This is a genomic window from Saccharibacillus brassicae (assembly GCF_006542275.1).
In the GTDB taxonomy this organism is placed as follows: Bacteria; Bacillota; Bacilli; order Paenibacillales; family Paenibacillaceae; genus Saccharibacillus; species Saccharibacillus brassicae.
This window is the reverse complement of record NZ_CP041217.1, coordinates 401156-458826: the sequence shown is the minus strand read 5'-3', so window position 1 is coordinate 458826 and position 57671 is coordinate 401156. Positions and strand designations below refer to the sequence as shown.

Sequence of the window (57671 nt, the reverse complement as noted above, 5' to 3'; positions counted from 1 at the left end):
GCTGTTTGGTACGCTGCTGAATATCAAGCCGATCTTGTCGATCGACAAAGAAGGCGTCATTTACGCCGTAGAGAAGGCCAGAGGACGCAAAAAAGCGCTGGCCCGCGTGGTCGAGCTGTTCCAGCGGGAGCTGGGCGAAGCGGGCCGGGTGGACGTGGCGATCGGGCACACCGTTCAGCCGGAATCGGCGGACGAGATTCTGGCGCTGCTGCGCCAGCATTTCGACGTCGGCGACGTCGTCTATTCCCATATCGGCTCCGTCGTCGGCACGCATGTCGGACCGGGCTGCAACGCGATCTATATCTGGCCTTCCGTCAAATAAGGGAGAACCCAATGAACAATCGCCTGGATCAAATCCCGGTAAAAGAAGTCAACGGTGTGGGCGCCCGCAAGGTGGAGGAGCTGCACGCCGTTGGCATTTTTACCGTCAAGGATCTTATCGAATATTTCCCGTTTCGTTATGAAGATTATCGGCAAAAGCCGCTCGGCGACGTCAAAGACGGAGACAAAGCGACCGTGCAGGCCAAAATCGCCGGTATCCCCGTCGTGCAGCGGTTCGGCAAAAAAACGAAGCTGAGCTGCAAAATGCTGGCGGACTATTCGATGTTTACCGCCGTATGGTTTAACCGCAATTACCTCAAGGAACAGCTGGAGCCGGACCGGGAGATTATCCTGACCGGCAAATGGGACGGGCGCCGTCTGCAAATGAACGTCACGCAGTCCGAATTCCCGGACCGGGGAACGATACGCAGCGGCTCGCTTCAGCCGGTCTATTCAATCGGCGGCGACCTGACGCAGAACTCGCTGCGCAAAGCGATCGCGAGCGCGCTCGACCAATACGGCGACGCGCTCGAAGAAGTGCTGCCGCAAGAACTGGTATCCAAGTACGAACTGATGCCGCGTCCGCAGGCGATCCGCCTGCTGCACCAGCCCGGCGACCTGGCCGAAGGCCAGGAAGCGCGCAAGCGCATGGTCTACGAAGAACTGTTCCTGTTCCAGCTCAAGCTGCAGGCGTACCGTTCGCTGAACCGCGACCGGCGCGACGGCGTGCTGCATACGACGCCGAATGCGGTCATTCGCGAATTCGTGCGCAGCCTGCCCTTCGAGCTGACCGACGCGCAAAAAAACGTCGAACTGGAAATTCTCAAAGACATGCGCTCCGAAGCGTGCATGAACCGCCTGCTGCAGGGCGACGTCGGCTCGGGCAAAACGGCTGTCGCCGCGATTGCCCTGTTCACGAGCGTCCGCTCCGGCTTTCAGGGCGCGCTCATGGTGCCGACCGAAATTTTGGCCGAGCAGCATTCGCGCTCGCTGACCACAATGTTCGAACCGTTCGGCATCACGGTCGGACTGCTTACGAGCAGCGTGACCGGACGCAAACGCAAAGATCTGCTCGCCGCCCTGCAAATGGGGCTGATCGATATCCTCGTCGGCACGCACGCGCTGATTCAGGACGAGGTCAATTTCCGCTCGCTCGGCCTGGTCGTGACCGACGAGCAGCATCGCTTCGGCGTCAATCAGCGCAGCGTGCTGCGCCGCAAAGGCTATAACCCGGACGTGCTGACGATGACCGCGACGCCGATCCCGCGCACGCTCGCCATTACGGCGTTCGGCGACATGGACGTGTCGACGATTGCCGAACGTCCCAAAGGCCGGGTGCCGATCGAGACGTATTGGGTCAAGCAAGAGATGATGGAGCGCGTGCTCGGCTTTATTCGCCGCGAGGTGAGCCAGGGCCGGCAGGCGTACATGATCTGCCCGCTGATCGAAGAATCCGAGAAGCTTGACGTGCAGAACGCGATCGATCTGCATACGCAGATGAGCCAGGCGCTGCCGGATTATCGGGTCGGCCTGCTGCACGGCCGGATGAACGCGGCGGAGAAAGAAGAGACGATGCGCCAATTCTATGCCGGCGAGACGCATCTGCTCGTTTCGACGACCGTCGTCGAAGTCGGCGTCGACGTGCCGAACGCTACGCTGATGGTCATCATGGACGCGGACCGTTTCGGATTGTCGCAGCTGCACCAGCTGCGCGGCCGCGTCGGCCGGGGCGAACATGCTTCGTACTGCGTGCTGATCGCCGACCCCAAGTCGGAGCTCGGCCGTCAGCGCATGGGCGTCATGACCGATACGAACGACGGCTTCGAAGTGTCGCGGCGCGATCTGGAGCTGCGGGGACCGGGCGACTTTTTCGGCACGAAGCAGAGCGGGCTGCCGGAGTTCAAAGTCGCGGACATGGTCGCCGATTTCAAAGTGCTGGAGCAGGCGCGCGACGACGCGGCGAAGCTGGTGGAAGATCCGTTCTTCTGGACGTCGCCGACGTACGAGCATCTGCGCGGCAATCTGGAGAAGGAAGAAGCGTTCCGCGGCGAGCTGATCGACTGATGGCCGATCGCGCCGGACGTCCGCCGCAGGCGGACCGGGGACGCTCGTCCGAGGAGAGCAAGAGGAGGAGGCCGCCGGCGGGAATGCCGGCGGTTTTCTTTGTACGCCGCCCGGGGGATCGACCTCCAAAACACGACGGGCGGGGAAAGGAGGCAATCAGCCGATGGAGACTTCGCATCCGCTGTCCATTTTTTTGCAGCTGTTCGAACGCGGATCACTGCTGCTTATGTGCCTGTTCGTGCTGACGCGTATTCCGCGCTTCAAAGCGGTGTTCCAAAAAGAAGAATACCGGCCGCAGGATCTCGTGACGGTGACGGTCATTTTCGGACTGTTCGCCATTTTCGGTACTTATATGGGCATCAGCGTAGAAGGTTCGCTCGTCAACGTGCGGATCGTGGCGATTATGTCGGGCGGTCTGCTGTTCGGTCCCTGGGTGGGGATCGTGACGGGCCTTGTGTCGGGCGTGCATCGCTATGCGATCGATATCGGCGGCGTGACCGCGATTCCGTGCCTCATCACGAGCATCGTGGCCGGGGTCGTCTCGGGCATGATCCATCTGCGCGTACCCAAGCGCAAACGCTGGTTCTACGGCATCATCGCCGGCATGGCGTGCGAGGTGCTGACGATGGCGCTGATCCTGCTGCTGGCGGAGCCGTATGCGCTGGGCGCGGACATCGTCTCCAAGATCGCCGTGCCGATGATTGTGGCGCAGGTCATGATCGGCCTGATCGTCATGCTCGTGCAGAGCGTCGAAGAAGAGAAAGAGAACGTCGCGGCCAAGCAGGCCAAGCTCGCGCTCGATATCGCCAACGAGACGCTGCCGTATTTCCGCAAAGTGGACAGCGCTTCGCTGCTGCGCATCTGCGAGATCATCGAACAGAAGATCGGCGCGGACGCGGTAGCGATCACGGATACAAGCCATATTTTGGCCTATTCGGGCTTCGGGCAGGAACACTACAATATCGGGCACGAGATCATGAGCGACGAGACGAAGGAGACGATCCGCAGCGGGAACATTACGATCCGCAACAACGACGCCGACCATCGCAACGAATGGATCAAGTCGATGATCATCATTCCTTTGCAGGAAAAAGGCGTCGTGACGGGTTCGCTCAAAATTTATTACCGCCACGCGCACCAGATCACGTATTCGCTGCGCGAGTTGGCCGTCGGCTTGTCGCAGATCATCTCCACGCTGATGGAAGTGTCGCGGGTGGAGCAGATCAAAGCGATGGCGGACAAAGCCGAGATCAAGGCGCTGCAGACGAAGATCAGCCCCCATTTCCTGTTCAACGCGCTGAACGCGATCGCTTCGTCGATCCGGCTCGATCCCGACCAGGCGCGCGAGCTGATCATTAACCTGTCCGGCTATCTGCGCTACAATCTGGAGCTGAACGACGAATTGATCGACGTGCACCGCGAGCTGCAGCAGGTCAAAGACTACGTCGAGATCGAGAAAGCGCGCTTCGGCAGCCGGCTGCAGGTGGAGTACGATATCGACGACGAGACGAACGTGAAAATTCCGAGCCTGATCATCCAGCCGCTCGTCGAGAACGCGATCGTGCACGGTATTTTAAAAGAAAAAGGCAAAGGCACCGTGAGCATCCGCGTCAAAAACGAAGGCGAGGTCGTGCGGTTCGAAATCGCGGACACGGGAGCCGGCATCGACGAGTCGGTTATCCGGCACATCCAGAGCGGCAGTATGCCGTCCAACAAAATCGGCTTGTCGAACGTACACGAGCGGCTCAAGCTGATCTACGGACACGGCGTCGATATCCGCAGAGCCGCCAAAGGCACGATCATTACTTTTACAGTCAGAAAGGAGCCTCACGCATGAGCATGAATCCGCAGAACAGGCCGCCCATGCAGGGCATCATCGTCGAGGACGAATTTTTGGCGATGGAAGAACTGGATTATTTGATCGGCAAAAACAGCTCGGTCGACATCGTCGGCAAATTCGAGGACGGGATCGACGTGCTGAAGTTTTTGCAGACCCGCGACGTGGACGTCATTTTTCTCGATATCAATATTCCGTCGCTCGACGGCGTGCTGCTCGCCAAAAGTATCAGCAAGTTCGCGCACAAACCGTATATCGTGTTTACGACGGCGTACAAGGAGCATGCGGCGGAAGCGTTCGAGATCGAGGCGTTCGATTACATTCTCAAGCCGTACCACGAGCCGCGGATCGCGGCGATGCTGACCAAGCTCGAACTTACGTTTGCGGCGAAAAAAGAGCGCGAAGCCGGCGAAGCGGCATCCTACGGTCCCTCGCCGCCCCGTGCTGCCGCTCCTCCCGGCGCTTCTGCCGCGGGTACGGGTGTTCCGGCCGCCGATAGCGCCGTCAACGGCCCGGCCGGCGACCGCCGTATCAATCTGCACAAAGACGACAAGATTATCGTAGTCGACGCGGACGATATTTATTACGCTTCGGCGCAGGAGAAAACGACGCTCGTCCACACGCGCAAAGAAGAGTACACGATGCATATGAGCATTTCCGAGTTTAAGGCGGGACTTCCGCCGGAGCGCTTTTTCCGCTGCCATCGTTCGTACGCGGTCAATCTGTCGAAGATCCGCGAGATCGTACCGTGGTTCAACAACACGTATCTGCTGCGCCTGCGCGACATCGACGCCGAAGTCCCGGTCAGCCGCAGCAAAGTCAAAGAATTCCGGCAGCTCATGCGTCTGTAGCGGGCGGTTCCGGCCGATCCCGAGACGCTCATGACGACTGCCGCGCATTTCATTCCGCTTTACCGGCATCTCATTCCAAAAACGCTTTCAGTATGGCCGAAAGATTTATACTAAAGCCATAAGGAAACGAAAACGAATGAGAGAAGGAATCGAAATGAAAACTCTTACAGCTTCTTCTTCCCCGACTTCCGCACCGGATTCCGCGCTGCCGAAAGTCAACCGTCTGTGGATCGTGATCGGCACGATCATCGTGCAGATGGGCCTCGGCACCATCTATACGTGGAGCCTGTTCAACCAGCCGCTCGCCGACAAATTCGGCTGGGAACTGGGCAGCACGGCGATGACGTTCTCCATTACCAGCTTCGCGCTCGCGTTCGCGACGCTGTTCTCCGGCAAGCTGCAGGACAAGTTCGGCATCCGCCGGCTGATCGCCGCTTCCGGCATTCTGCTCGGCGTCGGACTGATGCTCTCTTCGCAGGTCACGTCGATCGGCATGCTGTACGTCGTCGCCGGACTCGTCGTCGGGTACGCCGACGGTACGGCCTACATGACGTCGCTGTCCAACCTGATCAAATGGTTCCCGAAGCATAAAGGGCTCATGTCCGGCGTGTCGGTCGGCGCTTACGGTACCGGCAGCCTGATCTTCAAATATATCAACGGCGCCATGATCGAATCGCGCGGCGTCTCGCAGGCGTTCTTGATCTGGGGCATCATCGTGCTGACCATGGTCGTGCTCGGCTCGCTGCTCGTACGCGAAGCTTCGATGAATGCTTCGCCGGTGTCCGCGTCCGGCGTCCGCGCCAAAGATTACACCGTCAAGGAAATGCTCAAGACCAAGCAGGCCTACCTGCTGTTCGTCGTCTTCTTCACCGCCTGCATGAGCGGGCTGTACCTGATCGGCAGCGTCAAAGATATCGGCGTTCGCCTGGCCGGTCTTGACGTCACGACCGCAGCGAATGCCGTCGCCATGATCGCGATCTTCAACACGGCCGGCCGCCTCATTCTCGGCCCGCTGTCCGACAAAGTCGGCCGCCTGAGAGTCGTCTCCGGCGCGCTGCTGGTCACGTTCGCGGCCGTCATGGTGCTCAGCTTCGCGACGCTGACGTATCCGCTGTTCTTCGCAAGCGTGGCGGCGATCGCCTTCTGCTTCGGCGGCAACATCACCGTGTTCCCGGCCATCGTCAGCGATTTCTTCGGCCTGAAGAACCAGGGCAAGAACTACGGCGTGATCTACCAGGGCTTCGGCCTCGGCGCCTTGTCCGCTTCGTTCATCGCGGCGCTGCTCGGCGGATTCAAGCCGACGTTCCTCGTGATCGGCGCGCTGTGCGCGATCTCGTTCCTGATCGCGATGCTCGTCAAAGCGCCGAAGTCCGGCACGCCGGTCTTGGCCGAAGCCGCTTCGGAGACGGAAGCGCAGATCAAAGAGCCGCAGGGCAAAGAAGCCAAAGGCATGCGGCTTAATCCGCAGACGAAAGGGATTTGACGCGGAGCGCCTATCGGGCAGCTTGCATCATCCGTATGAGGATTTAAGCGTAGACGTATCTTTTTGTTGGAAAAGCCGAAGCGAGTATGCGCTTCGGCTTTTTTTCGTGATTGGGGTGTGGAAAGTTCTCATGAATACATGGAATGAACGGAGATTAAGCGTATTGGCTGCATCGTTATCGCAGATTGAGCCATACTATAAATAAAGGAGAGGATCCTATGCGAAAAAGACCGTATACGGGGAATTTCACCGGGCCGCGCTATATTCGACGCAAGCCTCAATCGGGTGATGTCTTAACCGGTGTTCTAATCGTTCCGCCGTCTGACACTCGCGAAGAGATTCGGCGCGAAGTGAAAGCATTCATCACTCATGAAAAGACGGAACGGACATCAGCCGAGCAAGCGCGAATCAACGACCGGATCGCTTCGCTCACCCGCAAAATCGCCCGGCAACAAACGGGCAATCTCCAATAAAGATTCGCGTCATCTTCCAATAAGAAAGTGCAGGTCCACCCAAGAAACCTTTTCCGATTGCCGGAAAGGGTTTCTTTTTTGTCGGTCTTTGCAAAAAAAAGTTTCGGCTTCCTCCGACTTTTTGCATGCAGACGACGCATATATCTATAGACGGACAAAAGGTCGGGGAGCGAAAGGAGGCGGTGTAAGCCGAATATGCCAAACGAAGCGAAATTAATCAGACGCATTCAGCGCAGCGGAGACCGCGAAGCCGCCGATGAGTTGGTCTCGCTCTACTACCGCGAGATTTATGCTTTCGTCTACCGGCAGCTGATGGATCGGGAATATGCGCTCGATCTGACACAGGACATCTTCGTGAGCCTGCTGCGCAGCATCGGTTCGTTCGAAGGCAAACGTTCGTCGCTGCGTACGTGGTTGTACCGGATCGCGACGAATCGGGTCATCGATCATTTTCGTTCGCGCATCCATCGAGACGCGAAGCTCAGCCGACCGCTCGAAGATTTCGACCTGGCGGAAGAGGGAGACTTCACGCTGGAACTTGTGCAGCGGGAAGAAGTAAGCCGGGCGCTGGAAGTGATCCGCACTTTCGATCTTCGCGCCCAGGAGATTATCCGGCTCAAACTGTTCGCGCAGCGGACTTTCGCCGAAATCGCGCAGATGCTGGAACTGCCGGATTCGACGGTCAAAACGAATTATTACGCTTCGATCCGCAGGATCAAACAATATTTTGAGGAGGAACGCCGTGAACAAGCAGGAGAGACCGCAGCCGCCGGACGACGCGCAGCGGACATATAGCGGAAACCGGTCAAACTTGGACGAACCGGTACACCTTTTGGCCGTCGACTACCCGGATGAACGGGAGATGCGGCGGCACATCTCTGCGATCGTCGACGAGGCGCTGCCGGTTCGCCCGTCGTTTCCGGCTTACGTGGCCGGCATGTATCGCCAGCTCGGCTTCCGGCATCTGTTCCGGGACCTGACGGAGATCGCTTTCGTGCTACTGCTCGGAGTAGTCATTTTGGTGTTCATGGCGCTGTTTGCGCTGGAGAATATGAACGCGTCCGGTGTTTACGCTTTTATTTTTATCGTATCGCCGCTGCTTTATTTGGCCGTATCTATCGTTTTCTTCGCCGATTTGCGCAGGCGCGACACGTATCTTGTGGAGATGGCCTGCCGCTATAACGTGTATCAGCTCGCGTCGCTGCGCATGCTGGTGTTCGCGGGAGCCTGTCTGCTGCTGAATGTGGCGCTCGTCTGCTGGATTGCCGCGTTCTACGGAAACATCGACCTGCTGCGCGGGCTGCTGCTGTCGGCTTCGTCCCTGTTTCTGTTCGCTACCGCCTTTTTGTACGGCATGCTGCGCGCCAGGGCGACGACGATGCGTTACGGCTTGATCGCCGCATGGCCGCTGCTGAATGCCGGAGTGTGGCTGGCCGAACCGCAGCGTTATGCGGCCCTGCTGTCGGGCATGCCGATGTATGCGTATGCGGCGCTGATCGTGCTGGCGGCTTCCGTCTACGTCGGACAGACCCGGCGGCTGGTCGATTTTCGGCCGAACGTCTCTTGAATACATGAGTCAGACGCTTTATGAAAAAGAAGAACAGGAAGGAGCGGAGGCTGAATGTTGAGCGTACGATCCGCAGGCAAGCGGTACGGAAACGATGTCGTCTTGCACGATCTTGATCTGGAATTTGAACATGGCGTATACGGCCTGCTCGCTCCCAATGGAGCCGGCAAAACGACGCTGCTGAAGATGTTGGCCGGCCTGCTGCCGCCTACGCAGGGCGAGATTACGTATGCCGGAACGCCGCTTGCGGCATTGGACGAGAAATATCGGGAAGTGCTGGGTTATTTGCCGCAAAAGTTCGGCTACTATCCCAACGATACGCCGCTGAAATACATGCAGTATCTGGCCGCAATCAAAGGCATGGACCGCCAAAGCGCGCGGGAGCGTTCCGAGCTGCTGCTGGATACCGTGGCGCTGGGCGAGGTGAAGCGGCGCAAGATGAAGACTTTCTCCGGCGGCATGATCCAGCGGGTCGGCATTGCGCAGGCGCTGCTGAACGATCCCCGCGTGCTGATTCTGGACGAACCGACAGCCGGACTCGATCCAAGAGAACGCGCGAGATTCCGCAGTTTGCTGACGCAGCTCGGACGCGACCGGATCATCATCTTGTCCACGCATGTCGTGTCGGACGTCGAGTCGGCGGCGAATCAAATCATTTTGCTAAAAGACGGGCGGGTGTTCGCCAAAGATACGGCGGAGACGGTCTGTTCGCTGCTGGCGGGGCGGGTGTACGAGACGAAGGTGGAGGATGGAGAAGTGGACGCTTTTCGCGATCGTTATCCGATTCTGGCCGAACGCGGCGAACAAGGCGGCTGGCAGATGCGTTTCGCGGCGGAACCGGAAAATGCCCTGCCGGAATGGCAGGCGGTGAAGCCGGGGCTGGAAGACGTGTTTTTGTACGTATACCGGGATCAACAGGGAGCGAACAACAGAGGAGGCGGATCGAATTGAAAACGGCTGTGCCCTATTCTGCAAAAGGCTATGGGAGATCGGAAATTCCGTTGGTGTGGCTGGAGTTCAAAAAAATGTTTATGCCAAAAAGGGTCGCTCTTGCACTGCTTGTCCTGCTGATCGGCGGAGTATGGTTGTATCCGTTTCGGGTGCTGTATCCGGGCGAGCGATTCAAAGACTGGGATACCGTTATTGCCGTGCAGATGGAAGCGAAGTACGGGCTGCGGATCGATGAAGCGGAGTTCGAGCAGTTCAAACAGTCGCTCATCCCGAAGATGGCGGAAGCGGACGCGTATATCCGTTCGACGCCCGCTTTTGCCCGGGTCAATCTGGACCGTTACGATCGTTATGTGAAAAGGTCCGGGATGACAAACGGCGGAACGCTTCCGTTAGATCGAGTCATCGATGCCGGACCGGCCAAAGATCTGTTCGCGGAACTCCAAGCGTCGCTGCATTGGATCGCCTATTACGAAAATAGGACGGTGAATACGTTTGGCCTGAACGAAGCCGGGAAAAAACGGGCAGCGGAGATCCAAAGCCGTGATTGGGTATCGGTGCTGCCTCCAAACTTCATAAACAGTTATAATTCCACGAATCTGTTGAACCGGCTTGCGCTCACCGCCATGCTGCTGACTTCGCTGCTCGTTATGCCTATTCATATCGGAGACCGCCGGGCCGGGTTGGGTGAAATACAGGCAGCGTCAAGAGCCGGGACCAAGGGAGTGTTTCGTCTCAAAACGGCTGCCGCGCTGTTGACCGCAACATGGGTTGCAGCCGTCCTGCTGGTCGTTCTGCTGCTTGCCTATCGATTTAGCGGGATGTGGAGTCTGATGGGAGCGGATATCAACGGATTGGGCCGCATTTTTTTGGCCGATCTGAGCTTTATGCAGTATATCGGCGTCACGTATGCAGCCTTGCTCATGCTCTGCTGGCTTGCTGCGCTGTTGACCGTATTTTTCTCTTCGATCGCTCCTAATTACTTCGTGCTGGCCGGAGTTATCGCTTTGACGTTGATCTTGTTTTTCGAAAGCGATTATCTGCTGAATCCGATGCTTAACCATATTCTTAGTCTGGGACTAGGCCGCTACCCGTTCCAGACTTTCGTGGAGTTAAGCGTGCTGCTGCTGGCTGCGGCGGGACTGACGTATATCGCGCGCAAACGGGAGATGAAAAGGGAGCGGCGGTAAGCGATACGCAGATCATCGTTTTGAGTACGCGGTGCACATGACAGAGATGGGATTTTGTAAAGGGGAAAGGGAGCGGCCCGATCGGGGGCTGCTCCCTTTTGCTTTTCGCTCATATAAGTTGGCCGAGCCATTCGACTGTTCTTTGCATGATTTCATCCGGCGACTTATTCAGTCGCCATAGTTCCGCCCTGTTCCCCGCTGCGCGAATAGGCGACAATGGCTTCAGATCCCAAGCAGGGATTCGCGAACGCCTTCCCCGTAAGGCCAGGACTTCGATAGTCCGGCGGTGCCGGGCGCTCTGCGCCGCGGTATGCCGGAAGAAGCGTTCGCAGAGGCAGACGCGACTATTTGGGGTTCGACTCCCCACTTGCTTAGGCGCAAGCTCTGGGTAGAGCACTCCACGTTCAATGGAGCTACAACAAATGATGATCTTTGGGGAAGGAAGTTCCGGCGGGCTGCCTACTGGGGGCCCGGCGCCCGAACGCGCTTTGCAGCTCCGGCGGATTCCGCCGGCCGAAGCTGCGGCGAGCAAGCGAAGAACGACGGAGAGGGGGGCGGTCCGAAGTCGGGACCGGCGCTGCCCAGCCGCTCGATTCCCGCTTGCCGTGCGCAGCCGAAGCCGGCTCAAGCCGGGCTCCGCGCATACGGCCGTGCGAACTTCCGCCGCAAAGATTCCAAGGAGGAACCATCCATGAATTCAAATTCAAATCAGTCGAATATACACGCACCGCACGGCCGCAAAATTCCGGGAATGCCCGGTCCGAACGTTCGTCCGGGAGAAGCGAAAAAAGAATCGGTCTTCCTGCCCGGCGTGCTCGAACTCGGCGCGGGATTGCGCACCGTCGAAGTCCAAGACGGGGAACGCGCGCTGCTGTTTGAACATACCCGCTACGTCCGTCTGCTGATGCCGGGCCGGCACCGCTTTTGGAGCTGGACGGACCACACCCGCAAAGTGGTTTTCAAAAGCCTGGCCGAGCCGTTCGAATATCGACCTTCGGACAGCGGAGCAGCCGGCCGGATCAACGCGAATGGCGTTCCGGACATGGACGTGCGTCTGTACGCGGCAGATTCCGAGCTGATGCGGCAGCTCAGCACGGTGGAAGTCGGCGACGGCGAATATGCGCTCCATCTGGAGAACGGACGGTTCAAAAACCTGCTGTCGACCGGACGTTACGCCTACTGGAACGAATCGCGCGAGCATACCTTTAGTCGTGTCGACCTTCGGACGCCGGAGATCGGGCCGGAGATCGGACGGGCAATTCTGGAAAAGATCGGGCCAAGCGCGGTGCAGACGGTCGAGGTGGGAAGTCACGAGACCGGCCTGCTGTATTTCGACAACAAGCTGCAGCGGCAGCTGGCGCCGGGCCGAAGCTTTTTCTGGAACGGCTCGGCGTCCGTCACGGTCAAAAAGTTCGATCTGCGCAGGCAGCAGCTCGATATGACAGGCCAGGAGATTCTGACGGAAGACAAAGTGTCGCTGCGCCTGAACTTCGTCTGCCAGTACCGGATCGTCGATCCGCTGCAGGCGGCGGAGATCAAAAACTTCGAAGATCAGGTGTACGTCCAGCTGCAGCTGCTGCTGCGCGAGTACGTCGGCACGCTCAAACTGGACGATCTGCTGCGCATGAAGCAGGAGATCGGCGAATTCGTGCTGGGCCGGCTCAAAGCGAGCGGCGCCGATTACGGCGTAGAATTCCTCGCGGCCGGACTCAAAGACGTCATTCTGCCGGGCGAGATCCGTGCCATTCTCAATACGGTGCTGCTGGCGGAGAAAAAAGCGCAGGCCAACATGATCACCCGGCGCGAAGAGACGGCTTCGACCCGCAGCCTGCTGAACACGGCCAAGCTGATGGACGAGAACGCGACGCTGTACCGGCTCAAAGAGCTGGAGTTCGTGGAGAAAATCTGCGAAAAGATCGGGACGATCTCGCTCAGCGGCGGAAGCAGCCTGCTGGAGCAGATGAACGGCGTACTCGGTCTGCGGCAGGGAGAAGAACGCCGGAACGTCGGCGAGCCCTCTATCGAATAAGATCGGGAATAGGCTCGCGAAAAAGATTGAGAACAGATACGCAAACAGCACTGTGAACAAGGGGATACTCCCGGAATCCTCGCCATCGCCGATACGAAAGCCTGCGCCCCCGCACAGGCTTTTTTTGCGCTGCGCTGGACGTTCCGCCTCATGTCTCGCCCCACGTCCAGCCGCTGTTCGGCTTTCTTTTCCCCTACGTCTCACGCTCCGCCGTTCCGATCTTTTTTTTAAAATAGCGTTGACAAAAAAGCAAACCACCTTTATGGTTAGTTACATGACTAACAAACCAGAAGGGTGGTTGCGATGCCGATTCCATTCGACGAGAGCCGACCTATTTTTCAGCAAATTGCAGAACGAGTCGAAGACGACATTCTAAACGACACCTACGCCGAAGAAGACCAGATCATCTCGACGACCCAATTTTCGCGGATGTTCCAGATCAACCCCGCCACCGTCGTCAAAGGGTTTGCGCTGTTGGTGAACGAAGACATCATTTACAAAAAAAGAGGGCTAGGCATGTACGTGGCCGCCGGAGCGAAGGAGAAGATCATGGGCAAACGCCGCGAACGGTTCTATAGCGATCTGGTGGTCAGACTGTTGGAGGAAGCGGAGAAGCTGGGCTTGACGACGGAAGACGTGATTGAAATGATCAAACGGGAGAAAAGGGGAGAACGTGCATGAATTCGGTTCTTGAAGTCAAACAGTTAAGCAAAGCGTACGGACGCACGGACGCGGTCAGTAGTCTGAGCCTGGACCTGTCCGAGCAGACCATCTACGGCCTGCTGGGGCGCAACGGAGCCGGCAAAACGACGCTGCTCAATATGGTGACGGGCGGGATCTTCCCGGACGGCGGCGAAGTGGTGGTGCACGGACGGACGCTGCGCAAAGGGGAAGTGCCGCCGAACACATGCTATGTCCGCGAGAAAAACTTTTACCCGAACGGAGCCCGCGTTCGCGACGTGCTGCATATGGCGTCGGCGTTCCATCCGAACTGGGACAAAGAGCTGGCCGGGCGGCTGCTCGGCACGTTCAAGCTGAATCCGGGCCAAAAGATGCGTCAGCTGTCCCGCGGCATGGAAGCGATGGTCGGCAACGTGATCGGACTGGCGAGCCGGGCGCCGCTGACGATCTTCGACGAGCCGGTGCTGGGACTGGACGTGCTCATGCGCGAAAAGTTCTACCGGACGCTGCTTGAAGATTACGCGGAGCATCCGCGTACCGTGCTGCTCTCGACGCATCTGATCGACGAGATCGCGACCGTGGTCGAGCAGGTGTTCATCATGGAGAACGGCAGCATTCTGATGCGCGAAGACGTGGAACATATCCGCGAACGCGCCCATACGGTCAGCGGCAGCGGGGCGGCCCTGCAAGCGTTCGTCGAAGGACGCCGCGTTATTCACAGCGAGAGCTACGGCCATGTCGGCGTTGCGATCGTGTACGGAGAGCTGGCCGAGAACGAACGCCGGGAAGCGGAGAGCCGCGGACTTGCGATCGACGGCGTGCCGCTGCAGAAATTTTTCGCTTATTTGATCGAGGAGGGACAAGCCGATGCATAAAATGGGAGCGCAGCTGCGCGTATCGCTGCTTCGTATGAAGCTTTCGATCTGGATCGTCGTGGCCGTGATCGTCGTCTCGACGATCGCCAACTTTACCGTCAACGCGGCGCTGCAGGGCGATCCGCAGCGGGACGCGCAGGAAGTGTCGGAAGCGCTCGACGAAGTGCGGGCCGTAACCGGCGACGATTCGCTGCAGATCGAAGTGCCGGAAGAGATCGAGAACGTCAATGTGTCCGCGGGCAATCTGCTGCTGATCCTGCTGCCGATGCTCGCCATCATCCTGCCGCTGCGCACGTTCCGGACGATGATGAACTTCGGCGATTCGCGCAGCCGGTACTTTGCCGGCCTGCTGCTCGTGTACGCCGTGTCCGCGCTGGGGCTTGCGCTGTGCAACAGTCTGTGGTGGCCGCTCGAACAGAATGTCATCCGCGATTACAGCCAGACGTATAACCTGATCGAGGTGTTCGGCTGGGACGAATTCGGCGCCGTCGGCATTTTCCTGTACCAGGCCGCGTTCTACTTCTTCGTCCTGACGCTGTTCAACCTGCTGTTCTCGGGCGTGAAATCGCCGGTCTCGTGGGTCTTGTGGGCGGTGCTGATCGCAGCGATTCCGATCGGCACGTCGATTGCTTCGCTGCGCGTGCACGTGGCCGATTTCTTCCTCGCGCTGCTGTTCAACGATCACCTTGCGGCCGGCGTCGGGCTCAATCTGCTGCTGAGCGTCGTGTTTATCGCGGGCGCCTGGTTGTTCACGCGGCATCGGACTTTTTGACTCCGGGCTTGAGCCTCGCTATTTTACAGCTTCCATAGAAACGTTTTCGACGTGCAAAAGCTTTTGCTTTTGCACTTTTTCTTTTGAAAAATCCTTTTTATGCTAAATTTTGTGCTTATTATGTCGATAAAGATCGAAACAAGTCACAGCTTCGCCGCTCAATCATCACGATACTTCAGAAGCCGTACGGCAGGCTTGAACGATTGGCATAATGAGGAGGGCTTTAAGATGAACCTGAAAATGAAATTGGCAGCGCTGCTCGTCGTCGTGACGGTCGTAGGAACCGGAAGTATCAGTTTGGGCGCTTTGAGCAGCATGAAAAGCGAAGCGGAACAATCGGTAAGCGATAACCTCAAAAATACGGCGCTCAAAACGACCGAGCAGATTGGCGGCTGGGTCGGCAAAAACGCCAAAGTGGTCGAGACGACGGCGCTGAATCTTCAGACGGCCATGCCTTTGAATCAGATCCGGGAGAAACACCTTGGAGTGTTCAAGACCGAATCGAATAAAAACAACATCGGCGACATTTATATCGGGCTCGAAGACGGGACGATGATCGACGGCACCGGATGGTTGGCGCCGGAAGGCTACGACGTCAAGGTTCGTCCGTGGTATACGGAAGCCAAAGCGGCAAACGCGCTGAACTTCAGCAATCCGTACCACGACATGGCGAGCGACCAATACGCGGTCTCGATCGGCTATCCGCTGCGCGATCCTGCCGGCAACTTCGCGGGCGTGCTCGCCGGCGATATGCGCCTGACGACGCTGACCGACACGATCAAGAATATTAAGATCGACGGCGGTTTCGCGTTCCTGACCGACAAGACAGGCGTCGTGCTGGCCCATCCGGACGCGGATGCGATCAACAAGCCGCTCAAGGAATCGGCCGATTATGCCGCGATCGCCCCGCAGCTGCTCGAAGGCGAATCGGGCAGCCTCGAATATACGTACAAAGGCGAACCGCAGCTGCTCTACTACCAAAAAGTCCAGGACACGGGCTGGGTGGTGGCCGCTTCGATCTCGAAAAGCTACGCGTTCGCCGATTACGTGCAGATGCGCAACCTGTTCATCGTCGGCATCGCGGCGTTGATCGTCGTCTTGACGATCGTGGCCGTCATCGCCGCTTCAAGGCTGATCAAACCGCTGATCCTGCTCCAAAAAAGCGCGCAGCGCATGTCCGAAGGCGATCTGACCGTGACGGTTGACGTCAAAGGAAACGATGAGATCGGCAAGCTCGGAGGCGCCTTCAACGAGATGTCGGCCAGCCTGCGCGAACTGATCCATGCCGCGGCGGGTTCGGCCGAAGGCGTGGAGAACTCCGCCAAGTACATGAACGGACAAGCCGAAGGCGCCAAGCATATCTCCGACCAAATCGCCGTCGTGATCGAAGAATTGGCGCGCGGCGCGACGGATCAGGCTTCGTCGATCCAATCCGGCGTCGAGCAGCTCGGCGATATGAACGCTTCGATCGAAGCGATCGCCAGCAGCGCGGGCCGTGCGTCTGCCGGAGCCGACGACGTGACCGACGCGATGAGAGGCGGTCTGCAGGCCGTCGCTTCGCAGGCCGATCTGACCGAAGCGAGCCGCAGTTCGGCGGGCCGGGTAGAAGAAGCGAACCGCCGCCTCGGCGATCAGACGATCAAGATCGGCGAAGCCGTCAGCTTGATCCATACGGTGGCCAAGCAGACGAATCTGCTGGCGCTGAATGCCGCGATCGAAGCGGCCCGGGCAGGCGAGCACGGCAAAGGCTTCAGCGTCGTGGCCGACGAAGTGCGCAAGCTCGCCGAGCAGGCGCGGGCTTCGGCCGCGGATATCGACACGCTGCTGGCCGGCGTGCAGGAAGCCGGCCGCCAGAGCATCGGCGAGATCCAGGGATTCCAGGCGATGGTCGACAAGCAGATCGAAGCCGCCGCTTCGACCCGCGGGGCGTTCGACGTCATCCGCGGTTCGGTCGACGGTATCACGAGCCGGATTCGCGAAGTGTCCGGGGCGTCCGACGAACTGAAACGCAGTTCCGATCAGGTATCCGCCATCATGACGGACATCGCGGCCGTGGCCGAGCAGAGCGCGGCCAGCACCGAGCAGGCCGCTTCCTCGACGCAGGAACAGGCCCAGGCGATCTCCAGCATCTCGGACCTGTCCGGCGAAGTGTCGGTCAGCGCGGACGAACTGCGCGCCCGAATCGCCAAATTCAAAACGCAGTAACGCGAAAGCCTGCGATTCCGAGTCCGCGCGCTGCATGATTCCCCGTTACGCGTACCGCATGCCTCATTACACGCATTCAACAGTCGGCTGTCCCCGCATGGGGAGAGCCGGCTTTTTCGCTGCGCATTTTCAAACAGATCCCTATTCGGGTAAAGTACAATCAGGAAAGCAAGCCACAGCCGCGCGGCCTATGCCGTACGGAATCAGGCGGGAGGAGTGGACAACATGAACGAAGACGAACAGCGGGGCGCGGCAGGGGAACAGGCGGAATCGCCGGGCTGGGACGCGATCAACGGCGCGCTCAGCGCCATCTATCCGGATGTGGAGCCGTTTCATTACGGAACGATGATTGCCTATCGGCTGGGAGGGCCGGACCCGCTGGACGGAGTGAGCGTCTACAAGCGCGAAGAACCGATCCCGCATTGGCATTACGTCACGTACGGATTCACGGAGCTGCATGAAAAAGAGTCCAAAACGACGCAGGTCAGCGGATTCGGCTTCGAACTGACGCTGCGGCTGGCGCGTGAAGGCGAAGACCAGCCGCCCGTCTGGGCGATCAATTTTTTGCAAAATCTGGCCCGCTACGTGTTCAGCAGCGGCCACGGATTCCAGCCGGGCCATCATCTGGACGCCAACGGACCGATCGAAGCGGACCGAGACACGCCGATCACGGCTGTCGCGTTCGTCGAAGACCCGGAACTGGGCCCCGTGCGCTCGCCGTTCGGCGAATTCCGGTTCGTTCAGGTGATCGGCATTACCGCGGACGAACTGGACCTGATCAAAGTGTGGAACGTGCGCAGCTTTCTGGAGCTGGCGCGCACGCGGCTGCCGCTGTACGTGACGGATATGGCCCGCGCTTCCCTGCTGCAAGGCGACGAACTGAGAGCGGCCGCCGAACTCGGCGTGCGCACCGAAGGATCAAGCACCGGCCATCTGTATTTCGAGAGTCTGGTGTGGGAAGAACAGAGAAACCTGCTAAAAGGCAATTCGTACGTCCTGCAGCTCGGAGCCAATCAGGCCGAGTCGCTGGCGCGCATCCTCACGGGCCGGCTGATGCACGACCGAAGCCTGACGCTGATCGGATCGGACACGGAAGTGATGATGATCCCCGATCTTCAGAACCGGATCGCCGAAGTGCAGGATGGGCTGCATCTGTATCTGAATGCCGACGCGGTCGCCGAACTGTCCCGTCGCCTCGTGGCGCAGGAAGGCCAATTCCGCCTGGAGACGATGAACACCTTGACGATTCGTATCGTCAAAACGCTGCTGCGCGATCCCGACGGCAACGTCGTGGACACGATCGGCTGACGGCATTTCCCGCACGGCGACAAGGTCGTTTCGGGCCGCGCAATTCGCCTTCGGCGTGCCGTTATCGCCGCGCCGGCAGCCTCGATCGACCGAGCCGCGTCACCCGCATCCGGCGGACGACGCGGCTTTTTGGTGCGCCCGATAAAAAAGGGAAAAAATGGACCTTGCAAAGCTAATCTCTCAAAACCGTTCAACCGATAGTAGAGGCATAAAGATGAACGAATGAGGCGGAACAGGAAAAATACGGTCAGCCCTAGGAAGCGTTACCATCAGTTGTGCATCGGCAAAGGGCGGCGGAAAGGACACTCAATTAAACGCTGAACTTTTTTGAACGTTTTTGAATAAAAATGATTGTTATTTGACGAAACGTACGTTACAATGAATGGCAGATGGAGGAATCGAACATGCTGACCGAAGAAAGATACCGTATTATATTACAGCGCTTACAAGTGTCCGGAATCGTCAAGCTGCAAGAACTCGTCGAGCTGCTCGGTACGTCCGAGTCCACGGTGCGGCGGGATCTGATCGACCTGGAGTCGCAGCATCTGCTCAAGCGCGTGCACGGCGGGGCTTCCCTGCTGCACAGGCGGAGCGAAGAACCCGGCATGGAAGAGAAAACCTTCAAAAACGTTCAACAGAAGAATGCAGTCGGCCGCGCGGCGGCGATGCAGCTTCGGGACGGAGAATGTATCTATATCGATGCGGGCACGACGACGCTGGCCATGATCCCTTTTATCGAAGCGCAGGACATCACGGTCGTGACCAATGGCCTGTCGCACGTCGAAGCGCTGGTAAGCAAAAATATTCGCGCCTACCTGCTCGGCGGCATGATGAAGAGTCATACCAAAGCCGTCATCGGCAGCATCGCCCTTCAGAACATGGACAATTTCAGGTTCGACAAAGCTTTTATCGGCACGAACGGCGTCAACGCCGAATTCGGCTTCACGACGCCGGACCCCGAAGAAGCGCTGATCAAACGGCGCGCCCGCCAACTGTCGGAACGTTCGTACGTCCTGGCCGACGCCAGCAAGTTCGGCGAAGTGGCGTTTGCCAAACTGTTCGATCTCAAGGAAGCGACCATCATTACCGACTCCATTCCGGAGCGGTGGAGAAAATCGATTCTTGAGAAAACCAAAATAATCGAGGGATAACTCATGATTTATACCGTAACGCTTAATCCTTCCATCGATTACATCGTGGAAGTGGAAGATTTGCAGCTGGACGCCCTGAACCGCATGAAGCGCGACCTGAAGCTCCCCGGGGGCAAAGGGATCAACGTCTCGCGTATCCTGAGCCGGCTTGATGTCCCGAATACGGCGCTCGGTTTCGTCGGCGGGTTCACCGGCGGCTTTATCGAAGAAGTGCTGAAATCGGAATCGATCGTGACCGATTTCGTGAACGTGCAGGGCGATACGCGTATCAATATCAAGCTCAAGCACGGTCAGGAGACCGAGATTAACGGACAGGGACCGGTCATCGGCAGCGAAGAAGCCGATCAACTGGTCGATCAGCTCGCCAAGCTCACCCCGGCAGACATCGTCGTGCTGTCCGGCAGCGTGCCGCCTTCGCTCGGAGGCGCTTTCTACGACCGGTTGATCCGCGTCATCGGCGAACGCGGAGCGCGCTTCGTGATCGACACGACCGGCGACGCGCTGCTCAAGGCGCTGCCTTACGGGCCGCTGCTCGTCAAGCCCAACCACCACGAATTGGCCGAACTGTTCGGCGTCGAGATTCAAGGCCGCGAAGACCTGATCACTTACGGACGCAAGCTGCTTGGGATGGGCGCGCAGAACGTGCTGATCTCCATGGCCGGCGACGGCGCCCTGCTGGTGACCGCAGAGCGGGTGTATCACGCGAACGTGCCGAGAGGCGAAGTGAAAAACTCTGTCGGCGCAGGCGATTCGATGATCGCGGGCTTCGTCGGAACGTTCTCGCAGACCGGCGATCCGCTGTCCGCGCTTCGGACCGGTACCGCTTCCGGCAGCGCGACCGCTTTCTCGGACGATCTGGCCGAACGCTCGAAGATCGAGTCGCTGCTTCCGCAGGTGCAAGTCAACCCCTTGTAACGGATCATCCGATAGATCGGTTTGGAACGAGAACGAACGCAGCGAATCTAGTGAACGCAAATCTAGTGAACGCAAATCGTGCATGAACGGCGCGCATACCGCGTGCCGACAACCCCACAGAGGAGTGGAATAGAATGAGAATTACGGATCTGATGATCGAACCGGTCATGATCATGGACCTGCGGTCCGCCACGAAAGAACCCGTGATCGACGAGTTGATCGCGTCCCTGAACGCAAGCGGCCGCATCAACGACGTCTCGGCGTTCAAGCAGGCGATCCTCGCCCGCGAAGCGCAGTCCAGCACGGGCATCGGCGAAGGCATCGCGATGCCGCACGCCAAGACGGGCGCGGTTAACCAGCCGACGATCGTGTTCGGCAAAAGCACGCGGGGCGTCAACTACGAATCGCTTGACGACCAGCCGGCTTACTTCTTCTTCATGATCGCCGTGCCGGAAGGCGAATCGAACCTGCATTTGCAGGCGCTCAAAGTGCTGTCGCGCATGCTGCTGGACGCGGACTTCCTCGATCGTCTGCGCGCGGTCAAGACCCCGGGCGAAGTAACGGCGCTGTTCGACGCGGCGCAGACCCAATCCGAAGCTGCGGAAGCGGCCGAGAAAGCGAAAAGAGCCGAATCGGCGCGGCAGTCCGATGCCGCCGTGGGCGGAAGCGCTTCCGGCATGGCCGACGTCATCGTCGGCAATCCGAGCTCCGACCAGTTCGTCGTCGCCGTAACCGCCTGCCCGACCGGCATCGCGCATACGTTCATGGCGGAAGACGCCCTGAAGAAAAAAGCGAAAGAACTCGGCATCAATATCCGCGTCGAGACGAACGGATCGGAAGGCGTCGGCAATCAACTGACGGCCGCCGAGATCGCCCGCGCAAACGGCGTCATCATCGCTGCCGACAAAAACGTGGAAATGGCCCGCTTCGACGGCAAGCCGGTGCTGCAGCGAAAAGTCAGCGACGGCATCCGCAAGCCGGAAGAACTGATCCGCAAAGCGGTCACCGGCGACGCGCCGATCTACCGGCATGAAGGCGGAGCGGCAGGGAGCTCGGATGCCGGCGGCAAAGTCAGCGTAGGCGGCAAAATCTACAAAGACCTCATGAACGGCATTTCGCACATGCTGCCGTTCGTCGTGGGCGGCGGTATCCTGATCGCCATCTCGTTCCTGTTCGAACAGTACGGCGGCGGCGGATCGGAGAACCCGATCTTCAAGCTGCTCATGGGTATCGGCGGAGGCGACGGCGCGTTCCACTTCCTGATTCCGATCCTCGCCGGCTTTATCGCGATGAGCATCGGCGACCGTCCGGCCCTCATGCCGGGTATCGTAGCCGGTTACATGGCGTCCACGTCCGGCGCCGGCTTCCTCGGCGGCCTCGCTGCCGGCTTCCTGGCCGGTTACATCGTGATCGGTCTGCGCAAGCTGTTCAGAGGTCTGCCCAAGAGCATTGACGGCCTCAAACCGATCCTGATCTATCCGGTGCTCGGCCTGCTCGCAGTCGGCCTGGTTATGTACTACATCATCGATCCGGTCTTCGGCGGATTGAACACATGGATCACGAACGTGCTGGAAAACCTCGGTACCGGCAACGCGATCCTGCTCGGCCTGCTGCTCGGCGGCATGATGGCGATCGATATGGGCGGTCCGTTCAACAAAGCGGCGTACACGTTCGCGATCGGCATCTTCACTTCGACCGGCGACGGCGCCTGGATGGCGGCGGTTATGGCCGGCGGCATGGTGCCTCCGCTCGCGATCGCGCTGGCGACGACGCTGTTCAAGAACAAGTTCACGGAAGAAGAACGCAAATCCGGCTTGACGAACTACGTGCTCGGCGCAAGCTTTATTACGGAAGGCGCGATTCCGTTCGCGGCCGCCGATCCGCTGCGCGTGCTCACTTCCTGCATTATCGGTTCCGCGATCGCGGGCGGCCTGACCCAATGGTGGGCTATCAACGTTCCGGCTCCGCACGGCGGTATCTTCGTCGCGGCGCTTGCGAACCACGCGGTACTGTTCCTGCTGACCGTCGTGATCGGCGCCGTCATCTCCGGCCTGATCCTCGGTTTCTGGAAAAAGACGCTGGCCGAGCGCGCGGCAATCGCGGCTCAAAAAGCGGCTTAACCTTAAAAAGGCAAAGTTTTGTGGCAAAGAAGCATTGGCTATCCGAAAACAGGATAGGAATGCTTCTTTTTTTGTGTTTTCATTTCTTTTCTGATATATCAATGGAAATAGAAGAAAATGATTCAAGTCTCGTTCTTCTGGTTTATATAAAATCGACACTTAGGCAGCAAGTACTAGGTCGGTAACAACAGTTCGACATTTTTACCTATTTTTCGTACATAGTAAGCTCTTTTTACGTGGAAGCATGGCGAATCGCCAATTATGATGAAAGAAGGAGGCAGAGGAAGCTGAAACCGTTGGTAAGTGTAATCGTACCCGTATTTAACGTGGAACATTACCTAGGAAGATGTTTGGACAGTTTGCTTGCGCAAACGCTGGAAAACATCGAAATTATTGTAATCGACGACGGTTCGACCGACGGATCGCCGGCAGTTGCGCGCGAATATGAGAAACGGGACGAACGGATCCAAGTTATCCGTCAGGAAAACCGTGGACTCAGCGGAGCCCGCAATACCGGTCTGGATGCCGCTTCGGGCGAATTTGTCGGTTTTGTGGACTCCGATGATTGGATTCTGCCCAAGACATTCGAGACGATGTATCGCAGCGCGCAGAAGCATGAGGCGGATTTGTGTGCGTGCGACTATACGTTGGCGTACGAAGACGGGCGTCTTGAACACGGCGTACTCGGCCTGCGCAGCGAGAAGCTCGAACTGCCCCTGTTCGGACTGGATAAATTCTGGAATGACAAAAGATACTCCGTCGTCGTGTGGAACAAGATTTACCGCCGCAGTATCATTCAAAGCCAGGCGTTGAGATTCGAATCGAACCGCAGGGTGTTTAGCGAAGACGTGCTGTTCAATCTCTGCTTTCTCAAGCATGCCGGAGTCTGTTCCGCGGTGTCCGAATCGTTCTACTGCTACTTCCAGCGCGGCGATTCCTTGATGAACAGTCCGAAGCCGGATTATTTGAAAAGAGAGCTTTTTTTGGTGGACCGCTTTTCCGATTATTATGCCGATTATGCCAATTCCAACGTGTATCAGGCGCTGCTGTCCCGATTATTTTTTGAACGGGTGCAAAACAGCTGCCTGCACAATCTGTCTTCCGGCATGAAAATCAGAGTCATACATAAAGAATTGAAGCAAGCCGGCACGCATCCGCTGTTCGAAAAAAGCATGACAAAAGAAGGAAGCGACCGGGGACTCTGGCTGCCAATGCGAGTGTTCGCCATGTTGTGCGGCAAAAAAAGGTATCGGGCCGCCGCCTGGTATCTGCGTTTGTTCCTGGGCTTGTCGAACGTCAAGAAAAAATGGTCCGGGCGTCAGAAGGTCAATGCATTAGGGGTTACGCAAGCCAAAATAGTCTAAAGGGAGGAACGGAAGTGGAACGTATTCCAAAAATCATTCATTACTGCTGGTTCGGCCGCAGCGAGCTGCCGGAACTTGCCGTTAAATGCATCGAGAGCTGGAAGCTGCATCTGCCGGATTACGAAATCGTGCGTTGGGACGAAGACAGCTTCGATATTGAATCCAATCTGTTCGTTCGACAGGCGTACGCGTCCAAAAAGTATGCTTTTGTCAGCGACTACGTCCGCCTGCATGCCTTGTATACCCAGGGCGGAATCTATATGGATACCGATGTTCAGGTACTGAAGACGCTTGATCCTTTTCTGAAGCACGAAGCATTTTCCGGTTTTGAGACGCTGCGAACGATTCCTACGGCTGTTATCGGAGCGCAGGCGGGCAGCCCCGTTATCCGCGATTTCCTAAGTTATTACGAAAACCGGGCTTTTATCAAGCCGGACGGCAATATGGACATTACGACCAACGTCAAGATTATTACGGAATACTGCGTGTCAAGAGGATTCGTGCCCGATAACCGCTATCAGGTCTTTGAAGGGTTTGCCCTATATCCGAAAGATGTATTCTGTCCGCTGGAATGGAGTCCGGACAAATCCAAGATTGCCGATCGTCCGATTCCCGAGGAAAGCTGCACTATCCATCATTTCGCCGGTTCCTGGCTCAGCGAGAAAGAAATCCGCCGCAGCAAAAGCTTCCTGTGGCGCCGCTTCGGCCGTCAAATCGGCTTTGGACTTCGCATGACGCGCACTCTGCTGGGTGATAAAAACTACTCGAGACTCAAACAAAAATACGGAAGCTGATCTGCCAGCTTAAATCGAAAGGAAATATCCCGTGCGAACAAAACGTGCCTTGTACAACACGCTTACTGCAATTTTTATGCAGTTGGTCAATTTCGGCGCGGGCTTGATCATTCCCCGTCTGATCATCCAAAGCTACGGTTCGGACGTCAACGGGCTTGTCGTATCGGTCGTGCAGTTTATCGGTTACCTGTATCTGATCGAAGTCGGCATCTCGGGCGCGCTTACGTTTTCCCTCTACAAGCCGCTGACGGAAGGTGACTCCGGATCGGTGAACCGCATTTTGGCCGCGGCCAAAAAGACGTACCGCCAGGTCGGCCTGTACGCCGCCGGTATCGTGCTGGTCATGATGTTCGTGTATCCGCTGTTCGTGATGGGCGAGCAGGTCAAGTACCTGGATGTGCTGATCCTCGTGGGAGCGGTCGGCAGCGCCAGTCTGTTGAACTATTTTACCATCGCCAAATACAATGCTCTGCTGACCGCTTCGCAGGCAAACTATGTGCTCTCTCTGTTCCGAATCGTGTATCTGGTCGCCAACACGGTGATTATCGTCAGCTTGGTGCAGGCAGGAGTCCATTACTCGCTCGTCTACACGGCGGCGCTCGGAGCCCAGGTACTGCAGGCCGCCGGGATTACGTTCTATGTCAAGCGCAAATACCCGGATGTTCGCTTCGACGTGGAGCCGGACATGAGCGCCCTCGCAAACCGGAACAACGTGCTGGTGCACGAGCTGTCACGCATGGCCGTATTCGGTTCGCCCGTCATTTTGCTGACGCTGTTCGCCGCGTTGACCGACGTCAGTATTTATTCGATCTATGCTCTCGTGTTTACCGGCATCAACATGATGATCGGCGTGTTTAACAACGGATTTACGGCAGGCTTCGGTCAGCTGTTTACCCGCAAGGAACTGCACGACAATTTGCGGGTCTCGTATTCGCAGTATGAACTGCTGTTCTACATGATTTTGACTTTCGTGTATTCCTGCGCCTGGATATTGGGTTTGCCTTTTGTGCACGTCTACACGAACGGAATCAGTACGACCGATTACGAAGATGCGATCGTACTGATGCTGTTCGTCGGGATCGGCGTACTCGAGAATTGGAAAATTCCCCAATCGACACTTATCATCGCCGCCGGCCACTTCAAGCAAACGCGGCATCGAGCCATTATCGAGGCGGTTATCGTACTGATCGCTTCAACGATTCTCGTATTCCCGCTGGGCTTGAAAGGTGTACTGATCGGCAGCATGCTCGGTCTGGCCTATCGCGCGATCGATTTGCTGTACGCCCATCAGCTGATCGGAGTGAGCTTCAGACCGACCCTGATGCGATTGATTCGCGTATTCGTGACCGGAGCTATCATCATTCTGCCGTTCGAGACGATCCTGCCAGTAAAAGCCGAAGGGATGTGGGAGTGGTTGCTCTTGGCGATCGGCGTGGCCGCATGGGCAGGCTTCGTCGTAGCCGCCGCCAATCTGCTGACCGAGCGCAAAGCGCTTGCGGCCGTCTTCTCGCGGGTATGGAAAATATTCAGACCCTAGTCCGCCGTATATTCGCAGCACGGAACAGTCCGGAAGCAGCAACGCACACGCAATAAAAAGCCGATTTCTCTATAGGAGAAATCGGCTTTTTGCTCGTGGTCGGCGGAATCGGCGGGTTAGCTGCCGGCGTTGGCGATGCGCTGCTGCGCATTTTTGACGACGGCTGCCGTTTCCTGCGTTTGCTTCTTGAGCTTGTTGATATCGTCCTGCAGCTTCGTATCGTTCTCTTGTTCGCGCTGGAAGCGTTCCAGTTCGACTTTGAGATCCTGAACGGCCGCTTCGATCTCGACTTTCCATTCCATGGCGACTTCGCCGACTTCTTTGCCGAATTCGATCAGTTCGCGGCCTTTCTCGGCTGCGATCTGGCCTTTGACGCGCAGCGAAGCGATCGTCTCCTGGCTTTTGTCGCGGGCGGCGTAGAACGAAGCCTGGCTTTTGTCGCGAATAGAGGAAGCGGTCGTCACGCCGATCTCTTTGATGTCGTTGGCGACGGACACGCCTTTGTCCTTGATGTCGAGCGCGGTCATGACGCTTTTGTCTTTGAGGTCGACAGCCGCGACGACTGTTTTGTCCTTGAGCACGACCGTTCTGTCTTTCAGGTCCACCGCCGTATCGGCGAGCAGCATGCGGGTCTCCGTGCCTCGCTGCGGCGCGAACAGCAGGGCGGCGGCACCGCCTACGGCGGCGCCGGCCGCGAGTCCGGCAATAAATTTCAATGTTTGATTCGGCATATGTAGGCCTCCTGTCTATAAAGGTTCTCCTTTAGTATTACCCAGCCGCGCGCATCTGAACAGAGTCAGCCGGCAATCCGGCAAAAAAGACGCGCCCGCAGGGGGCGCGTCCGGGAGAAAAGGGCGGAACGATCGGCGGAGAAGAGGCGGTCTTGTTAACGAAGATCCGGCAGCTTCTGCGGAAACGGAACGATATCGGCCGCCGCGGCTTCCTTGTCGGACAAAATGTGGTCGTCCTGATCGGGTTCCGGCGGCGCTTCGATATTCGCTTCCGGTTCCGGCTCGATTTCGAGCGTCTCCAGCGCGTCTTTCCAATCTTCGTCGCTGGATACTTCGCGGCCGAGCGCGATCAGGTCGCGCGTCTTCTCGGCCGTGCCGTGTCCGAGTTCCACGCCGAGATCTTTCGTCTGCACGGCGAGGTCATGCAGCTTCTGCCGGGCGTCGGCGCCTTTGCGGGAAGTTAGCAACCAGGCGACTCCGGCGCCGGTCAGCGTGCCTGCCACGATCCGGGCCGCACGCTTTTTCGTCGTTTCATCCATCGATCATCACGTCTCCTCGTTGGCTTGAGCGATTGACTTTCTTCCCTACATTAACCCTTTTCGGTTAGCTGCCAAACTGTGCTTCGTGCAGACGGCTGTAAATTCCGCCCGCCGCGACCAGATCCTGGTGCTTGCCTTCTTCGGCAATGCCGTCTTTGCTGACGACGATGATACGATCCGCGTTTTTGATCGTCGCCAGACGGTGGGCGATGACGAGCGTCGTCCGTCCGACCGCAAGTTCGGAGAGCGATTTCTGGATCGCGAGTTCCGTCTCGGTATCGAGCGCGGAAGTCGCTTCGTCGAGAATCAGAATCGGCGGGTTCTTAAGGAACATGCGCGCGATCGCCATCCGCTGCTTCTGGCCGCCGGACAGCTTCACGCCGCGCTCGCCGATCACGGTCTCCATGCCTTCCGGCATAGCCTGAATGACGTCGGACAGATGCGCGCGCTGCGCCGCTTCCCAGATCTCTCCGTCGGTGGCGTCGAGCTTGCCGTAGGCGATATTTTCCCGGATCGTGCCCGAGAACAGGAATACGTCCTGCTGCACGATGCCGATCTGTTTGCGCAGCGATTCGAGCGTCAGGTCGCGAATATCCATGCCGTCCACCGTAATGCTTCCGGCATCCACTTCATAGAAGCGCGGCAGCAGGCTGCAGATGGTCGTTTTGCCGGCGCCGGACGGTCCGACGAACGCCACCGTCTCGCCCGGGCGGACGGAGAGGCTGATGCCGTCCAGAATCGGGCGTTCTTTTTCATAGCCGAAGGTCACGTTGTCAAACCGGATCTCCCCGCTGAGCGAGTCGACCGTTCGGGCATTCGGGGCGTCCTGGATATCGGGATCGGTGTCCATGATCTCCAGATAGCGGCGGAAGCCGGCGATGCCTTTCGGGTAGCTCTCGATAACCGCGTTGATCTTCTCGATCGGGCGGAAGAACACGTTCGCGAGCAGCTGGAAAGCGACGAATTCGCCGATCTGGATCTCGCCGCGGATAAAGTACAGCGCGCCGAAGATAAGCACGAGCACGCTGATCAGGCGCATCATCATGTAGTTGACCGACATGCTGCCGGCCATCGTTTTGTAGGCGAGCAGCTTCGTTTTGCGGAATGCCTGGTTCTCGACGTCGAACAGATCGCGTTCATGGCGTTCGTTGGCGAACGATTGCACGACGCGGATACCGCCGATGTTGTCTTCGATCCGGGCGTTGAAGTTGCCCACGTTGCCGAACAATCGGCTGTACGTCCGCGTCATGCGGCGGCCGAAGAAGATGATCATCCACGCCATGACCGGAATGACGATGAACGTGATGATCGCAAGTTCCGGACTGATGTTGTACATCAGGATGAACGAACCGATCAGCGTCATGATCGCGATAAAGACGTCTTCCGGGCCATGGTGGGCCAGTTCGCCGATATCGTTGAGATCGTTCGTCACGCGTCCGATCAGATGGCCGGTCTTGTGGTTGTCATAGAAGCGGAACGACAGCTTTTGCAGCTTGGCGAACAGGTTCTTGCGCATATCGGTCTCGATATTGATCCCGAGCATATGGCCCCAATACGTGACGATATATTGCATGCCCGTATTCAGCGCGTAGATGCCGAGCAGCGCGAAGGAGGCGATCAGGATCAGGCTCCAGTTCTGGCCCGGCAGCAGGTCGTCGATGAAGACGTTGACCGCGAGCGGAAAAGCCAACTCCAGCAGGCCCGCGAACACGGCACAGCAGAAGTCGATCAGAAACAGCCCTTTGTAAGGACCGTAAAAAGCGAAGAAGCGTTTCAAAATAGTGATGCCAATCCCTCTTTTCTCTATAGGTTGTACTCTGTACCCCGAAGCGGACGATGCGCGGCGTTCGCTTCGGGGTTTATTGAGAATCATTCTCTATGATAGCTTGTCAAGCCGCCGGACGGCAAGAAAAAATTGCAAAAAAAGGACGGTCGGCCGTGGAAAAGCCGATCGTCCCGTGTTTTTGCCTGTGTGCGTTCGAAACGATTCGAGATCATTCAAGACGATGGTAGACCATTCAAGTCCGAACCGGTGATCGGACAAGACCGTTCAGGCTCGTTCGCTGCCGGCCAAACGCGACTTGAGCGCTTCATAGAACGCGACCAGTTCCGCTTCCGAGCCGAACGCCGCCTGCGCGGACGTCTCGCTTCCGCCGCCGCGGCCGCCGAACGCCGGCAGCATCTCCTTGAACAGCGCGCCGCAGGAGAAGCCCGCTGCGCCTCCGTGCGAGAGCACAAGCTTGAACTCGTCGGTCGAACCGAGCAGCACCGGCTTCGGCGTCCGCGCAGTCAGCACATGGGCCAGGCTGATCAGGTCTTTGATCGTCCGGCCGTCGAACAGCCGCGCAGCCGCTCCGCCGGTACGCTCCGCTTCTTCGAGCAGCTCGTCCGCCGCGTACGCGTCGAGCTTCAGGCGCAGCGCGTTCCATTCGGCCTGCCTGCGCCGGTCGTCTTCGGCCATCCGGTCCAGCCGCGCGGGCAGCTCTTCCTTCGGCGTGCTCAGCTTGGCGGACAGCGAGCCCAGCACCCGCGTCTGGAGCGTGAATTCGGCCAAAGCCCGGAAGCCGGTTTTGAACACGAGCCGCAGACGGCCTTTTTGCTTCTCGGCCCGCAGCAGCTTGAGCAGGCCCAGCTCGCCGGTACGGGCGACGTGCGTGCCGCCGCAGGCGTTGTATTCGACGTCTTCGATCTCGACGATGCGCACGTCGCCTTCGACGGAAGGCGCTTTGACCAGCGGCAGCTTCGCGGCTTCGCCGGCGCTGACTTCGTAGCTGCTGATCTTCAGATTGCGCATGATGCGCGCGTTGACTTCAAGTTCCAGCGCTTCGAGTTCGGACTCGGTCCATTCGGCGCGGTCCACGTCGATCGTGGCGTACTCTTCGCCGAGGTGGAAGCTGAGCGTAGGGGCGCCCAGCACGTCCAGGGCGGTCGCCGACAGCAGATGCTGGCCGCTGTGCTGCTGCATATGGTCGAAGCGGCGGTCCCAGTCCAGCCGGCACGTCAACGCCTCGCCTTCTTCGCCCGGGAAGGCGTCGACGAGATGCAGCACTTCGCCGTGCTCGGCGATCGTATCCAGCACGCGCGCCGCGCCGATCGAGCCGGTATCGCTCGGCTGTCCGCCGCCTTCCGGATAGAAGGCCGTCTTCTCCAGACGGACATACAGACCGCGCTCGCGTTCGAGGCGTTCAACGATTCGGGACGTCCACTCCCGGGTGTAAGCGGACTCTTCGTACAGTTTGTGCGTCATGGGGTTCTCCTTTTCGTGTCCGGCAAGCAGGGCGGCAGGCGCGTCCGCGCACCGCCGGTGATCCTGCGCCGGAGGGATCTGTCTGCATCGTATCCCATATCGGAGCCGCGGGCAACGGAAGGAGAGAGACGGCCGCGATTTTGCCCGGCGCAAGCTGCCGGAGCCGTTATTTGCCGGGCGGGCGCAGCGGTCTGCCGCCGGTCCGCAGCAGGCGCGCGGCCGGCTTCCGCGCGGGACCGCCCGGCCGTTCGCCCGCGGCACTCGCGGCACCTGCGGCACCCGCTGCATAGGAAGCGTAGAAAGCGGCCGGTTCGGCGTCGGCCGTCAGGCGCCCGCGCAGGTCGGCGGGCGGATACGGCGTTCGCCGCAGGTTGAACGTATCGCGCACGATATAGAGCGGCCGCCCTTTGACTTCGTCGTAGATACGGCCGATATATTCGCCGATCACCCCGAGCATGATCAGCGTGAAACCGTCGAAGATCAGCATGAGGCAGGTCGTCGACGCCCAGCCGCGCATCGTGCTGTCGGTGAACAGCGCCATGCCGATTACGTACAGCATGTACAGAAACCCGACCGCCGACATGAGCGTACCCGCGTATCCGGCCAGTTTGAGCGGCTTGTGCGAGAACGACGTGAGGCCGTCGAGGCAGAGCTTGATCATTTTGCCGAGCGGGTATTTCGTTTCTCCGGCCAGACGTTCGTCGCGTTCGTATTCGATCGACGTCTGCCGGAAGCCGGTCCAGCTCACCAGTCCGCGTACGAACGGGTTGCGTTCGCCGAGCCGGTTCATCTCGTCGCACACTTTGCGGTCGATCAGGCGAAAATCGCCGGTGTCGACCGGAATCGAAATATCGGACGAAGCGCGCAAAATCCGGTAAAACAGAGCGGCCGACGCTTTTTTGAACAGGCTCTCGCCGCTGCGCTTCACGCGCCGGGCGTAGACGACCTCGTAGCCTTCGCGCCATTTGCCCAGCATGTCAGGAATGAGCTCCGGCGGGTCCTGCAGATCGGCGTCGATGATGACGATCGCGTCGCCGGCCGCGTAATCCATACCGGCGGTCACGGCGACCTGATGTCCGAAATTGCGGGAGAAATCGATCAGTTTGACCGATTCGTCCTGCCGGGCCAGTTCGCGCACAACGTCCGGCGAACGGTCGGCGCTTCCGTCGTTGACGAACAGCAGCTCGTGGCGATGCCCGGTCCGGCGCAGCACGTCTGTCAGGCGTCGGTACGTCTCGGCGATGACCGGTTCTTCGTTATACATGGGGATAATGACGGAAATCAGCGGGGATGGATTCATGGAACACGCCTCCTTGTTGAGTCTCATTGTGGGCCGTCGACCTGAAACTCACCTGAGGACCCCCTGAATGTTTGCTGAATGCTCGCCCGATCAGGCATAATGAGCGATAGCAAACATCCGGCGGCAGGCCGGCAAGAACGGAGGAGGTCCTATTGGCGGGCGAAAAAAAAGTCAAAATCCTGTTGGCGGACGACGAGCCGACCATTTTGCAGTTTCTCGATCTGGGGCTGACGGGCGAAGGGTACGAAGTGCGTCTGGCGGCAAACGGAACGGAAGCGCTGCGCGAAGCGGAGCAATTCCGGCCGCATATCGTCATCTTGGATATCATGATGCCGGAGATGAACGGGTTTGACGTGTGCCGCAGGCTCAAGGAGCACGGAGGCAACGTCGCGATCATTATGCTCAGCGCCAAAGACGCGGTGGAAGACCGGGTGACCGGGCTTACGCTCGGCGCGGACGATTACCTGGTCAAGCCGTTCAGCTTCGAAGAACTGCTGGCGCGTATTCAGGCGAGGCTGCGCAACCAGTTTCCGAATCTGCTCGGCGGGGTGGAAATCGGGCCGTTCCGGATCGACGAGCGCCGCGGAGAGATGCTGTACCGGTCCGAAGCGCTGTCGCTGTCGCCGACGGAATACGGGCTGCTCAAATTTCTCGTGCTCAACCACGGCATCGTGCTCAGCAAAACGAAAATTCTCGACAGCGTATGGGGCTACCAGTTCGGCGGCGAGGAAAATATCGTCGAAGTGTATATCCGCTCCCTGCGCGAAAAGCTCGGGGACAAGGAACACCGGCTGATCCGGACGCTGCGCGGCGCGGGTTACCGGATGGATCTGCCGTGAAGCCGGCGGGAGGCCGGGGCGGCAGGCCGTTTCGCAGCACGCTCTACCGGGAGCTGCTTATGCGTTCGCTGTTCGTGCTGGCGGCGCTGCTGCTGCTGATCGGAGCGTTCCAGTATTTCCTTATGCGGGGATTTCTGTATCAAAATCAGGCGGAGACGCTCGAAGCGCAGTTTCGGTCTATCCCGCCGTTCCTGATCGAGGAATGGCGGGGCGGGCAGGCAGCCGGCCCCGGTCCGGGTCCCGGCGCTGCGGCTCCCAAAGGCAACGAAGCGGAGCGCCGTGCGCTGCTGTTCAACGGCTTGTCGCTGGCCGCGATCGATGCCCGGGGGCAGGCGACCGATCTCAACGCGCAGTACGGCACGTCCGCGCCGATCTTGACGCCGGGCCGCTACGAAGCGCTCAGACGCGAAGCGGCCAAGCCGGGCAAAGTCGACTACGTGCTGGCCGGCGACGCTTCCGGCACGGAGCAGCTGCTCGTGCTGCGCCCGGCCGGCGGATTCGGCGCCGGCGGCACGCCGATGCTTCAGATCGGCATGCCTACCGGGCCGCTGACCGCCATCTTGTGGCGGCAGCTGGCGATCTTCGCCGGCTTGTCGATCGTGGCGCTGGCCGGCGGATTCGCTCTGTACCGGCCCGTGCTGCGCCGGTCGCTTGCGCCGCTGTCGCGGATGGTCGGGACGGTCAAGCGTATCGACGCGGGCCGTCTGGACGAGCGCTTTCCGGCGCAGCCGGGGCAGGCGGAGATCGACCGGCTGGCCTCGTCGTTCAACGGGATGCTGGAGCGGTTGGAAGACGCTTTTGCCGCCGAGCGGGAATCGCAGGAGCGGATGCGGCGGTTTATCGCGGACGCTTCGCACGAGCTGCGGACGCCGCTGACGTCTATTCGCGGATTTCTGGAAGTGCTGCTGCGCGGCAGCCGGATCAGCGAGGAGCAGCTGCATGCCGCGCTGCGCAGCATGAGCGGCGAATCGGCGCGCATGAACAAGCTGGTCGAAGACCTGCTGCTGCTCGTCAAGCTGGACCGCGGGCCGGAGCTGACGCTTGCGCCGCTGCGCCCGGCAGAGCTGCTGCGCGAGCTGGAGTATCATCTGCGGATGCTGGCCGGGGAGCGGCACGTCACGCTGGACACGAACGGCGCGGAAGCGGCGACCGTGCCGGGCGATTCGGACAAATTGAAGCAGGTCGTGCTCAATTTGTTCGGCAACGCGGTCCAGCATACCGACCCGCGCGAGGGCGCGATCACCCTCGCGCTGTCCGTTGCCGGCGATCGCGCGCGGATCGAGATCGCCGACAACGGCCCGGGCATTGCGCCGGAGCTGCGGGGCAAAGTGTTCGAGCGCTTCTACCGCGGAGACGAATCGCGGTCGCGCCGCAGCGGGGGAGCCGGGCTCGGCCTGGCGATCTCGCTGTCGATCGCCGAGGCGCACGGAGGAACGATAGAGCTTGCCGGGGGGCCGGGCGGCAGGGGCAGCTCGTTTTGCATGCTGCTGCCGCTTGAGTGAAGGTTTTCCGGCGCCGGATCGGCGTGCCGTCAAGGATTCAGACCGGTATTCCGACCAGCGTTAAGACAAAAAATGTTCGGCCGCGCGCGCTTTCTTGCGGGAAAGTGCATGCGGCCTTTTTGCTGTGTAAAAAGGAGAAAAAACGAACAAAAAAGAGCAAAGAGAATACTAAAGGCGCTTGTGTTACGAAAATTGTCGAATATGTCGAATTTATATTGCTTTTGCCCAAATTTGAACTATTATTAAGTTATTCATATTACAAGCTGCGACCTGTCCGCAGGCGCAATCTAAGGAGCCCTCCATGACAACCGTATCCACGAAATTTTTCTCCGCAAAAGGCGCCACCGTTACGGCTTTGGCCGCTGCCGTGCTGGCGTTCCCTTTCTCCGCGCAAGCTTCCACCCCTTCGGATTTTTCCGCTCAAGCTCCTGCCGTTCAAGCTCCCAATGCTCAAGTTCCTACTACTAAATCCGCTGCCGCTCCCGAAGCTTTGACTCTGCCCGGCACCGATGTGCAGCGTGCCCAGGCAAGAGGCATCCTTACAGGCGACGCGCAGGGCAGCCTGGCCGTAAACCGCGGCTTGACCCGCGCCGAATTCGCCGTGCTGGTCGCGCGTTCGTTCGGACTCGACACGACGTCCAAGCCGTCCGCTTCGTCCTTCAAAGACCTCAAGACTTCTTCGTGGGCTTCTTCGGCAGCCGAAGCGCTGCTGGCCAAAGGCTGGATGACGGGCAGCGGCAGCGCCTTCCTGCCGGACGCTCCGGTCACGCAGGAACAGATGGCCGTCGTGCTCGCCAAAGCGCTGGACCTGTCCGCGACGCCGGTACGCATTCCGGGACTCGGCCTTGCCGAAAGCGACTTGGCCGCGGCAAGTTCGTGGGCCGCTCCGGCGCTGCGCGAATCCGCGGCGGCCGGTCTGCTCGGCGTCTACGCGCAGGGCGTGAAGCCGGGCCAGCAGGTGCTGCGCGGCGAAGCCGCATCGGCCGTGCTCGCCGCTTCGAACCTGCAGCCGCAGACGATCGAAGCCGTGCAGAACGGCATCGTCAAGCTCGGCGGCGTAGCCTACGCCGCCGCGCCGGAACTGTCCGGCCTGTTCTCGGCGGCCAACGCCCCGGCTCTCGCCGGAGCAAGCGCGAAGCTCACGATCGCGAACGGTATCGTAACGCAGGTACGCGGCCTTGAACTGAACGCGGCCGGCCGGGCGGCCGACGCGGGCAAGCCGGAATTCAGCGGCAACCTGACGCTGGACGGCGCCGGCGTCAAAGTTCACGGCGCGGTTACGGTGAACGGCGACTACTTCACGCTGAACAAGCTGGAGATCGGCGGCGATTTCACGATCGGCACCCAAGTGAAGCACGACTTTTCCAGTACGGGACTGATCGTCACGGGCGTCACGAATATCCGCGGCGGCGACGACAATACGGTCGTTTTCCAATCGGCGCGGTTGGGACAGGTCGTGCTGGACAAGACGAACGTTCGGATGGCCGCGCTTGAAGGAACGAAAATGGCGGAGATCAACGTCCGGCAGAACGCTTCGATCGACGGCGATGAGAGTGTCACGATTCCTTCGATCAAGATCGAAAAAACGGCGTCGGCCGTTAACCTCAACGCGACCGTCGATATTTTCGCCGTTCACGAAAACGCGATGCTGTCGATGGGACCGAGAGCCAGCATCCGCGACATCCTGATCCCGCAGCTGGCCAAGCTCTCGGATTTTGTCAAAGACTGGAGCCGGGTCTCCGACAAGTTCCGGCTGATCAACGGATTCGAGGCGTTTGTCCCGGCTGCCTTGCCTTCGGCCCCGCAGCCTTCCGCGGGTAGGACGACGCCTGCGGTCACGCCGCCTGTAGTCACGCCTCCGGTAACCCCGCCCGTGATCACACCACCTGTAGTGACGCCTGTCGATCCCAAAGCCTCTTTGAAAGCGGCGGCCGCGGATGCCGGGCTTGCGCTCAAGGAAGCGTCCGTCGGCGAACAGGTCGGCGCGGATTATCCGAAGCTGAACCACGATGCGCTGTCGCTCTTGTTGGCGCAGGCACAAACGGCGCTTGAGAGCGATACGCTCACGCAGACGCAGCTGAATCAGGCTGCCGACAAGCTGGCGAACGAGACCAAAACGCTGCGCGCTTCCAAAAATTACACCGGCCTTACGAGAAAATTGGCGATTGCCCGTGCGGCTTCTTCGACTCTTGAGATCGGCACGCAGCCGCGTCAGGTCAGCCAAGCCGTATACGAGTCGTTCTACGAAGGGTTGTCCGGATTGGAAAACCAAAACCCCGATCCGTTCGTGATCGAGGGGGACAAGGAACAGCAGCTTACGCAAAGCTTGGTCAAGCTGCAGCAGGTACTCGAAGGAAATCGCTTCGCATGGCGTTTCGAAGAGCTGTCCGCCGCGATTCAGGCAGCGGAAAAAGCGTTGAAAGACCATAGCGACGGCACCGGCGGAATCGGTTTGATCGTAGCGATTGAAGAAGCCAAGAAATATGCCGCTGTCCAACTTCCGGCTCTCCAACAAAAAGTGGACGAATTGAGCCGGAATTTGGTTACCCTCACCGAAACTTATCTCAAGAGCAGCCCGCCGCCAACGCTTCCGCCCGTGATCCTGCCGCCTATGCTGCCGAATATCCCGGGCTTCCCGTTCCCAGGCTTCCCGTTCCCGGGAACGATTCCGGGTACGTTCCCGCTGCCGGGCACAATCCTGCCTCCGGTCACGCAGTCGGCTCTGCCTTCCGCGAACCCGGAGCAGCTGACGTACAATCCGGAGACGGATACGCTCGAATCGGCCAAGTCCGCCGAATAAACGCTTCAAGCGGCTTCTTTGACCGTCTGCTTTGACGCGAACGATACGGATCATCCAGCCGCAGCCCAACCGGAAGGAGCCCAACCCCATGATCGTCATCAAAAAGCTTCCGGCGGAAGCCGGGCAGTTCCGGGATCATCTGCCGGGCCTCAGCGATCGACTGCCGCCCGGAGCGATCGCTTTGACAGCCGAACTGGACGGCTTGTCCGTAGGCACGGCGCTCGTCATCGCGCATCCAAGATCCGGCACGGGCAGTATCAGCGTGCTGCATACGCCCGAGCTGTTTCGCCATTTGGGCATCGGCAGCCGGCTGCTGCTGGAAGCCGAGCGCCAGCTGCTCGATGCCGGCTGCCGCGTCTGCCGGGTCACGCTGACGCTGCGCAAAGACAAACCGGCGCCGGAACTGGATTTTCTGCGCAGCCGGGGCTACGCCAACGAGCAGCTCTTGATTCGCACGTATACGCTTCGCGCGGCGGACCTGCTTGGAGCGGGACGCCTGGATCGGCTGGTTCTGCCGCCCGGCACCGAACTTGCGCCGCTTCTGTCCGCTTCGCCCGAAGAACGGGCGGAACTGGACCACCTTGCGGCGCAGCTTCCGCCGGAACTGCATCCGCTGCCCGAAGAACGGCTGCTGCATCCCGAGTTCAGCACGCTGATGAAGATCGGCGGCCGGATCGCCGGCTGGATCGGCATCCAGCAGCTCGCGTCCAACCTGCTGCTGTTTCGCTCGATGTACGTGCGGCCGGAACATCGCCTGCATGCCAGCGGCATGGCGCTGTTCGCGGAGGTGAACCGCCGGCATCGCCTGCCGGAACGCTTCGCGCACCAGCTGCTCGGCGTTCCGGGCGATAATCCGGCCATGCTTCGCCTGGCCGAGCGCAAACTCTCGCCGCACGCGTCGAGCATCAAATCGACCGTGCGGCTGGAGAAAAGGTTGTAGGGCGGGCTTGATCGGACACGGAGGCGAATGCCTGCCGAGGGGTTCGCGCATCCCCATGCAAGGTCGGCTCTCGGGCCGACGAATTCGCCGCCGGGCTTCTGCCGGCGGCGTTTTACATAGCAGATCAGAGATCGGTAAATTGACGAAACACCCTCAGACTGATAAATTAGGTACAATCTTGCGATGGAGGCGGTCCGGCTATGAATTTTGTGTTTTTCTCTCCTCATTTCCCTGCCAGCAGCGGCGAGTTCGCGATTCGGCTGCATGAGGAAGGCGCGACGGTGCTCGGCATCGGCGACGCGCCGTACGACAGTCTGTCTCCGCGGCTTCAGGCGGCGCTCACGGAATATTACCGCGTCGAACAGATGGAGAACGAAGACGAGACGCTGCGCGCGACGGGGTATTTTACCCATAAATACGGCAGAATCGATCGCTTCGAATCGTTGAACGAATACTGGTTGGAGAGCGACGCGCGCATGCGCACCGACTTTAATATCGATGGCACCAAAGCCGATTTTATCGACAACCTCAAGCACAAATCGAAAATGAAAGACTTTTTCCGCCAAAGCGGCGTCGACACGGTGCGGTTTCTCAAAAATCCGAACCGGGACAGTGCAGCGGCGTTTATCGCGGAGAACGGCTTCCCGGTCGTCGTCAAGCCGGATCTGGGATCGGGTGCCAGCCATACGTACAAGTTGAGCGATCAGGCAGAGCTGGATTATTTCTTCCATACGTCGCCGGCGGATACCGAATTTATTATGGAAGAGTTTATCGACGGCATCATTCTCACGTATGACGGCCTGATCGACCATGACGGCATCGTGCGGTTTCACGCCAGCCACCGCTTCGAGCAGAGCATCATGAAAGTGGTGAGCGACGACGACCATCTGCGCTATTTCTGCCTCAAGGACGTCGATGCGGAAGTGGAGCGGGCGGGACGCAGCATTCTGGACGCTTTCGGGATCCGGGAACGCTTTTTCCATATTGAACTGTTCAAATCGCACAAAGACGGCCGTCTGATCGCGCTCGAAGTGAATATGCGTCCTCCGGGTGCCTGGATGACGGATTCGATCAATTATGCCTACGAGGTCGACGTGTATACGAAGTGGGCGAATATGGTCGTGCACGGCGGCAGCGGCGAGCCTCCGGCCGGGCATTATTATACGGGTTACGCGAGCCGCAAAGACCGCAAGCATTACGTGCGCAGCCATGAAGATCTTCAACATGAACTGGGCGACGCTCTGGTGCGCTACGACGAGATTGACGAGATCTTCAGCCGTGCGAGCGGCAACCGGGCTTACCAGTTCCGGGCGGATTCGCTGGACGGCGTGCGGCGGATCGCGGATCTGATTCAGGAAGAGTGGACGTAAGAGCCGAGCAGGCTTGGCGGGAAGCAAAGAGCCGGGCAGTTGGGCCAAACAGGACAAGAGGCGGAGGGCAAGGCGATGGTCACTGTGCAGTATCGGAAACAATACAGTCCGGCGCTCGGCCGAGATATGGAATACAAAGTGTACGGCGACCGGGGAAAACCGATGCTGGTGTTCCCGACGTCGCTCGGACGCTTTTATCAATATGAAGATTCCGGCATGATCGAGGAGCTGGCTCCGTGGATCGACGCGGGCAAGCTTCAGGTCTGGGCCTGCGACACGCTGGACGAAGAGACGTTTTTCTCGGCGCATTGGGACATTCAGGCCCGAATCGGCCGGCACGAACAGTACAACGGCTATATCATGCACGAACTCGTTCCGGGCATTTTGCACGAAAGTGCGCACAACAACGGCGGCGACGCGCAGAAAATACTGATCAGCGGCTGTTCGATGGGCGCTTATTACAGCGGGAATTTCTTTTTCCGGTATCCGGAGTCGTTCGATACGCTGCTTGCGCTGAGCGGGGTGTATTCGGTCAACCATTTCTTCGGCGATTACCGCGACGGAGCCGTCTATTTCAACTCGCCGCTCGACTATCTGCCGGGCCTCGTCGACGAGAGTCTGCTGGGCCAGTACCGCGACAGAACCATTCTGATCTGCTGCGGGCAGGGCGCGTGGGAAGACGAAATGCGGGAAGAGACGGCGCGGCTCGGCGAAGTGCTGTACAATAAAGGGATTCCCGCGCGCGTGGACTTCTGGGGATACGATTCGGAGCACGACTGGCTGTGGTGGCGCCGGCAGATCCGGTATTATATGAGCGAATTGATGTGAACGGATGTGCATGGATGCAGCCGACCAAATAAGCAGTACGGCATCGAGAGGGGCTGGCATCATGAATGAATTTGTTAAAAAAGACAAGGAACAAGGCTGGCAAAGCGGACATTCCGCCGTTCCGGGATTTTTGCCCGACGGCACCCTGCGCACGTTGACGAGTCGTCTGCTGCTGCGAAAAGCGGACGACAGTCTGGGCGCTTTTTCCGGTTTCGCCGAAGCGATGCTCGCCGAATGGCAGATCGAAACGCACGCGGCGGTGGCAGGCGGAGAACTGGTCTTCAAGCATGAAGGCATGACCGTGCGCTGCCGCTATGTGCCGGATGTGGTGCCGAATCGGCGGATCGAACACGATTTTGCGGAAAATCCGTATCTGGGGCAAGCCCAGGCGGACATCGAACGTTATGCGGCGTATATCGAAGTGTCCGTAAGCGGCGCTGCCGACGGGATTCGCGGGCATATGCTGCTGACGCAAACGGTCGCGGCGCTGCTCGATACGCCCGGCGCGCTGGCGATTCATAACGATCCGAAGCTGTTTACCGTAAAAAGCTACCGCATTACCGTGAAGCAGCTCAAAAAAGGCCGGCTTCCGGCTACGCTGTGGGGATTTATTCGCGTGCAGCGCGACGAGAACGGCGTCGTCGGCGGCCACACATTCGGACTGCCGGACTTCGGCATGCCCGAACTGGAAGTGACGGATACGCTCGTGCCGGTCGGCGAAACGTACGAGATGATGATGGCCGCGCTGTTCCATATTTTCGAGCACGACGTCCGGTTCTCGGGCGGCGAAAAGATCAGTTTCCGGCGCAACCCGTCTTCCATGTCGGCGTATTCCCCGGAAGCGGAAGCCGCCGGCATGAGTACGCTGCGGCTGGTGCGTTCGCCCGGCGTGCAGGTGGCGGGCGAATCGCTGAAGATCGAAGGCTTTTGACACACCAAGCACCATGGACGGCTTATGGACGACAGCATGAAGTTCGGCGGACATTTGGATAAGGCGTGCATCCGCAGCCGGAACACAGAGAGGAGCCGACAACGATGAGTTTTTTCACCAAGTGGTTTAAAAAAGAAAAAAGCGGCGAAGAAGAAACGGAGCGCGGCGTTCGCGACCCTTCGGGCGGGTACCGCGAAGTGTACGCAGGCGAGCGCAGCTGGACCGCCGTGCCGGAACACCGGCCGGATACCCGGGCGCTGAGCCGCCACGTGCTGCTGCGTACGGCCCAGCCGCCCGCGTTCAGCGGCGTGCTGCAAATGCTGCGCGTGCAGGGCATCGAAGCGGAAGGCGGCCTGCACGAAGGGCGGTTTATCGCGCACTACCGCGGCATGACCGTGACGGCGGAATATCTCCCCGCTCCGCTGCCGGATGGCGAGGTCGAGGAGAACGGCAAGTACAACCGGCTGTGGCCGGAAGCGGAGCAGGAAGTGTCCGGCTACGCCGCGCAGCTGCTCGTGGAGCTGCGCAACGCGGGCAACGGGCTGAGCGGCCACCGCTTCCTGACGCAGGCCGTCGCGGCGCTGCTGGCGAGCGAACCGAACGCGATTGCCGTCTATTCCGCGCCGCTGCTCGTCAGCCGGGCGGATTACCTGGCGAGCACCGAGCTGCTCAAGGAAAACGAGCTGCCGGTGAACCTGTGGGTATTCGTCGGCCTGTACGGCAGCGAGGGAGGCGGAGCGGCGTACACGCACGGCATGGCAGACTTCGGCTCCGAAGAGTTCGAGATGCTCGACTCGCGCCGCTCCGGCAACGAGATCTTCGAGCTGACGTTCTCGGTCGTGCATTACGCCGTCGCGCGCAATATCCGCTTCCAGGGCGGCGAAGAAGTCTCCTTCGGCGAACAGTCTTTCCGCCTGAACCGCTCCGCCGGAGCGGCCCTGCAGGGGATGACGGTGAAGATTGAGGAAGCTTAAGGAGTTAGGCGCAGCGGTTTGCTACTGCGGGAAGGTATAAAAAAAGGCGCAAACGGAGGAATGGCCGTTTGCGTCTTTTTTTGTTGGAGAGGGGTGTGGGGGGGTGTATTTCTGCAAGGCGAAAGGCGGCAAGATGGTCGAGTTTTAATCTACGCTCTCGGGCGGGGAGCGACAAAGGCTTAAAGGCATAGGTTTCCGGTTCTCGCGTTTCAATCCACGCTCCCGCACGGGGAGCGACGAATTGACGTGTACATAATGAGAAGTCGTTAGCGGTTTCAATCCACGCTCCCGCATGGGGAGCGACACAGACGGCGCAACAAGCGGAGCAGCTCCAAGCGGAGTTTCAATCCACGCTCCCGCATGGGGAGCGACCACGCCGCGGGGCCGTTTCTTTTTACACCTATAGAGTTTCAATCCACGCTCCCGCATGGGGAGCGACGGTGGGACGATTTTTTGGGAGACGTCGAGCCCTTCTTTCAATCCACGCTCCCGCATGGGGAGCGACACAGCAGATCCATAATCGCTTGTTCGTTGACCAGGTTTCAATCCACGCTCCCGCACGGGGAGCGACCGCTGTGGAGGGCGGAGAGGCCGTGCAGCGTGCCAGTTTCAATCCACGCTCCCGCACGGGGAGCGACCAACGCGATGGAGCAGGTCAAGCGCTTGGAGCTGTTTCAATCCACGCTCCCGCACAGGGAGCGACTCTTGCTCGACGATCGCTCGCTCTCCGCTTACCGTGTTTCAATCCACGCTCCCGCACGGGGAGCGACGCGGCAGCGGTTCGAAGACTTGCTTTCTGACATGGTTTCAATCCACGCTCCCGCACGGGGAGCGACCTTAACCCCCATAAAGTACCGGTCATCAACGTACATGTTTCAATCCACGCTCCCGCACGGGGAGCGACAGACGCAGCCGCTGCTGTTTCCAGTAAGTATTGTAGTTTCAATCCACGCTCCCGCACGGGGAGCGACGAACATATATTCAGTACATCGTTATTATATGCAAGTTTCAATCCACGCTCCCGCACGGGGAGCGACCGCAACAAACGCAGCAGATGCAACAGACGGCGCAAGTTTCAATCCACGCTCCCGCACGGGGAGCGACCCCGGTTGTACAAGGTCATCACGCTGGATGAGCGAGTTTCAATCCACGCTCCCGCACGGGGAGCGACAAGTCTTGATAGCGTCGGCCCAAATGCCAGAAAACGTTTCAATCCACGCTCCCGCACGGGGAGCGACGATGACATGTTTACGAGCAGTCGCCCTATGGTGGAGTTTCAATCCACGCTCCCGCACGGGGAGCGACCGTTCAACCTGACCGCTAAACACGCGACCGAGACGTTTCAATCCACGCTCCCGCACGGGGAGCGACCATTCCAAGCTTCCGAAGCATCCCGCACATCCACGTTTCAATCCACGCTCCCGCACGGGGAGCGACGAAGCATCTGCCCATCTTGGTAGCGTGGCTTCGGTTTCAATCCACGCTCCCGCACGGGGAGCGACCGCAGCGAGCAGTTCGTCGACTTCATCGGAACGGTTTCAATCCACGCTCCCGCACGGGGAGCGACAATCAACGTTTACTTGGATCAGCGGCTGGAGACTGTTTCAATCCACGCTCCCGCACGGGGAGCGACCCATCACATCGCCGCCAGTTTTTGCGGCTTTTCTCGTTTCAATCCACGCTCCCGCACGGGGAGCGACCGGATCAAATGTATGCTTACGCATCGGGTACTTGGTTTCAATCCACGCTCCCGCACGGGGAGCGACTCGGCTTCTTGGCTTTTTTCTCTTTTTTCTTTTTCGTTTCAATCCACGCTCCCGCACGGGGAGCGACACTATCGAGATCGCTGTACGTGATACTCATGTCGGTTTCAATCCACGCTCCCGCACGGGGAGCGACGAATGCGAGCAACAAGAAGAATTCGTAGAGATAAGTTTCAATCCACGCTCCCGCACGGGGAGCGACTGACAGCCACAATCTATGCAGCTCCCGATCAGACGTTTCAATCCACGCTCCCGCACGGGGAGCGACTGCACCCACTCCGAGACCTTACCCCGCAAGGGGTTTCGGCCTCAAAAGTGCGAACCTCAAAATCAGCCTAACGAAAAGCGGACAAAAATACAAGCGAAAAGGCTGCAGCCCTTATCGCGTAAGGGGTGCGAACCTCCCGGGAATAGCATGGGAGCTTCAGGTTCGCATGTTTGAGATAAAAACAAGCAAACGTATATAAAATAAATTAATCTCTTTGAAGGATATTTATGGATAATGCCGAATTTAATTAAGCAAGCATCCAGAATAGCCTCGAACTCATTCAAAGGAGAACAAGCCTTGCCCTATTACGCGCATACGAAGCAGAGGGAAGACAAGTCGATCGGTCCGGAATCAACGTGGCAGCTGCTCCGGACTCATTTAACCGAGGTTGAAAGGTTGGCAGGCGACATGGCCAAGCCTTTCGGAGCCGAACAGTGGGCGAAGGCTGCGGGACGTCTGCACGATCTGGGCAAATACTCGGAGGCTTTTCAGCACAGACTCAAAGGTTCGACCCAAAAGGTCGATCACGCGACCGCCGGAGCGCTTGCGCTTGTACAGCACTGGTCAAGCACCGGTTCAGAGCAAGCGGCTGCGCGTTTGCTCGCTTACGTCATTGCCGGACATCATTCGGGTCTGCCGGACTACGGAACGTCGGAAGCGGACCACAACGCCTGTTTGCGTAAAAGACTTTCCCAAAATCAACAGTTGGAAGATTACAGCGCTTTTCGTGCAGAGATCGTTGTCCCGCAGGCGCCGCAAACTTTTCCGATCAAGCCCGGACCCGCGCCCGGGTTCCAGCTTTCTTTTTTTACCCGAATGTTGTTCTCGTGTCTGGTCGATGCCGATTCGCTCAATACCGAAGCTTTCTCCGATCCGTCGCGCCACGGTTTGCGCAAGCGCGAAGAAGAAGCAGAGGAGAGGATGGCCAAGCTGTGGAAGCGGCTAAGGCAGCGTTTTTACGATTACCGTGCCGCCAAATTCCGTGCCCCGCGTGGCGATATCGACCGCTGGAGAACGGAGATTTTCGAAGAAACGATGCATCGCGCGGCCGATCCTCTGGGATTATTCAGCCTTACCCTGCCTACGGGCAGCGGCAAAACGCAGGTCTCGCTCGGCTTCGCGCTGGAACATGCGGTCAGGCACGGGCTTCGCCGGATTCTCTACGTGATTCCTTACACCTCGATCATCGAACAAAATGCCCAAGAGTTTCGGGATATTCTCGGCGACGAGCACGTATTGGAACATCACTCCAATTTTCAGCATAGCCTGCACGATCACGGAACGGAAGCTTTTGAGACGACGGAACGGCAGAAGCTGGCTGAAGAAAATTGGGAACTGCCGCTGGTCGTGACGACGAACGTGCAATTTTTCGAATCGCTGTTCGCGTCGCGGCGTTCTCCTTCGCGCAAGCTGCATAATATCGCCGGAAGTATCATTGTGCTCGACGAAGCCCAGATGATGAACGGCGGATTTTTCCGACCGTGCCTGTATGCGCTGGATGAACTCGTCCGTAATTACGGCTGCTCGGTGCTTTTTTGTACGGCGACCCAGCCGCCGGCGGCCAAGCTGATCCCTCATGCCGTCATTCGGGAAACGGTAGCCGATCCGCAGCGCCGGTATGAACAGTTCGAGCGTGTGGAAGTTCGGTTCGAAGGGCGGATGGAATGGGCAGACTTGGCGGAACAGGTCGCGGCAGCCGGAGGGCAAGCGCTTTGTATCGTCAATACGCGGGGCAATGCGCGGGAATTGCACGCTACACTGGCAAACCGTTATGAAGAAGACGAGTTATATCATCTGAGCGCGCGCATGTGTCCCAAGCATCGACGCGACATTCTGGACACGGTCAAGCAGCGGCTTCGGGACGGACTTGCTTGCGTGCTGGTCAGTACGCAGTTGATCGAGGCCGGCGTCGATATCGACTTTCCGGTCGTCTATCGGGAGTTGGCCGGTCTCGATTCGATCGCGCAGGCAGCGGGACGCTGCAACCGCAACGGACGTTTGGAACAGAACGGGCAGCGCTGTCTGGGACAGGTGCATGTATTCGAGACGGAGAAAGGACTGCCGGAAGGCTGGATGAGCCGTACCGGCGAAGTTGCACGCGATCTGCTCGTCAAGTTCGGGGGAAGCGGCCAAAGTCCATTGTCGATTGAAGCGGTGCAGGCCTATTTCTCACAGCTCTTTTTTTACGGACATAACGAAACGATCGACCAGAACGATACGGAAGGCATTTTGCCGATGCTGGAAGAAGGCGCCAGAAAGATGTCTTTTCCTTTCAAGGAGGTCGGCCATAAATTCCGCTTGATCGATTCGTCGATGAAGACGCTGCTGATCCCGTATGTGGATGACCAAGAACGGGCGGCTGCGTTGGAACGTGGAGAAGATCCCGACGATCTTTCCTATTCAGGCACAGCCAGAAGATGGCTCGATCAGTTGAGAAATGAACCTTACTCGATCCGTCCTATCATGCGTGCGCTGCAGCCTTATACCGTTCAACTGTATCCGTACGAATTTGAGGAGTGTCACCGGGCCGGCGAATTGGACGAAGTAAGGGAAGGGATCTTCGCGCTTGCCAGACCGAACGCCTGGTACGAAGCAAAAACGGGAATTAAGCCTTATTCGCAGGAGAGTGCAACCAAGGAACTATGGATTGTGTAAGCAGGCAGCAGGGAAAGGAGAAACCTCGTCATGGGATATGGAATCAAGCTGCATGTGTGGGGAGATCGGGCATGCTTCACGCGTCCGGAGATGAAGGCGGAACGCGTAAGTTACGACGTAATGACGCCTTCGGCGGCACGCGGCATTTTGGAAGCCATTCACTGGAAGCCGGCTATACGCTGGGTGATTGATCGCATTCACGTGCTGAACGAAATTTCTTTCGATTCGGTGCGGCGCAACGAGGTAGAAGGGAAAATTTCGGCTGCGCAGGTCAAATCGGCGATGAACGGGCGGCACGTCGCATTGAATCAAGCGTCGTCGGAAGAGCGGCAGCAGCGCATGACCGTTATGCTGCGCGACGTGGCCTACGTCATTGAAGCCCATTTCGAAATGACGGACAGCGCCGGCGCGACAGACAACCCGGAGAAGCACTACAGTATCTTTTCGAGACGGGCACGCATCGGGCAGTACTACCATCAGCCTTATTTCGGATGCCGGGAATTCCCCGTGAACTTCGAACTGATTGAAGAAAATGACGTGCTGCCAAGTTCGGTGTACCGGGATGCAGTCGAACGAGATTTGCAGTGGATGCTGTGGGATCTGGAGTACGGATCCGAGATTTCACCGAAATTTTTCCGGGCCGTGATGCGCGAAGGCGTGATTGAGGTGCCGGATCTGCACAACCGGGAGGTGCGTTCATGATCGTGCAATCGCTCTATGAACGGTACGAACAACTGCTGCAGGACAAAAATTCGGGAATGTCCAAGCCGGGATACAGTTCCGACAAAGTTTCTTTTGTCTTGGAAATCGATGAAGACGGCGAAGTGCGAAAAATCGTCGATATTCGTGTGCAGCAGGGGAAAAAGGTCGTACCGCTGCGTATGAAGGTGCCGGAACACCCGGTGCGTACAAGCGGAATCAAGCCTTTTTTTCTGTCGGACAAAGCGGAATACGTACTCGGCATTCGGGCGGACAAGACGAACGGAATCGAAGTTTCGCCCGCTAAATATGCCAGCAGCGCCGATTTGCATAAACGGTTGTTGAATGCTTCGCATGAACCGGAAGCGCGCGCGATCGTTGCTTTTTATGAAAAGTGGAACCCGCAGGCGATGATTCTTCCCGATTCGGCGCTGCACGCCGAACTGCTGCGAATCGTCGGTACGACCGACAATAATCTCGTTTTCCAGTTGGCGGGCGCAGAGCGGTATATACACGAAAGTCCCGAAGTGCTGCGCGAGTGGGATTCGGCGATTGCGCAGGCGGAAGCCGGCAGCGAGGCGATCCTTGGTAATTGCCTGGTTACGGGACTTGAGAATCAACCGATCGCCAAAGTACACAAAGTAAACATCAAAGGGGTCCTTAACGCGCAGTCGTCGGGAGCGAGCATCGTGTCTTTTAACTTTGCGTCGCTGGAGTCTTACGGGAAAAAGCAAAGCTATAACGCTCCGTTCAGCGAAGCCGCCTCTGTCGGTTATGCCAAAGCGCTCAATCATCTGATTTTGTCCGAACGCAATCGCCTGCGCCGGATGGGCGATATGACGGTCGTCTTCTGGGCACAGCGTCTTCCGGGCGAAGCCGAAGCAGAATGGGACTTGCAAGAAGGGCTGTTCGGAGCGTTCTTCGACGGACCATTCGGTGCCTCTTCGGCCGGCAGCGAACAGGTTCGGCCGGAATCCGATCATTCGGCAGAAAGTGCAGCTGAAATGGAGGAGCCGCCCGCAGAGCCGATCGAAGCTTCTGTAGGCGAAGAAAATCGGGAACTGACTCGCCAAATCGAAGATTTGCTCGGGCGTGTAAAAAATGCGGATACGGTAACTGCCGACATGCTGCCTGCCAAAGACGCTTCGTTTTACGTGCTTGGCCTGTCCGGCAACAATGCTCGGCTGGCGGTACGCTTTTTCTGGCAGAGTTCGTTCGAAGAATTATTTCAAAAGTTAAGTCTGTATGCGTCAGATATGGCCATGGGACGTCCGGGCAATCATCGGGCCGATCTGCCGACGTTATTCAACATCATGCTTCAGACGGTACGGCAGACGGGCGATCTATCCAAAATGCGGCAAAACATTTCGGGCTCCATGGAAAGCGAGTGGTTCCGGGCGATGTTGGGCGGCGGATTGCTGCCCTACTCCGTATTCTCTGCGGTTGTGAACCGCGCCCGCATCGACGGACAGATGTCCCCTTACGGCGAACAGGGGCGAAGTGCCTGGATCCGGGCTTCCGTCATCAAAGCCTATCTGGTCCGTTACGCGCGTATTCATCAACAAAACGAATTCAAGGAGGCCTTGACGCCTATGTTAAATGAAGAAGCTCAATCGGTGGCCTACCGGCTCGGCAGATTGTTCGCCGTCCTGGAACGGGCGCAAACGGATGCGGCCGGCGGTCCCGGTCGCCTGAATGCGACAATCAAGGATCGTTACTTCGGCTCGGCTTCGGCGACTCCCGCTGCGGTATTTCCGATTCTGCTTCGCCTTGCGCAGCATCACATGGCCAAAGCCGAGTACGGGCGTTTCCGCGATCGGGATATTGCCGGCATTTTGCAAGGGGTAGATGCTTTTCCGAATCATCTGGATCTCAAGCAGCAGGGGTTGTTCATGCTGGGCTATTATCATCAAACGGCTTATCGGGCTCCGGCCAAAACTGAAGAGACGTCCGCGCCAACGGTTGAATCCGAAGCGTCGGCGACAATCGAAACGGAGGCAGCGAAATGACGGATATCCAAGTAGAAGGACAAGAACGGCAAACCGAGGACAGCCCGATTCCGACGATTAACAGACATGAGTTCACGATCTTTTTCGATGTGACGAACGGCAACCCGAACGGAGACCCGGATATGGGCAACATGCCGCGCATCGATCCGGAGACCGGGCACGGGATCGTGACGGACGTCTGCCTGAAGCGAAAAGTACGGAACTATGTCGAGCTTACGCGGGAACAGGGCGAAGGCCACCGCATCTACGTGACCGAAGGAGCGGTACTGAACGAACAGCATCGCAAAGCGTATCGCAGTCTGCGCGAAGAAGACGTCGACAAGTTGAAAGAGCTCAAACCGAAAGACCGTGCGGAAGCGGCGCTGCTCACCCATTGGATGTGCGACAACTTTTACGATGTCCGCGCCTTCGGCGCCGTCATGACGACCAAAGTCAACTGCGGCCAGGTACGCGGACCGATCCAGTTCACGTTTGCGCGCAGCATCGACCCGATCTTCTCGCAAGAGACGACCATTACCCGCCAGGCGGTTACCCAGGAAGGCGCGGAGAAAGAACGGGAGATGGGACGCAAACATATCGTGCCTTACGCGCTCTATCGGATGGACGGTTACGTCTCCGGACATTTGGCGGAGAAAACGCATTTTGGTCCGGAAGATCTGGAACTGCTGTGGGAATCCGTCATCAATATGTTCGAGCATGATCGTTCCGCGTCCAGAGGGCAGATGGCGCTGCGCAAATTGATCGTGTTCGAACATGCTTCGAAGCTTGGCAATGCGCCGGCACATCGTTTGTTCGAGCGTATTTCGGCTAGAAAGATCGTCGACGCTCCCGCTCGTACTTATGCGGATTACGAAATTATCGTGAACGGAGACCAGCTGCCCCAAGGCGTAACCCTCAGCGAACGATGAGCAAGCTGCCGCTTTATGCCGACGACGAACTCTTGATGTTGTCTGGCCTGCAGCATTATTCGTTCTGCACGCGCCAATGGGCGCTGATCCATATCGAGCAGCAGTGGGAAGAAAATATCAAAACGTATGAAGGCCAACTGCTGCACGAACGTGCGGATAACCCAATGTTGACGGAAAAAAGAGGTTCGCTCCTGATTTCCCGTGCGATGCCGTTGGTGTCGAGACGCCTCGGTCTGAGCGGCAAAGCGGATGTGGTCGAATTTCACGCAGCCGACGAGGAGACGCCTCCGGGTTATGGAGCCGTGCTGGCCGGCCGCCGCGGCAGATGGATTCCTTTTCCCGTCGAATACAAGCGCGGCAAGCCCAAGCCGGACGATTGGGACGAGGTGCAGCTGTGCGCGCAGGCAATCTGCCTGGAAGAAATGCTCGGCGTCACGGTTGCGGAAGGCGCTCTATTTTACGGAGAACGGGAGAGGCGGGCCGAGGTAGTATTCACGGACAGCTTGAGAACTCGCGTGGAAGACTATTTATGGGGAATGCGGGAATTGTTCGAACGGGGAGAGACGCCGCCCGCGCGTTATCGTCCCGGCTGCAAATCGTGTTCGCTCATAAACGTCTGTCTGCCCAAAATGAAAACAGGCAGCGTGGATTCTTATATGCAGGCCTATTTGGGAGAGGAGGAGTGACGTGAGGAAGCTGTTGAATACGCTCTATGTCACGGCGGCGGACAGCTATCTGGCTCGGGACGGCGAAAATGTGCTGGTGCTTATGGGCGAGAAAGAGCAGCAGGAGAAGTTTCGCGTGCCCGTGCATAATCTGGAGCAGATCGTCACGTTCGGGTATGCGGGTGCGAGTCCGGCATTGTTCCATTTGTGCGCGGAACGCGGCGTAGGACTTACGTTTCTCAATTCATACGGCGGATTTCAAGCGCGTATTCAGGGCAAGGTAAGCGGAAACGTGCTGCTGCGCCGGCGCCAGTACCGCATGGCGGACGGTCCGGAAGCGGTAAGCATATCGGGGCGATTTATCCAAGCCAAGATTATCAATTCCCGCAGCGTGCTTCGCCGTGCCGTACGCGATCATGCGCATGAAATCGATGCAGCGAAAGTGACGGAAGCGGCTCAGACGCTAAAGCGGTTGTCGCTATCGGTCGTGAAAATGCCGACAGGCGATACGATCCGGGGAGCGGAAGGCGAAGCGGCACGCGTGTACTTCGGTGTGATGAACGAGCTGGTACTGGCCGACCGGAATCTGTTCCATATGCATACGCGTAATCGCAGACCTCCGCTTGATCCGCTAAATGCGATGCTGTCGTTCCTCTACACGCTGCTGCGCGTTGATGTTCATTCTGCGCTGGAGACGGTCGGACTCGATCCGGCGGTCGGCTTCCTGCATCGAGACCGGCCCGGGCGGGCGAGTCTTGCGCTTGACCTTATGGAAGAACTGCGTCCGTATCTCGCCGACCGGCTCGTGCTTTCTCTCATCAATCGGCGTCAGCTGTCTGCAAAGTCTTTTGTCGTCAAAGAAAATGGAGCCGTACTGCTGAAGGACGAGGCCCGCAAAGAAGTGTTGGCCGCTTGGCAGAAACGGAAACAGGAAGAGATCACGCATCCTTTTCTCGGAGAAAAGATTCCGCTCGGCCTGCTTCCGTATGCGCAAGCACTGCTGCTTGCCCGTCACATTCGAGGAGATCTGGCCGATTATCCGCCTTTTCTGTGGGAATGAGCAGCTCCTTACATCATGCCGCCCATACCGCCTCAAGTAAGGGGAGCTTAGAAAAGAATAAAGGAACGGACAAGGAGGCGCGACATGTTGGTGCTGATCACGTACGATGTACAGACCACTTCGCCGGACGGAGCCAAACGGCTTCGTTCCATCTCGAAAATCTGTCAAAATTACGGCCAACGCGTGCAGAACTCGGTGTTTGAATGTCTGGTTGATCCGCTGCAGTTCAAGCAGATGAAAACGCAGCTTGAAGCCGTTATGAATCCTCAAACGGATAGCTTGCGCTATTACATGCTTGGAGCGAACTGGAAGCGAAAAGTGGAGCACGTCGGCGCGAAGCAGAGCTATGACCCGGAAGGATTACTGCTGCTGTAGAAAAGCGAGTCCAGAACGTAACAAAAAGAAGCCGCGGGTATTGGATCCTGCGGCTTTTTGGATTGGGTTTAATTACTTGCTTGGGGTGCGATCCATAGATGTGATTGAGCGGTGATTATCCTACGAGTTTCAATTCACGCACCCTCATAGGGTGTGACCACACATCATCTGCCGGAATCGTATGCGATCCTTGTTTCAATCCACGCACCCACACGGGGTACGACGGCACTATAGGCAGCGGCAAGTCTTATCATGCGCTGTTTCAATCCACGCACCCACGCGGGGTGCGACCAGCGTCACGCCGAAGCGGCTTACAAAGGAATCCGTGTTTCAATCCACATACCCACACAGGGTGCGACTGCAGAGCCGGTAGCGCCCGGTGGGTGGGGCCCCGTTTCAATCCACGCACCCACACGGGGTGCGACCGCTTTGCCCAGTCATTTTCGAGTGGAGTACTCCGTTTCAATCCACGCACCCACACGGGGTGCGACCATCAAACGTTGTGCCTCCTCAAGTGAAATTCGAGTTTCAATCCACGCACCCACACGGGGTGCGACGTCAGGTCTGCGATTGCAGTCGACGTGACCAGTAAGTTTCAATCCACGCACCCACACGGGGTGCGACAGGAGCACGACTGCGTCGCCCTCGGCGAGACCCCGTTTCAATCCACGCACCCACACGGGGTGCGACGCGGCGCCGACGAACATATCCCAAACGTAGGTCAGTTTCAATCCACGCACCCACACGGGGTGCGACGTTCCCGTCCTTGTCCGTTTTGTAGTCGATGGATTCGTTTCAATCCACGCACCCACACGGGGTGCGACGAATGACGGGGGCAAACTGGCGTCGGATACGTCGTTTCAATCCACGCACCCACACGGGGTGCGACGATAAAGCCGGGATCAGATACGACGTTCATAGGTGTTTCAATCCACGCACCCACACGGGGTGCGACTCAGTCCTGGAGCACGCAGCCTACACCGAGTCAGTTTCAATCCACGCACCCACACGGGGTGCGACAAGAATGCAAGCAGATGGAACGGGACTTCGCGGAGTTTCAATCCACGCACCCACACGGGGTGCGACCTTTATTCATACGGTAAAGGAGATGGAGCAATGTATGTTTCAATCCACGCACCCACACGGGGTGCGACTTAAATATCTTGAGCTGAGCATACACGTCCCACGTTTCAATCCACGCACCCACACGGGGTGCGACTACGATCTTCGCGTCCAGCTCCTTTTGCATGTCGTTTCAATCCACGCACCCACACGGGGTGCGACCACTCTGGCGGACGATGCTGGTAAGGTCTATGCGCCGTTTCAATCCACGCACCCACACGGGGTGCGACGCCTTTCAGCTTGTTCATCCGCCCTGAGTTTAGCGGTTTCAATCCACGCACCCACACGGGGTGCGACCACGGGATGGGCGCGCCGTCATCCGCTTCCGCATCGTTTCAATCCACGCACCCACACGGGGTGCGACGTAATCAGCGAGTTAAGCTGCATGACTTTGTTGGCTGTTTCAATCCACGCACCCACACGGGGTGCGACTATGATGCCTATGTAGCGCATCGTGATCCGGGGCGTTTCAATCCACGCACCCGCACGGGGTGCGACTTACCGATCCACCGGATGCCGACAGCAACGGGGTCGTTTCAATCCACGCACCCGCACGGGGTGAGACGGTTGGCATTACGGACGTAAAGCTGGCTACGAGGTTTCAATCCACGCACCCGCACGGGGTGCGACGAAGGACGTTTGCTATTAAGGATTTTGCATCCTATGTTTCAATCCACGCACCCGCACGGGGTGCGACATGCAACTCGTCGACAAATTGAGTTCGGAAATCGGTTTCAATCCACGCACCCGCACGGGGTGCGACGTCACCTCCGAATATGCCGAACACTTTGATGGCGTTTCAATCCACGCACCCGCACGGGGTGCGACCAGCAGCCACGGAAATGGACCGCCAGTAATGATGCGTTTCAATCCACGCACCCACACGGGGTGCGACGGCTTGACCGATCCGAGCGCCTGAGACGCAAAAAGTTTCAATCCACGCACCCACACGGGGTGCGACTGTTCACCCTTCCAGCCCAAGCCCGACAAGGCTTCCCGAGCCCAAAAGTGCGAACCTCAAAATCAGCCTACCCAAAACGAGACGAAAATACAAGTCAAATCGTTTAATTCCGTACGGGGTGCGGAGTGCGAACCTGCCCGGGGTTTCATGTGAGCTTCAGGTTCGCAATTTTAGGCGTGTTTTCCCCGTATCAAGTGCAAGCCGCGTGGGAACCTTCCATATATACCTGCAAAATTGCAAACGGACCCGCGTTACTTTACCATGAAAGGTAGAAGACGTTCAGGTGGCCGCGCCGACCCCGCAACCCGCATCTGCAAAATCACCGGCGCAGCCTTAGGCATGTATCCTTTCACCCACTCGTAAACGGGAGGCGATCGAGCATGAGTCCACATCAAAGCGAACACGATCGGAGCCACGCAGATCCAAGTAACAAGCCGCAGGGCGGAGAAAGCCGGCCGACGGAACAGAAATGGCTCGGCTTCGGCCTGGCGATCGGCTCGGCGTTCGGGCTGCTGATCGGCTTGTTTCTCAAAAATGTAGCGATCGGGCTGCCGCTCGGCATGGCGCTGGGCCTTATTTTCGGCACGGCCTTGCAAAAAAGCAAAGATGAACAAAAACGCAAAGACGAACAGCAAAGCAAGTGAGGTTCGACCGATTACGAAATCCGCAAAAACGGAAATGACCCCGTGCAGCCTTTGCCCTCTGCATGTACGGTCTATTGAGAACAGGAGGGCTTTCTTATGGATGCCGTAACAGATAGGCTGCAAAACAACAAAAAAATCGCGCGCTGGTCGGCGCTGCCGGAGCATACTCCGGCGATCGGCTGGATCGTGCGCGGAGAGAAGTTTTATTGGACGCCCGAATCGGGCGCGGCCGGGCAGGCCGGCACAAGCAAACCGAAAAGCAAAGCCAAAAAAGCGCCCGAGCCGCAGTACGAGATCGGTTCGATCACGAAGACGATGACCGCTTTTCGTCTGGCGCAGGGCGAGCAGGACGGGCTGTGGCAGCCTTCCGACACGCTGGCGCAGCTGATCCCGGAGCTTGAGAGCAGCGATTTCGCCCGGCAGGTCACACTGCGGCAGCTGGCGACGCATACGTCGGGGCTGACCCGGCTGGCGAAGAACCAGGTCATTGCCTCGATGAAAAAAGACAAAAGCAATCCGTACGCCGCCTATACCGAGGAACAGCTGCTCGAAGCGGTGCTGGAAGAAAAATTTCGCAGCGGCGCCAAGCATGAATATTCGAACTACGGCTACGGCCTGCTCGGCTGGGCGCTGGGCCGAATCTCCGGCGTTCCGCTGCACGAATCGCTGCGGCGGGAGCTGTTCGTTCCGCTCGGCATGAGCGGAACGGAGATGCCGGTGCTGGACGCGGCGCCGGCAGAATCGACGGCCCAAGCCGGCGGGGCCGCTGTTTCCAAGGCTGCGGCCGGCCGCGGAGCTGCGCCTGCGGGTACCGTGCTCGTTCCGGGCTTCGCGCCCGGCGGACGAGCGGTGCCGCATTGGGATTTCACGTCCGCGATGGCCGGCGCGGGCGCGGTGCGCTCTACCGTGCCGGATATGCTGACGTATCTGGAAGCGCAGCTCGGCCAACATCCGGCGGCCGCACCGTTCGAGTCTTCGCTGCTGGCATGCCAGAACGAGCAGGCTTCCGTCGCGCCGTCCAAAGGCGTCGGCATTGGCTACGCCTGGATGCGTTCGATGCGCAAAGACGGCACGGTCACGCATTGGCATAACGGCGCCACGTACGGGGCGAGCAGCTTTGCGGCGTTCAACCGCGATTTGCAGTCCGGCTTCGTCATTTTGTCCAACCGGGGCGTCAGCTTCGCCGGACAGCTCAAGCAGATGGTCGGCTTGGGCGAGCTGAGTACGGACCGTGCGGCACATCTGGTCGCCGAAGCGCTGTTCAAGAACGAGTAGCGGAGCGTGCTGAAGATCGCCGATCGGCCCGAACAGGGGAAATTACAGGCTTCGCCGGCTGCGGCGAAGTCTTTTTGTATCCTTTTCCAAATTTAGGCTTGCCACCCGAACAAAGCTGTGCTATTTTTAAAATCATAAAAACGTTTTTATAAAAGGAACCGCACACTATGACTAAAATTACGATCCGGGATGTCGCAAGGGAAGCCGGAGTGTCCATTTCCACGGTGTCGAATGCGCTCAACGACGTGGACGTGCTCAATCCGGCGACGAAGCAGCATGTGCTGGAGGTCGCGGAGCGGCTCAATTACGTTCCGAACCTGAACGGGAAGATGCTGAAGTCGGGCAAGACGATGATGTTGGGCTTTTTCACGACAAGCGTGTCCGGTCCTTATTTCTATAAGCTGATCGAGACGATGTCGAGGCAGTGCGAGCGCCACGGCTACGGTTTGAACGTATTCGTGACGAAGGACAAGTCGGTCATCATGAGCAACATCCTCGGCCGGCGCGTGGACGGGGTCATCATTTACGAAGAGCTGAAGATCGACGCGCACGATATCGAAGTCATGCAAAAAGACAAGATCAAAACTGTGTTCCTCGATCGCGAATTCAGCAGCGAGACGATGGGCAGCGTGACGTTCGATTCGTACGCGGCCGGCTACGAAGCGGCCAAGTACCTGATCGGGCTGGGACACAAACGGATCGCTTACATATCCGGCGTCGATACGATGTTCGACAGCGTGCAGCGCCGCGAAGGTTACCGCGCCGCGCTGCGCGAATACGA

The 57671-nt window shown here is 58.5% G+C and carries 45 protein-coding genes and 2 CRISPR repeat arrays (2 of these 47 running past the window's edge); of the genes, 40 read left to right on the top strand and 5 right to left on the bottom strand.

Annotated elements, in window-relative coordinates; translation table 11 throughout:
- The 22 genes from FFV09_RS01885 to FFV09_RS01780 form a co-directional block, all read left to right on the top strand.
- Nucleotides 1–322 carry the final stretch of a DegV family protein gene (locus FFV09_RS01885; protein ID WP_141446111.1) on the top strand. The gene continues 542 nt to the left of window position 1, outside the view, so the window shows 322 of its 864 coding nt (coding positions 543–864); the start codon falls outside the window, past its left edge; it ends in the stop codon at nucleotides 320–322.
- Between the two features lie 11 nt (nucleotides 323–333).
- Nucleotides 334–2385 carry an ATP-dependent DNA helicase RecG gene (recG, locus tag FFV09_RS01880; RefSeq protein ID WP_141446110.1) on the top strand — a complete coding sequence of 684 codons (2052 nt, stop codon included), beginning with the start codon at nucleotides 334–336 and terminating at the stop codon, nucleotides 2383–2385.
- A gap of 163 nt (nucleotides 2386–2548) precedes the next feature.
- Entirely contained in the window at nucleotides 2549–4222 is a 1674-nt protein-coding gene (locus FFV09_RS01875; protein ID WP_141446109.1) for a sensor histidine kinase, read from the top strand.
- A gap of 26 nt (nucleotides 4223–4248) precedes the next feature.
- Nucleotides 4249–5073, top strand: a complete 825-nt coding sequence (locus FFV09_RS01870) for a LytR/AlgR family response regulator transcription factor (protein WP_141450276.1) — start codon at nucleotides 4249–4251, stop codon at nucleotides 5071–5073.
- A gap of 256 nt (nucleotides 5074–5329) precedes the next feature.
- On the top strand, nucleotides 5330–6556 hold the full coding sequence (locus FFV09_RS01865; protein ID WP_246098537.1) for an L-lactate MFS transporter: 1227 nt from the start codon (nucleotides 5330–5332) through the stop codon (nucleotides 6554–6556).
- A gap of 218 nt (nucleotides 6557–6774) precedes the next feature.
- Nucleotides 6775–7029 carry a hypothetical protein gene (locus FFV09_RS01860; protein ID WP_141446107.1) on the top strand — a complete coding sequence of 85 codons (255 nt, stop codon included), beginning with the start codon at nucleotides 6775–6777 and terminating at the stop codon, nucleotides 7027–7029.
- 195 nt (nucleotides 7030–7224) lie between these two features.
- Nucleotides 7225–7824, top strand: a complete 600-nt coding sequence (locus tag FFV09_RS01855; RefSeq protein ID WP_141446106.1) for an RNA polymerase sigma factor — start codon at nucleotides 7225–7227, stop codon at nucleotides 7822–7824.
- Between the two features lie 16 nt (nucleotides 7825–7840).
- Nucleotides 7841–8596, top strand: a complete 756-nt coding sequence (locus tag FFV09_RS01850; RefSeq protein ID WP_141446105.1) for a hypothetical protein — start codon at nucleotides 7841–7843, stop codon at nucleotides 8594–8596.
- A gap of 54 nt (nucleotides 8597–8650) precedes the next feature.
- On the top strand, nucleotides 8651–9547 hold the full coding sequence (locus FFV09_RS01845; protein WP_141446104.1) for an ATP-binding cassette domain-containing protein: 897 nt from the start codon (nucleotides 8651–8653) through the stop codon (nucleotides 9545–9547).
- 74 nt (nucleotides 9548–9621) lie between these two features.
- Nucleotides 9622–10734 (top strand): hypothetical protein, encoded by a 1113-nt coding sequence (locus FFV09_RS01840; protein WP_141446103.1) that lies wholly within the window; start codon nucleotides 9622–9624, stop codon nucleotides 10732–10734.
- Between the two features lie 691 nt (nucleotides 10735–11425).
- Complete coding sequence (locus FFV09_RS01835; RefSeq protein ID WP_141446102.1) at nucleotides 11426–12763, top strand: slipin family protein; 1338 nt, start codon at nucleotides 11426–11428, stop codon at nucleotides 12761–12763.
- Nucleotides 12764–13066: 303 nt separating this feature from the next.
- Entirely contained in the window at nucleotides 13067–13444 is a 378-nt protein-coding gene (locus FFV09_RS01830) for a GntR family transcriptional regulator (RefSeq protein WP_141446101.1), read from the top strand.
- Complete coding sequence (locus FFV09_RS01825) at nucleotides 13441–14319, top strand: ATP-binding cassette domain-containing protein (RefSeq protein WP_141446100.1); 879 nt, start codon at nucleotides 13441–13443, stop codon at nucleotides 14317–14319. Before FFV09_RS01830 ends, FFV09_RS01825 begins: the two co-directional genes overlap by 4 nt.
- Complete coding sequence (locus FFV09_RS01820; RefSeq protein ID WP_141446099.1) at nucleotides 14312–15091, top strand: hypothetical protein; 780 nt, start codon at nucleotides 14312–14314, stop codon at nucleotides 15089–15091. The genes FFV09_RS01825 and FFV09_RS01820 overlap by 8 nt, the downstream gene beginning before the upstream one ends.
- A gap of 228 nt (nucleotides 15092–15319) precedes the next feature.
- Nucleotides 15320–17296, top strand: coding sequence for a methyl-accepting chemotaxis protein (locus tag FFV09_RS01815; RefSeq protein ID WP_170314903.1), 1977 nt, complete (start codon nucleotides 15320–15322; stop codon nucleotides 17294–17296).
- A gap of 225 nt (nucleotides 17297–17521) precedes the next feature.
- Nucleotides 17522–18604 carry a suppressor of fused domain protein gene (locus FFV09_RS01810; RefSeq protein WP_141446097.1) on the top strand — a complete coding sequence of 361 codons (1083 nt, stop codon included), beginning with the start codon at nucleotides 17522–17524 and terminating at the stop codon, nucleotides 18602–18604.
- Between the two features lie 404 nt (nucleotides 18605–19008).
- Nucleotides 19009–19755, top strand: a complete 747-nt coding sequence (locus FFV09_RS01805) for a DeoR/GlpR family DNA-binding transcription regulator (protein WP_141446096.1) — start codon at nucleotides 19009–19011, stop codon at nucleotides 19753–19755.
- A 3-nt stretch (nucleotides 19756–19758) separates the two neighbouring features.
- Nucleotides 19759–20670 (top strand): 1-phosphofructokinase, encoded by a 912-nt coding sequence (pfkB, locus tag FFV09_RS01800; protein ID WP_141446095.1) that lies wholly within the window; start codon nucleotides 19759–19761, stop codon nucleotides 20668–20670.
- A gap of 134 nt (nucleotides 20671–20804) precedes the next feature.
- A complete protein-coding gene (locus tag FFV09_RS01795) occupies nucleotides 20805–22790 on the top strand; it encodes a PTS fructose transporter subunit IIABC (protein WP_141446094.1) in 1986 nt (661 codons plus the stop codon).
- 236 nt (nucleotides 22791–23026) lie between these two features.
- Complete coding sequence (locus tag FFV09_RS01790) at nucleotides 23027–24154, top strand: glycosyltransferase (protein ID WP_281288467.1); 1128 nt, start codon at nucleotides 23027–23029, stop codon at nucleotides 24152–24154.
- Nucleotides 24155–24168: 14 nt separating this feature from the next.
- Nucleotides 24169–24948 (top strand): glycosyltransferase family 32 protein, encoded by a 780-nt coding sequence (locus FFV09_RS01785; RefSeq protein WP_246098449.1) that lies wholly within the window; start codon nucleotides 24169–24171, stop codon nucleotides 24946–24948.
- A gap of 31 nt (nucleotides 24949–24979) precedes the next feature.
- Complete coding sequence (locus FFV09_RS01780; RefSeq protein WP_141446092.1) at nucleotides 24980–26485, top strand: polysaccharide biosynthesis protein; 1506 nt, start codon at nucleotides 24980–24982, stop codon at nucleotides 26483–26485.
- A 116-nt stretch (nucleotides 26486–26601) separates the two neighbouring features.
- Here FFV09_RS01780 and FFV09_RS01775 read toward each other — a convergent pair whose 3' ends face one another.
- The 5 genes from FFV09_RS01775 to FFV09_RS01755 form a co-directional block, all read right to left on the bottom strand.
- On the bottom strand, nucleotides 26602–27216 hold the full coding sequence (locus tag FFV09_RS01775) for a YtxH domain-containing protein (protein ID WP_141446091.1): 615 nt from the start codon (nucleotides 27214–27216) through the stop codon (nucleotides 26602–26604).
- A gap of 155 nt (nucleotides 27217–27371) precedes the next feature.
- Entirely contained in the window at nucleotides 27372–27755 is a 384-nt protein-coding gene (locus FFV09_RS01770) for a YtxH domain-containing protein (protein WP_141446090.1), read from the bottom strand.
- Nucleotides 27756–27819: 64 nt separating this feature from the next.
- On the bottom strand, nucleotides 27820–29535 hold the full coding sequence (locus FFV09_RS01765) for an ABC transporter ATP-binding protein (protein WP_170315129.1): 1716 nt from the start codon (nucleotides 29533–29535) through the stop codon (nucleotides 27820–27822).
- A 270-nt stretch (nucleotides 29536–29805) separates the two neighbouring features.
- The gene (locus tag FFV09_RS01760) at nucleotides 29806–31002 is read right to left on the bottom strand and encodes an alanyl-tRNA editing protein (RefSeq protein ID WP_141446088.1); all 1197 of its coding nucleotides are present in this window, start codon (nucleotides 31000–31002) and stop codon (nucleotides 29806–29808) included.
- 166 nt (nucleotides 31003–31168) lie between these two features.
- Nucleotides 31169–32302, bottom strand: a complete 1134-nt coding sequence (locus FFV09_RS01755; protein WP_141446087.1) for a glycosyltransferase family 2 protein — start codon at nucleotides 32300–32302, stop codon at nucleotides 31169–31171.
- A gap of 152 nt (nucleotides 32303–32454) precedes the next feature.
- Here FFV09_RS01755 and FFV09_RS01750 point away from each other — a divergent pair, with 152 nt between their 5' ends.
- From FFV09_RS01750 to FFV09_RS01665, 18 genes are all read left to right on the top strand, one after another.
- A complete protein-coding gene (locus FFV09_RS01750) occupies nucleotides 32455–33141 on the top strand; it encodes a response regulator transcription factor (protein WP_141446086.1) in 687 nt (228 codons plus the stop codon).
- A 59-nt stretch (nucleotides 33142–33200) separates the two neighbouring features.
- Nucleotides 33201–34643, top strand: coding sequence for a sensor histidine kinase (locus FFV09_RS01745; RefSeq protein WP_141450272.1), 1443 nt, complete (start codon nucleotides 33201–33203; stop codon nucleotides 34641–34643).
- 301 nt (nucleotides 34644–34944) lie between these two features.
- Nucleotides 34945–37443 carry an S-layer homology domain-containing protein gene (locus FFV09_RS01740; protein WP_141446085.1) on the top strand — a complete coding sequence of 833 codons (2499 nt, stop codon included), beginning with the start codon at nucleotides 34945–34947 and terminating at the stop codon, nucleotides 37441–37443.
- Nucleotides 37444–37531: 88 nt separating this feature from the next.
- Nucleotides 37532–38383, top strand: coding sequence for a GNAT family N-acetyltransferase (locus FFV09_RS01735; RefSeq protein WP_141446084.1), 852 nt, complete (start codon nucleotides 37532–37534; stop codon nucleotides 38381–38383).
- A gap of 200 nt (nucleotides 38384–38583) precedes the next feature.
- The gene (locus FFV09_RS01730) at nucleotides 38584–39753 is read left to right on the top strand and encodes an ATP-grasp domain-containing protein (RefSeq protein WP_141446083.1); all 1170 of its coding nucleotides are present in this window, start codon (nucleotides 38584–38586) and stop codon (nucleotides 39751–39753) included.
- A 75-nt stretch (nucleotides 39754–39828) separates the two neighbouring features.
- The gene (locus FFV09_RS01725; protein ID WP_141446082.1) at nucleotides 39829–40581 is read left to right on the top strand and encodes an esterase family protein; all 753 of its coding nucleotides are present in this window, start codon (nucleotides 39829–39831) and stop codon (nucleotides 40579–40581) included.
- 61 nt (nucleotides 40582–40642) lie between these two features.
- On the top strand, nucleotides 40643–41512 hold the full coding sequence (locus FFV09_RS01720) for a DUF4261 domain-containing protein (protein WP_170314901.1): 870 nt from the start codon (nucleotides 40643–40645) through the stop codon (nucleotides 41510–41512).
- A gap of 104 nt (nucleotides 41513–41616) precedes the next feature.
- The gene (locus FFV09_RS01715; RefSeq protein ID WP_141446080.1) at nucleotides 41617–42486 is read left to right on the top strand and encodes a DUF4261 domain-containing protein; all 870 of its coding nucleotides are present in this window, start codon (nucleotides 41617–41619) and stop codon (nucleotides 42484–42486) included.
- 141 nt (nucleotides 42487–42627) lie between these two features.
- Nucleotides 42628–44517: a CRISPR direct-repeat array (repeat unit 32 nt; unit sequence GTTTCAATCCACGCTCCCGCACGGGGAGCGAC).
- Between the two features lie 234 nt (nucleotides 44518–44751).
- On the top strand, nucleotides 44752–47172 hold the full coding sequence (cas3, locus tag FFV09_RS01710; RefSeq protein ID WP_141446079.1) for a CRISPR-associated helicase Cas3': 2421 nt from the start codon (nucleotides 44752–44754) through the stop codon (nucleotides 47170–47172).
- 30 nt (nucleotides 47173–47202) lie between these two features.
- Nucleotides 47203–47874 carry a type I-C CRISPR-associated protein Cas5c gene (gene cas5c / locus FFV09_RS01705; RefSeq protein WP_141446078.1) on the top strand — a complete coding sequence of 224 codons (672 nt, stop codon included), beginning with the start codon at nucleotides 47203–47205 and terminating at the stop codon, nucleotides 47872–47874.
- Nucleotides 47871–49880 (top strand): type I-C CRISPR-associated protein Cas8c/Csd1, encoded by a 2010-nt coding sequence (gene cas8c / locus FFV09_RS01700; RefSeq protein WP_141446077.1) that lies wholly within the window; start codon nucleotides 47871–47873, stop codon nucleotides 49878–49880. The genes cas5c and cas8c overlap by 4 nt, the downstream gene beginning before the upstream one ends.
- Nucleotides 49877–50788: a type I-C CRISPR-associated protein Cas7/Csd2 gene (gene cas7c / locus FFV09_RS01695; RefSeq protein WP_141446076.1), complete on the top strand. Its 912-nt coding sequence runs from the start codon at nucleotides 49877–49879 to the stop codon at nucleotides 50786–50788. The genes cas8c and cas7c overlap by 4 nt, the downstream gene beginning before the upstream one ends.
- Before the next feature lie 35 nt (nucleotides 50789–50823).
- Nucleotides 50824–51474, top strand: coding sequence for a CRISPR-associated protein Cas4 (gene cas4, locus FFV09_RS01690; RefSeq protein WP_246098446.1), 651 nt, complete (start codon nucleotides 50824–50826; stop codon nucleotides 51472–51474).
- 1 nt (nucleotide 51475) lies between these two features.
- Nucleotides 51476–52513 carry a type I-C CRISPR-associated endonuclease Cas1c gene (gene cas1c / locus FFV09_RS01685; protein WP_141446074.1) on the top strand — a complete coding sequence of 346 codons (1038 nt, stop codon included), beginning with the start codon at nucleotides 51476–51478 and terminating at the stop codon, nucleotides 52511–52513.
- A gap of 84 nt (nucleotides 52514–52597) precedes the next feature.
- Nucleotides 52598–52888 carry a CRISPR-associated endonuclease Cas2 gene (cas2, locus tag FFV09_RS01680; protein ID WP_141446073.1) on the top strand — a complete coding sequence of 97 codons (291 nt, stop codon included), beginning with the start codon at nucleotides 52598–52600 and terminating at the stop codon, nucleotides 52886–52888.
- Between the two features lie 126 nt (nucleotides 52889–53014).
- A CRISPR array of direct repeats spans nucleotides 53015–54971; the repeat unit is 32 nt; unit sequence GTTTCAATCCACGCACCCACACGGGGTGCGAC.
- A 380-nt stretch (nucleotides 54972–55351) separates the two neighbouring features.
- Nucleotides 55352–55615: a glycine zipper domain-containing protein gene (locus FFV09_RS01675; protein WP_141446072.1), complete on the top strand. Its 264-nt coding sequence runs from the start codon at nucleotides 55352–55354 to the stop codon at nucleotides 55613–55615.
- 96 nt (nucleotides 55616–55711) lie between these two features.
- The gene (locus FFV09_RS01670; RefSeq protein WP_141446071.1) at nucleotides 55712–56890 is read left to right on the top strand and encodes a serine hydrolase domain-containing protein; all 1179 of its coding nucleotides are present in this window, start codon (nucleotides 55712–55714) and stop codon (nucleotides 56888–56890) included.
- Between the two features lie 167 nt (nucleotides 56891–57057).
- Nucleotides 57058–57671, top strand: the 5' portion of a protein-coding gene (locus FFV09_RS01665; protein WP_141446070.1) for a LacI family DNA-binding transcriptional regulator. The gene runs 400 nt beyond the window's last position; the window shows 614 of its 1014 coding nt (coding positions 1–614); the start codon lies at nucleotides 57058–57060; its stop codon lies beyond the right edge, outside the window.

What these genes read in the sequence shown, in the direction of transcription:
- recG (WP_141446110.1), top strand. Translation starts at nt 334, where the DNA reads ATGAACAATCGCCTGGATCAAATCCCGGTAAAAGAAGTCAACGGTGTG.
- FFV09_RS01875 (WP_141446109.1), top strand. Translation starts at nt 2,549, where the DNA reads ATGGAGACTTCGCATCCGCTGTCCATTTTTTTGCAGCTGTTCGAACGC.
- FFV09_RS01870 (WP_141450276.1), top strand. Translation starts at nt 4,249, where the DNA reads ATGCAGGGCATCATCGTCGAGGACGAATTTTTGGCGATGGAAGAACTG.
- FFV09_RS01865 (WP_246098537.1), top strand. Translation starts at nt 5,330, where the DNA reads ATGGGCCTCGGCACCATCTATACGTGGAGCCTGTTCAACCAGCCGCTC.
- FFV09_RS01860 (WP_141446107.1), top strand. Translation starts at nt 6,775, where the DNA reads ATGCGAAAAAGACCGTATACGGGGAATTTCACCGGGCCGCGCTATATT.
- FFV09_RS01855 (WP_141446106.1), top strand. Translation starts at nt 7,225, where the DNA reads ATGCCAAACGAAGCGAAATTAATCAGACGCATTCAGCGCAGCGGAGAC.
- FFV09_RS01845 (WP_141446104.1), top strand. Translation starts at nt 8,651, where the DNA reads ATGTTGAGCGTACGATCCGCAGGCAAGCGGTACGGAAACGATGTCGTC.
- FFV09_RS01840 (WP_141446103.1), top strand. Translation starts at nt 9,622, where the DNA reads ATGTTTATGCCAAAAAGGGTCGCTCTTGCACTGCTTGTCCTGCTGATC.
- FFV09_RS01835 (WP_141446102.1), top strand. Translation starts at nt 11,426, where the DNA reads ATGAATTCAAATTCAAATCAGTCGAATATACACGCACCGCACGGCCGC.
- FFV09_RS01830 (WP_141446101.1), top strand. Translation starts at nt 13,067, where the DNA reads ATGCCGATTCCATTCGACGAGAGCCGACCTATTTTTCAGCAAATTGCA.
- FFV09_RS01825 (WP_141446100.1), top strand. Translation starts at nt 13,441, where the DNA reads ATGAATTCGGTTCTTGAAGTCAAACAGTTAAGCAAAGCGTACGGACGC.
- FFV09_RS01820 (WP_141446099.1), top strand. Translation starts at nt 14,312, where the DNA reads ATGCATAAAATGGGAGCGCAGCTGCGCGTATCGCTGCTTCGTATGAAG.
- FFV09_RS01815 (WP_170314903.1), top strand. Translation starts at nt 15,320, where the DNA reads ATGAACCTGAAAATGAAATTGGCAGCGCTGCTCGTCGTCGTGACGGTC.
- FFV09_RS01810 (WP_141446097.1), top strand. Translation starts at nt 17,522, where the DNA reads ATGAACGAAGACGAACAGCGGGGCGCGGCAGGGGAACAGGCGGAATCG.
- FFV09_RS01805 (WP_141446096.1), top strand. Translation starts at nt 19,009, where the DNA reads ATGCTGACCGAAGAAAGATACCGTATTATATTACAGCGCTTACAAGTG.
- pfkB (WP_141446095.1), top strand. Translation starts at nt 19,759, where the DNA reads ATGATTTATACCGTAACGCTTAATCCTTCCATCGATTACATCGTGGAA.
- FFV09_RS01795 (WP_141446094.1), top strand. Translation starts at nt 20,805, where the DNA reads ATGAGAATTACGGATCTGATGATCGAACCGGTCATGATCATGGACCTG.
- FFV09_RS01775 (WP_141446091.1), bottom strand. Translation starts at nt 27,216, where the DNA reads ATGCCGAATCAAACATTGAAATTTATTGCCGGACTCGCGGCCGGCGCC.
- FFV09_RS01770 (WP_141446090.1), bottom strand. Translation starts at nt 27,755, where the DNA reads ATGGATGAAACGACGAAAAAGCGTGCGGCCCGGATCGTGGCAGGCACG.
- FFV09_RS01760 (WP_141446088.1), bottom strand. Translation starts at nt 31,002, where the DNA reads ATGACGCACAAACTGTACGAAGAGTCCGCTTACACCCGGGAGTGGACG.
- FFV09_RS01755 (WP_141446087.1), bottom strand. Translation starts at nt 32,302, where the DNA reads ATGAATCCATCCCCGCTGATTTCCGTCATTATCCCCATGTATAACGAA.
- FFV09_RS01745 (WP_141450272.1), top strand. Translation starts at nt 33,201, where the DNA reads ATGCGTTCGCTGTTCGTGCTGGCGGCGCTGCTGCTGCTGATCGGAGCG.
- FFV09_RS01740 (WP_141446085.1), top strand. Translation starts at nt 34,945, where the DNA reads ATGACAACCGTATCCACGAAATTTTTCTCCGCAAAAGGCGCCACCGTT.
- FFV09_RS01735 (WP_141446084.1), top strand. Translation starts at nt 37,532, where the DNA reads ATGATCGTCATCAAAAAGCTTCCGGCGGAAGCCGGGCAGTTCCGGGAT.
- FFV09_RS01730 (WP_141446083.1), top strand. Translation starts at nt 38,584, where the DNA reads ATGAATTTTGTGTTTTTCTCTCCTCATTTCCCTGCCAGCAGCGGCGAG.
- FFV09_RS01725 (WP_141446082.1), top strand. Translation starts at nt 39,829, where the DNA reads ATGGTCACTGTGCAGTATCGGAAACAATACAGTCCGGCGCTCGGCCGA.
- FFV09_RS01720 (WP_170314901.1), top strand. Translation starts at nt 40,643, where the DNA reads ATGAATGAATTTGTTAAAAAAGACAAGGAACAAGGCTGGCAAAGCGGA.
- FFV09_RS01715 (WP_141446080.1), top strand. Translation starts at nt 41,617, where the DNA reads ATGAGTTTTTTCACCAAGTGGTTTAAAAAAGAAAAAAGCGGCGAAGAA.
- cas3 (WP_141446079.1), top strand. Translation starts at nt 44,752, where the DNA reads ATGCCGAATTTAATTAAGCAAGCATCCAGAATAGCCTCGAACTCATTC.
- cas5c (WP_141446078.1), top strand. Translation starts at nt 47,203, where the DNA reads ATGGGATATGGAATCAAGCTGCATGTGTGGGGAGATCGGGCATGCTTC.
- cas8c (WP_141446077.1), top strand. Translation starts at nt 47,871, where the DNA reads ATGATCGTGCAATCGCTCTATGAACGGTACGAACAACTGCTGCAGGAC.
- cas7c (WP_141446076.1), top strand. Translation starts at nt 49,877, where the DNA reads ATGACGGATATCCAAGTAGAAGGACAAGAACGGCAAACCGAGGACAGC.
- cas4 (WP_246098446.1), top strand. Translation starts at nt 50,824, where the DNA reads ATGTTGTCTGGCCTGCAGCATTATTCGTTCTGCACGCGCCAATGGGCG.
- cas2 (WP_141446073.1), top strand. Translation starts at nt 52,598, where the DNA reads ATGTTGGTGCTGATCACGTACGATGTACAGACCACTTCGCCGGACGGA.
- FFV09_RS01675 (WP_141446072.1), top strand. Translation starts at nt 55,352, where the DNA reads ATGAGTCCACATCAAAGCGAACACGATCGGAGCCACGCAGATCCAAGT.
- FFV09_RS01670 (WP_141446071.1), top strand. Translation starts at nt 55,712, where the DNA reads ATGGATGCCGTAACAGATAGGCTGCAAAACAACAAAAAAATCGCGCGC.